The organism is Haloarcula rubripromontorii, from assembly GCF_001280425.1.
Taxonomy (GTDB): Archaea; Halobacteriota; Halobacteria; order Halobacteriales; family Haloarculaceae; genus Haloarcula; species Haloarcula rubripromontorii.
Window position 1 is genome coordinate 114539 of the sequence record NZ_LIUF01000003.1, and the last position, 55542, is coordinate 170080.

The following is a 55542-nucleotide window of genomic DNA, read 5'->3' on the forward strand; positions in this document are numbered from 1 at the left end:
CGAACAGCACGGGATGCTACGGTCGACGCTGCGGGACCCGCCCCGCGTCGAGTCGGAGGTGATGGCGTGGGCTGAGGATATCATCCACATGACCGAGGGGCACGTCCGCAGCGGGTTTATCGAGGACGTGCTGGACCGCCACGGCGACTGGTGGCACTCGCTGACTCGTGGGCCGTCAGTCCGGCTTGAGTGGCTGCTGGCCGGCGAGGTGTTCCCGGCGATGAACGCCACCCTCTCAGAGTTAGTCACGAACAGCAACGAACTCGCGGACGTTGCTGGCCGTCCCAAGGAGGTGCCGCCGGGATAATGGATATCGAGGAAATCCGGGCGGCCCGAGCCCGCGAACAGGATGCGGCGTCACTCGTGGCACTGGCCGAACCAACGATCTTCGAGCGCGCCCAAGATGCCGTCGACGCTGACGATATCGACACCGACGACGCGGTGGCATTGACGACAGAACTTGCTGACGAACGCACCGGAAAGCTCCTGAAACTGGCGTCGTTCCGGGCCGCCGGGATGGCGGTCAACTGGGACGGCGTCACCGAGCAAGAACGCGCGCTCGTCGAGGACCTCGTCGCCCGCATCGAGACGTGGCGCGAATCGGTGATACCGGGCACGGAGGACAGCAATGAGTGATGAGCTGTCCGACCGGGTTAGTCGATACCTCCGCTGGCAGGTGCCGGATAAGGTGGCACTGCTGGCTCAGCGCTATCCAGACGACGCGTCACTGACGCTGGACTGGACGGCTCTGGCTCGGTGGGACCCGACGCTGGCAGAGGATATCCTCGATGCGCCCGATTCGATGCTCGACTACGTCGAGGCGGGCATCGCCGATACGCCGCTGCCGGTCGACACGTCGCTGGGACAGGCCACGCCACGCTTCGAGAACCTGCCAGAGTCGCACACGACCGCCCCCGGGGAGTTCTCACCGAGCGAGCGGCGTGGGCAACTGCTGGCGCTCGAAGGGCAGGTCGCGAAACGAACACAGGTCCAGCCGCGACTTGTCGAGGCGGCCTTCGAGTGCCAGCGCTGCGGCACCCTCACCCGCATCCCGCTCGAAGCGGGCCAGTACATCGAACCGTTCGAATGCGTCGGTTGTGAGATGAAGGGTCCGTTCCGCATCAACTCCGACCAGTCCCGGTACGAGGACTACCAGAAACTCCTGTTGGAGAACCCCAGCAGTGCGGCGCTGGGCGGTGACACGTCGGATGTCATCGCGCACCTGCAGGGCGACCTCGCGGGACACGGGGCCATCGCGAACTGTCAGGACGTGGTCCTCGTTGGTGAGCTGCAGTTCCGCGGTGGCGGCCCGATCCCCGAGCCACAGGTCGTGGTGAACTCCGTGCAAGCAGCCGGCCAGACCTATCAGGACACGGAGTTCACAGCCGACCAGCGCGACCTCTTCGAGCGCTTGCGCGAGCGGCCGGCGTCCTTCGACGTTGGGATCGAGGACCCGTCGACGGCGGATGTGCTGATGGCCGCCGCAGCGCCGAAGTTCGTCGCGGGCTCGCATCCCCGGGACCGGCAGGTGGTTCGCGGGCTCGTGTTACAGCTGGTCAGCGCGTCGACGTTCGACGGCCCGGATGGCTCGCACTATCGGGGCGATATCCACGTCCTGTTACCCGGCGACCCGGGGACGGGCAAGTCCGTGCTGGCGAAGTGGGCCGCGGCGGTCGCGCCACGGTCGGCGTTCGCGAGCGGCGAGCGTGTGTCGGGTCCCGGTCTGACCGCGGCGGCAGTGAAGGACGACTTCTCGGACGGCGGATTCAGCATTGAGCCCGGCGTGCTGGTCCGAGCCCACGAGGGAATCGCGGTCGTCGACGAGCTGGACAAGGCCGGCGACGACGCCATCGAGAAGATGCACTCGGCGCTGGCCGACCAGATACTGCCGCTGTCGCTGGCCGGGCAGTCGATGACGCTGCCGGCGGAGTGTGGCCTGCTGGGCGTGTGCAACCCGCTCGGCGGTCACTTCGCTGGTGACGAGTCGCTGGTCGACGCGCTCGGGATTGACAGTCCGCTACTGTCCCGGTTTGACCTCATCATGCAGATGCGGTCGAAACAGGACCGTGACCACGTTCGGGAGCTGGCGGAGTCGATGATTCGAACGTGGTCAGCGTCGTTGAAGGACGCAACTGGGCAGGCGCTCGACGAGGATGACGCTGAGGCTATCGACCCGATCTTGTCGATGGACGAGTACCGCGCGGTCCTGCTGCGGGCTCGGCAGTTGCATCCGACACCTGCGAACGACGCGGTGATCGAGGCGCTGGCCGGGTGGTTCGAAGAGCAAAAGATGGCGCTGCCGGAGCGGTATCGCGATGCGCTCGCGAACGCGGACGGGCAGTACCACGGGCCGCCCGTGCCCGTGACTGCCCGCAAACTCGGGGCCGCTCGCCGGGTTGCACAGGCGAGCGCGCGGGCAAACCTTCGGACTGAGATAACGATGGCCGACGTTGAGGTGGCCAAAGAGATGGTCAGCCGGTCGCTGGCCGACTTAGATATCCCGATTGTCCACAACGCTGGCCTCGGCGGCGGCGACGTGCAACGGCGCGAGACGACTGATTTGACTGGAGTGAGCTAACGATGTCACAGAGAAAACCAAAATCCGAACAGGACGGTTTCACCAAACAGACGAAACAAGGCGCACAGATCGTTTACGATGCTGAACCGCACGGTAGCTGGGATGATGATGCGGAGATGATACGGACCCGGTTCGATATCCCAGCGTTCGACCCGGAGGCGTTCTACCCACGCGAGGGCGCGGCGCTGTCGGGCGTGTATCCGGACTTTCTCGTGCATATCGAGAGTGGATCGGACGGCCCGTCGACGGTGAACTCACCGGGGGCGTCACTGACGATGGTCGAAGCGCCGAAGGGCTCTGGCAAGTCGACGGCGGCCGACCAGTTTGCCACGTACCAGATGGAACACAACGATGAGCGCATCGTCAGGAACGGGCGGCAGAAAAGCTCGGACTGGCGGCGGATGCGTGACTGGACGACGCTGTGGCTGCCCAGTGGCGTTGACGTTGACGGGCGCTGGATGGAAGCTGTCGACCGCAGCGAGCCCGATCCCGAAGAACTGTGTCGGGATGTCCGGCACTATTCGGATGTCATCGAACTCGTTGAGCGGCTGCAGGACCACCCGAAAGGAACGTACAACGTGGTGTTCCCGGACCCGTACTTCCGGAAGTGCGAGGACGCGCTGTCGACGGCGGATGCAACGGTCGAGAAACCGACATTCGTGCCAAAGAACGAGCCGAACCCGACGCCGGCATCGCACTGGTGGTTCGGGTTCCTCGCGGCACGCACGTTCGACGGTCTCCGCGTCGACGGTGACGGCGAGCGCAACTGGATGACTGCCCATATCGATGAGTTCGGAATGCTCGCGCCAGAGTCAGCGCCGGGCGGCGAATCCGGCCACTGGACGTATGAGTGCATCCAGATTATGGCGGACATCGCGAAGGAAATGCGGTCGGCTGGGCTGTCGCTGGTCGGGTACGGCCATCACGAAGAGGACGTTCACAACCACTGGCTCAAAGAGTTCGATTTCTGGGTCGAACTCTCGAACCACGACCGCGGGAACCGCACCACCAAGACGGAGGCACCGAAGCCGTTCCGGGATCTCGAACAAGACCAGGACCTGCTGTCGAAGCGGCCGAAAGGGTTCGGGCTATGCTACACCGGCAGTCGGTTCTCTGAGTTCCAGTTCTCGGATCTCGGTTACCCACACGACACGCCAGAGTTCCAGCTGCGGCTCGGAATCCCGTCCTCGGTCGACGTGTCCACCAGCGACGACGGTGGCATGATCGTCGAGGACCTCCAGGTGGCGACCGACGACGAGAACCAGCCAACGCTGCTGGAGGAGTACCGCGCAGCCAACGGCGCTGTTCACGAGCTGCGTGTTCTCGCACCCGGCGAGGGTATCATCGATATCTCTGGTGACGCGCCGGAGGTAGTCGAAGCGCTGTCGAGCCCGTATACTGACGGCAAGTTCCCAGAGAAGCCGATCAAAACGATCCAGAACCACTATGATATCATATTCAACCCCGACAGTAGCACGGAGATTGTGGCGGCGCGCATCCCGAGACGCACTGGGCCCGGTGCGACAACGGAGGTCGTGGCTGATGACTGACCCAGCGAGCCCGCTGGTTGTGACCGATATCGACCGCCCTTTTAACTTCACGTCAGCCGGCTGCGGCGGCCGGGTCGGCGGCCGCGGCGGCACCGATCAGCGTGAGCGGAAGATAAGTTCCGCTCGTTACGCGCGCGTATCTGGAACAGGAACGGAAGGGGGGACCCCCCTGAGCGGTGTTGGAGGTGTGACTGATGGACAGTGACGACCTGCCACTCTCCCGCGAACAACTGTCGATTGTCGGGATGGCGCTGGCGGTCGTCATCGTCTCGGTGGCCGCGCCGATGCTGTTCGCGCCACAGTCGAACGCACCCGAGGATGCCAACAGTGGCGAGGTGTACTCGACGCCGACTGACAGCTCCGACAGCCAATCCGAGCCAGCATCGACGCCAGCCGAACCGACCAATCCTATTGACGACCTGAGTACCGCGCCACGCGCTCCCGACGAACCACTTGCGTCGGTTCCGGACACGCACGTCGAGAGTAACACGAGCAAGCCATCGCTGTCGGCCTCGACTGGGGCACAGACGCTGCGGGCTGCAACGACGACCGTCGAGGGCGAGCCGGCGCTGAACCTCACCGACGACCGCACGCACGACGGCCGCTGGGTCGGCGTCTCGACGGACTGGCTCAAACAGCAGCATGGCTCGGTGCCAGCTGTCGTCGGCGTGGTTCACGAGTCTGGCGCGGTGTATCAAGAAGAGGTCCACGTCCGGAACGGGCAAGCACAGTTCTGGGTCGACGGGTTCTCGACGAACACGATTACGTTTGGCGGCACGCTCCGGATCGAGGGCCAGCCAGCGACGACTGGCACGACGCATCTGTATGAAGTGCGCGACCTCGACAGTGCGACGGACCCGGAAATCACGCTCACTGGACAGGTCAACACCGAGCGCGATACGACACAGGTCGTCGGTGCGACCGACGGCCAGTCGATTCCGCTCTCAGTGGCTGGCGACAACCTCGAACCGCGCAATCCCGAGGTGACCTTTACTGGCGTCGAACAGACCACGACCGACGCGAGTCTGTTCTCGACAACGCTGTCCGACGGTGAGACTGTCGACTACAGTGTCGACGGGAACCAGCCAGCGACGAATGTTTCGACGACGTTCATAGGCAAATCGACATCGAACCGCCGGACGGTTTCAGCGTCGAACATCGCCAACGGCGATTCGTTCACTTATAACGTCGGCGGCAATACTCTGGCGAACGACGCGTCAGTGACTTTTATCGGAGAATCGTCGACAAAACCGGCTTCGGATGGGGGCACGCTATCGGCTGGCGGCTCGGACTCGCTTAATCTCAACGGCAACTTAGACCCGGGAAACGAGCAGCTTACTGTCTCTGGCGGATCCTCATACTCGCAGGGAGATTTTACGTATATAGCAGGTGGGAAGTGGTCCTCTGAGCTGAAACGCGTTCCCAATTCGGCAATGACTGAGATCACATTTCATTTGGAGGAACACTCAACTGGTGGCTCATATGAGATATATCTCACTCGTGAGGGAGTGGATGCAGACCACACCGAAGGGACGTTAGTGGCGTCTGGAGTGAGTTTCAACGAGCGACACAAAACTGTCAATATTTCGCCATGGGATCCAAAAGGTGCAGATAACGTCACCCTCTCTGTACATAAAACCAGCAATCCAGAGGGGGGTGTCAATTTCGAACGGAGCGGAGGCGGGGCACAGTCGTTTGTCTACAACGACGGATATTACTACGATTCGTACATTCATATTGATTACAAAACCGGGGCCGATGTGACAATCTCAACGGATAGCGGCACATCTGAGAGCTTTTTCGTAGAGGGTGGTGGATCGCAAACTAAGAGTTTCCCAGTCGATCTGGGGGATAGTATTTCCGCAAGCGGAGCTGGGAAAATTGACTACTCATTTGATTATTCAGCCCGTACGGGAACTGAAAACCCGGCCATCGACATTAATGGCGACGGATCTACCGATGCGAGCTACTCTGGAATCCTCCAACCGGGAGAGACAGCGACGGTCAGCGCATCGAACATCCCCAGCGGTTCACACACGGCAACCGCATCACTTGCCGGCGGCCAGACCGACGTTGACCTCTCGTTCACCGAGCGCACGGCCACAAAGAACCCGTCGATAGATATCAACGATGACGGAACGGCTGATGCGTCATACGACGGCGTTCTGATGGATGGCGAGACCGTCACGCGGTCGATGCCGGACATCCAGTCCGGGTCACAAACAGCACAGGTATCGACCAGCCACAAGGTCGGCGTCGATGCCGGGTCAACCGTGACCACGACGACACAGGACCCGACACTGGATATCGACGGCGACGGGATGGCCGAAGCCGAGTATCTCGGCAAGCTCACCGAGGGCGAATCGCAGACCGTCCAGATCGACCAGTTCGATGCGTCGGTCAGCAATGCAACCGTCGGCACGCAATCTGGCGCGGTCGACGTGGATATCGACTACACCGAGCGCACGCTCACTGAGGACGCTGGTGTCATCATCAACGGCCAGCCCGTGCGGATGTCGGGAACGCTCAGCCAAGACGAGACACAGACGCTCACCGGAAACAAGAGTTGGCTACAGTCTGGCCAGAACAACGTCACTGTCGTCGCTGGCGATGGCGACACTGGGACGGATGCACCAGCCCCGACCGTCAAGATCGACTACCAGCACGAGCTGACGACCAAGTGGGCAGTCACGTTCAGCGACGAGGCATTCAGTGAGCGCTACAACATCTCGCGAACGTACCTCTCCAGCCGCGAGGATGCCACGCTGACGATTCCACACGCACAGAACATCATCTCCCTGCGGACGCTGGAAGTGCGCCTCGACCAGTCTGGTGGCTGGACGGAGATCCCGGCGTCGGCCCGAACCATGCAGGGGACGGACCTGCAGATCGACATTGCGGCGCTGACCGGCGGGACCGTTCCCGAGGGGACGACTGTCGAGATCCGGTCGGTCGGGTCGAAGGTTGATGTCCACAACGGCGCGGTCACGGTCAAGCAGGCCACGTCTGTCGGGACCGATCTCGACTCTCGCGTGCGGCTGGATAGCTGGGCATCGGATTCCTACATCAGCGTCAGGAATACGTCACAGGCCCAGCAACTCCACTACGGCGTCAACGAGAGCTATTCGGCGGAAAGCGACTACGCGAAGCTCTCGGCAGACCACGCCCAGCAGGTGCATTTCCCGGAAGCCACTTCAGGTAGTGAGGTTGGTATCAAGACTGCGCCCGTTCAGCTCTCACCGACGAACGGAACCATTCGAGCGAGTGTGCCAGAACAGCAGACGAACGCGACCAGCCCGGCGTTCGTGGTCAACCCCGGCCAGCGCTCGGGTGAGTCGTTCACCGTCGAGTACATCGGCGCGACCGAGGGGACGTGGTACGGCGTCTATGAGGTCGACACGACAAAGCGATTCGACCGCGTCCAAGGCCGCGAACCGATGACGGTGCCGAAAGACGATATCGACTCGGTGATTCGGGTCAAGACAGCGCCCGCACCGACCGCGAACCCCGAGGGCGCGTCGACGATCTTCGGCGCGGCCGATCAAGGGAATCTCGTCGGTCTCATCGCCCTGTTCGGGTCGATTGCGATGCTGTTCGTGATCGGACGGCGACCCGACCAGTCCCGCGACGTGGTCGACTCGGTCGCGACCGGCGCTGGGGACGCGGCTGGACAGCTCCCGCAGGTCGGCGGCGTCGTTGGCACTGCCGTCGAAAGCGGCCTCGATGCGCTCGGCGATGCTATTGTGACGCTGGGTGAGAACACGCTGTTGACGAGCGCTGTAGGGGCGGCGACACTCGTGGCAGCCATCCAGTCGGGTTACATCGATATCGGGCCGGAACTGGGTGCGATGCTGACTGTCGCCGGAATCGCTATCGGGTCTCTGGTAGCCCTGCAGCGGCTCGATGCGTTCACGACCGCTCGATGGATTGCGATTGTCGGCATCACTGGCGTCGTGGCACTGCAGGCACTCGGTGAGGGCGACCTGCTGACGGCGCTGGTCAACTCGGATGCGTTCGTGATCGTGCTGGTTATCGCCGGCTACGCGGTCATCCAGCTGGTCCGCGAGTACCGAGCGAACAACTCGCCGGACGACGACCAGCCACAGGTGAACATCATCGCCAGCCGCGGCGGCGGGAGTGACGACTGATGTTCGAGTGGTTTAGCGTTCTGGTCGGCGAGTTCGGGAAAGAGGTCGCACTGGTCACAGCTGTCGTGTACGGGGGCTACAAGTTCCGGCGGATTCAGAGTATCCTCGGCGGCGTGGTCGGGGCGATCGGGACAGCCGCGACCTTCGGCGCGCTCACCGTCGGCGCACTCGTGCTGGGGATGGCGACGGGCTGGATTAGCGTCGACGCGGGGCAGATGCTGGGTGATATCGTCTCCGGGGCTGGCACTGCGTGGGATATCATCGGGCAAGATGCTGTCGAGTGGCTCACAACGGAGGTACTATGACGGACCTCGATGGCGTCGAGGACCCACCGGAGTGGGCAGCGTATCAGAACCTCTCGCCAGCGGCCCAGACGTGTCTGTTGCTGGTCGGCCAGCACGACGGCGACGGGTGGCGCGGGCTGATCGCACAGGCGGCCCAAGAAGGGAAGGATATGAGTGACCGCTGGGTGCGCGAACAGCTCTCAGAACTGGAAGAGAGCGGGTTTATCGAGTCTGAAGGACCGAACACGCGCCGGGAGACGTTTGCGGTCACTGACGAGGGCCGGGAGGTGCTGGCGGGGATGCGGAACAGTCTCGACCGGGCCTTGGGGGACGACTGAGGGATATGGGACACTGATGACCGTACAAGCAATCATTCAGAGAACAGGGGAATTGACAGACCTTGGGTCTGGGCTCGCAACTATCGCGGCGATCACAGCGGCCGGGTTAGTAGGCCTGCTGGTATTGTTGCAGTCCTACACCGAGCGAAACATCTGGAACTACCTCTCGCGCGTTGATGGAATCGGCATCGTCGCGATCGGCACATCGCTGTCGGTACTGTACGCGGTTGGAACTCAGAATTTCGAGTTGTTACGGGTATACGGGACGCCGATTGCCGGCGTGCTGATACTCGTAATTGGTATCAAGTCCGAGCGAGTGTCAGGGCCTGCAGGGCTGTTAGAATGGCTGACTCTGGATGACGCGCTACGGGCGATAATTGTTGCAGCCTCTCTCACAACGCTGGTCGGCGCATTCCGTTCTGGCCCACAGAACGTGGCAGTAGCTGAGTATTTGGCTGGGTTTCCACACTCAGGGCTGTTGATCCTTGGCGTGATCGTGGTGATTCCAGCGAAAAAACTGCAAGAACTGGGTGACAACTAACGTTCGATTAGTTCACCAGTCTTAATCAGTGCCAGTGGGGCGTATCCGTCCTGATAGACAGTGTAGAGATAGTACGCAAATGTGAGGAAGATTAGCACGGTCCCGACAACAATCCCCTCAATTGCTGCATCCATATTCACCGATACACGTACTGGAATAATAGGTGTTAGGGTGGGAAACGATAGTCGCAACGACCTGGAGAGGCACCCTCAAAACTCGTTTACACAGGATTAGCGTTCGATGAGTTCGCCTTTCTTGACCAGCTTCGGGATGCTGTATCCCTCCCGATGCCACTTGATTAGCATCACTGCATAAATGACGAATACTAAACAGATACCAATCATGGCCTCCAAGAGCTCAGTCGTCACCTCAAGGCCAAGGGCCATACTGAACAGTGGTGGCGGCCGAATCTTAGAACTTCGGGTGAGTGGTCGGTGACCGACGGTATCTGGCCCGTTGTGGCAGGGCTGTGGGTCACCGTGATACCCATCAATGCTATCAGTGGACTGTTCAGGGTAACCTTCTGACAACCCCTTCATTTCTCCTGGTTCATCTGGAGTCTGCGGTACGTAGCGGTGTGTATTTTTGCGCCCCGCATGGGGCGTGGCCTTAGCCACACCTCTGTTCGGTGTGGGACCGCTGGCTCCGCGACATTGAATATCTTGCAATTGGTTGGCTTGGATAGAATATGGTATCACCATCTTATTCGTGGGATGAGACGGACTACGGGTATGAACTGGACAACAAACGGATCTCCGTGGATGAGATGAAGATGGAAAGATGGGATACCGGAGAGAGGATCGAGACGACAGCGTTCAATGTGCAGGTACGGATCGGCACACCGGGGTACGCCAGTCCGAAGGATGTCTTGGCCTACGAGGACCCGAAGCCGGCATGGGAGGCAGCCAATATTCTAACACATTTCCTCGAAGAGTGGGGAAAAATGGGCCTGAGCGAACTTCAGAACACGCCGTCTGGGGACTCTCTCCCGACTGGACTGGCTGAAGACGACCCGATAGATCTGTTTGAGGCATCACTCGGGTACAATGACTTCAAACTCAAGCGTGCGCTACCGTAAGAGCCGATAGGGTATCTTTTCCTCGGTTGCTCATGGGCCACTATCCTGCCGTAGCGTTCGTCTATCCATCCAGCACGCTCTTTCAGCCGATGACACAAGTGCGGGAGCGCGGCGAGCGCTATGCGAGCCGCGCAATTGGATGGGAGCCGCTTACGGGCAACTACCGTAGGGACACATAGGGTGCGGGCGGCCCGACACCGAACCCCTACGCCGGCGTGAGACGGTGAGAGACGGGGTAGAAAGCCAGAGCTGGCCGATAGAAATGGCCGAACACTGGCTGAAAACTGGGCCAGTGAGACGCAATTACCCAGATGCGAGAGAAAATACCGCTACAGATAGCTGTGAAACATAGAACTATCAGCTACAGACTACGTTAGGCGGGTTGAACGAGTGGAAAAAACAATCGCTGACGAGTGCTACAGCTACAGAACCGGCGACCACGTCGCCCGAGTGAGGCTAACCGAAGAACTCGGGGTACGGGTCAGTGCGTATTTGGACGTGTTCGGGGTCGATGTACTGCTGGTCGAGCGCACGACCCAGCTGCGAACCGTCAAGCAGGACTTCGCGGAACAACCGCCAGCGCTCCTCGTCGCGATCGACATCCGTCGAGTCGTCGCCGTCGTGATCGTCGCCCCTGTCGTCGACGTCGTCAGCTGATTCGTTCTCCGCCGTATCGCGCTCCTGCCGGCGCTTACGGCGTTCCTTACCGACCTGACGGATATCGTCGAGGCCACGGTCAGGATGGACCTGCTGAAGCGCCTCGGTGGCGTTCAGTCGAAGTTCCTCGTTGTGGTAGACAACGATGCGCGGGTACGTCACTCGCAACAGGATATCCATCGACTCCAGTTCCTGGACGACCTCGCGGACATAGTCGTAACTGAAGCCAGTGATCTCCTCCAGCGTCTCGTAGCTACACCCCTCCGTGACGGCGACCGTCCAGAGAATATCCCACTTCGCCGCTGACAGACTCTCGTAGGTCGTTTTGAGGATCTTCCGTTCGCGCTCTTCGTTGGCCTCTTCCATCGCCTGCCGCCAGCCGGTCGGAACGATCACGTCGACCATCTCGCGGTCGTCAGGCTCGTAGTAGTCGTCCTCGCGGAGATCGGGTAGCCCGACGCCGGACCGAATAGCGAATGTCGACACCATCTGTCGAAGCGTCGCTCGGAGTACGGTCCACTCGTCGGCGTGGGGCAGCTTCGTGTCGTTGTCTGTTCCGGAAAAGAACGCTTCGAGCTTCGGGTTGCGAAGGCGCTTGTCGGCTGGATTCCCGCTGACACGATAGACTTTCAATCCGAGGTTGTAGCCTCCACGAGACGCGTGACCGGCGAATCCAATACGGTTCCACATATCCGATACGACGCGCTCTTCAACGTGTTTCCCGCCGCTGTACTTACCACCACCCGACGCGTCGCCGTCGCCACCGTGCTCGACGAGCGTCCGGGCGCTCCGGAGTTTGTTCGCGACGACGCTCATGAACTCCTCCGTGAAGCGATGATGAACCTCGCCCTTCCAGACACGCCAGGACTCGCGGTTGATGGTCGACCAGTCCGGGCGATCCTTTCCGAGCGCTTCAAGCGCGGCGTTGGTAACCGTAATCGTCCGCGTGAGCGTCTCCTGGGAGCCTGCATAGGTGGTCTGCGTCCGGAACTTGGTTCCCTCACCGTACTGACAGACGAGGTGGTCGCCGCTCTTGTAGACGAGATCCTCGTCCTGTGGCTGGACCCACGTCTGGAAACTGACGGGAGCTCGAAGGCTACTGTCGAGTTCGTCATCTTCAGAGTCGTAGCGCATCACTTGGATCGAGTACTCGTAGCGGACGCTTCCGGTAATTTCCCGGCCGTTGGCCTCCGTCCCCACTTTCCAGGGCTTCGACTTCACCACGAGATGGCACGGATAGTCGTCGTGCAACCAGTCCCAGCGCTGGTGCACGTCTTCGAGCAAGACGTATGGCTCGTTGTCCGGGTCTTCGACACGCTCGCGCCAGCCCTCCCAGAGACGCCGGTAGGCAGACCTGTCGTCAAGGTCGTTCAGGACGATCTCGGTTCCGTGGCCGTGGCTGATGGGGTCCGGATAGTCCAGCACATCGTATTCTCCGGAGCTGGTGATGTCGTCGTCACGTCCGTCGAACGATTCGATATCGGGGGATGGAGTCGTTGCGTGGGCAGAACTCATAGTTCAGAATCGAGCGCGGCCTCGTGGACCGGGTCGGGAACAGCAACTGCAATCACTTCGCCGTCGATCTCCGCGTCGACGGGCACGAACGACTCCGGAGCGAGTGCGACCGGTGCGGGGAGAACGAACTCGGCGGCCCGGTGTCGGTCACAGCGATACCCAAAGACAGGTATTTCGTCACCAACTGCGGCGAGTACATCGTGGTCGAGGAGGACGTCGGCAGGTATCTGCGGTGTCCCGACCGACTCCTTACACCCGCGGCCACACACGGGGCAGAATGCCTCGTCCTCGTGGTCCGGAACGTCAGGTGATCGGACACACACGCGGTGGCTTACAGCCGGCGTTCGGGCGGAGAGCGTCACTACTGTTCACCCCCGTCAGTCGCGAACGCACCGAGCGTCGAGGCCTCAGTCCGGGCACTCGTCTCGTCAGTATCGACGCCGCCGGCCTGATGGCTGTCGACGAGCCGCTGAGCCGCGGCCTGGTCGCGTTCCCGCAGGTCCTCGGGCGTGACCGCAGCCTCGTCGTCACAGCACTCACACGGCCGACGGGGGCCACAGGGGAGCCGGTCTGGTCGCTCGCCGTGGAGGTCAAGCCACTCCTCGCGCTGGTCGAGGCGCTGCATGACCTTCGCCCGTGGCTTCGAGAGCGGGTTGCGCGCTTGATCGGCAAAGCGGTCGTTTGCGAGTTTCTTCTCGACGCCTCGCCAGGCACGAATCCGCTCGATGCTGTCGATCCCGTCGATAAGCGAGAAGACCAGCTTGCGACGGGCCGAGTGCGACAGCAGGTCCTGGTCCAGCCACCGTGCGGGGTCCTCGCCGATATCGTCTGCAAGCCGGGGACAGCGCAGCCGCTCGCGACGGTCGCCCGCCTGGTTCTCTGACGGCATTACGCATCGTCACCCCCGAAGCCGATTCGCCAGAACTGCGAGAAGTGCTCGCGACGGGTCCAGGGCTTGACGCTCGCGCTGCCACCGCCGTAGGCCCAGACAGTCGCGCCCAGCAGGTGCTCGCGGGCGATACTACGCACCGGACTCACCTCCCGTCAGGTCCTCGTCGGCACGGAACAGTCGCGAGGAGTCCTTCCCCGTGGAGCAGCGCGGACAGAGTTCGTCGGTAGCGGGTTCCCCCTCTTCGTCGGGCTGGTTAGGGCGAAGGTATCGATAACGCTTCTCGGTCAGCGTCTCCTGGCCGCACCCGTCGCAGGTGAAAATGACGGGCCGTCCGCCGTCAGGCCGGGCACGGTTTTCACGGTTCGCTCGCGCCCGAACGCGGTTGGCCTGCCGGGGCTGGAACTCACAGAAGTGCCGCCAGATGAGTTGCCACTGCCGTTCGCAGGGGCCACACATCTCGCGGGTCTCGCCGTCGGGCCAGCGCATTCGGCAGGTCCGGTCAACAGCGCCACAGGACTCACACACGTCGTCGTGTGAGACCATCTACGCGTCACCTCCTTCCTGGTCCCACTCGAACTCGTGGTCGAGCGACGCGTCGGGCTGTGCGAGCTTGGCAGCGAGGTTCTCCTCAGGATAGTCGTGGTCGCCGAAGGCGGACGTGTCGGCGTCGTCGCCGGTGTCGATGCTTCGGTGTAGCTTCGTGCCGTTTTTTGTCGTGTAGAGGAACGTCTCGACGTCTTTCTCCTCAACAGTGTCCCAGTCGTCCGGGAAGCACTGTCCACAGAAGTCGAAGCCCTCGACGCGTGGGGAGTCGGCCGGGAGCGGCTGCCAGCGCCCATTGGCCGCGCATGGAACTTCTAGCGTGACCGTGGCCCCGCTCATGGCCGACACCTCCCGTTTTCGAGGGCGACGCAATCCTGCTCGTTTTCGATGAGAGGGAAGCCACAGAACTCGCAGATGAGCGGACTTTTTTCCGGGGTGGAAGCGTCCAAACTCATGCGGCCCACCCCACACTTAAACGAGGGTGTTCTATTCGCCTCGGTACGAATAGTAATTTGGTTAGCGTAGCGCTATACTGCTCGTAATCTTGATCCGGGTAGAATTGTAGTGGGACCGCCGAGATTCGAACTCAGGTCCGACGCACCCCATGCGCCGAGGATACCGCTACCCCACGGTCCCGCACTCTGGGAGAGGTGGGTGTTTTAATTAAGAGCTTCGCTTTGATGACGAGAGTGCCAGCCCGTGACGGGGAAGCGAAGTGGCGGAGCAGGCTGGTTACTCGGCGACTTCGGTACCGGGGCTTTCGATGGTGACATCGGTAAGTGACCAGCCTTCGGTCGCAGACCGGGCATCGACACCGATAGCATTCTTTGCCGCGGTCACGGAGATAGTCGACTCAGAGACAGTCCACGAGGCGTTCGTCTTGATGGCGTGGATTCCCTGCTGTCGGCTCTCGATAGTCGTATTTTGGATGGTCCACACACCGGTCGTACGAGCAGTGAAGACCCCAATATCTCGGGTTTCGAGCGTGGTATCTTCGAGTGTCCAAGCGCCAGTCGAAAAGGCGGTCACAAGGCCGGTGTCGCTCTGTGTGACCGTCAGGTCGGTGACCGTCCAGTTACCTTCGCTGTTAATAGCTTTGACGCCCGTATCGCTTCGGCGGACCTCCGTGTTCTGGACCGTCCAGTCGCCAGTCGTACTGGATGCGTCGACGCCGTCAGCACCGGATCGGTCGACGACCACCGCTTCGACCGTCCAGTCGCCCGTAGACCCACGGACATCAGCGCCGTCGCCACCGACATCGACGAAGCGGGTATCGCGAATCGTCCAGTCGCCGCTGGTGCCGCGGGCGAACACGCCGCTGTAGGTCGTGCTGGCGACGGCGGCGTCCTCGATAGTCCAGTCTCCAGTCGTGTTGGGCGCGTAGACGCCGACATCGGCGGCGATGACAGTCGTCTCAGTGACCGTCCAGTCGCCGCTGGTTCCGTTGGCCGCGAGACCGAAGCGGTAGTTCCGCACGGTGAATCCGGTGACGTTCGCTTCGGCTGTGCCGGCCAGCGTGACGCCGGTCCCGTTGACGAACCGCGACCCGTCCAGTATCGCCCGGTCAGGTGCGACGAGGGTAATACTCTCGTTGATCCGGATCTCCTCACGGTAGATGCCCGGCCTGACTTCGACGGTGTCACCGCTATCAGCGGCGTCCACGGCGGCCTGTATCGACCGGTAATCGGCACTCCCGGATTTGTCGACGGTCACTGTCTCCGCTGCTGTCTGGGTCCCAGCCACGCCGGCTGGCATGACAGCCAGTGTCAGCAGTATCGACAACAGGAGGGCAGTTAGCCTCGGACGCGTGTTTCTCATAGTTAGGGTGATAGGGGGCGAATAGATGTAAACCGTAGTGTTCGTTCACCCGTCGCCGGCAGTACGCTGCAGTACAGCTGGAAGTACCGGCGACGCACGCGGCGGCGCGGCCCGCGAAAGCGTTATCGGCCGGACCGGCGAACCCCGGAGTGTGCTGGAGCTGACGTACGAGTCTGGAACAATCCGCGTGTCGGGGGACCCGCCGTCGGACCTGCCCGGCGTCGAGTACGACCGGCGTTCACAGACAGGGCGAGCGCCGGCCTGCCGGTACGCCGAACTCGCGGCCGCACTCGATGAGCGTGGGCTGGCATACGAGGACTGCGTCTGCTCGCTCCCAACACTGTCGCTCTCGACGGCGTACGACCTCAGAGACTACCAGCAGGCGGCGCTTGACGCCTGGCGAGGGGCCGAAGACAGGGGCTGTCTCGAATTACCGACGGGGAGTGGCAAGACGGTTATCGGCATCGCGGCGATGGTCGCGCTGGGGACACCGACGCTGGTCGTCGTCCCGACTATCGACCTGCTGGAGCAGTGGCAGCGCGAGCTACAGCAGGAGTTTGACCAGCCGGTCGGCCGCATGGGCGGGGGCGAACAGCGCGTCGAGGACATCACGGTGTCGACGTATGATTCGGCGTACCTGCGGGCCGACGAACTCGGCGACCGGTTCGGGCTCGTGGTCTTCGACGAGGTCCACCACCTCGGCGGGGAGGGCTATCAGGATATCGCTCGTCTGCTCGCTGCCCCGGCTCGACTCGGGCTGACGGCGACGTTCGAGCGGCCGGACGGAGCTCACGAGACCATCGAAGACCTCGTCGGGCCGCTCGCCCGGCGGGTCAGCATCGACGACCTGGCGGGCGAGCACCTCGCGGACTACGATATCAAGCGCATCGAAGTTTCACTCACGCCGGACGAACGGGACCGCTACGAGGAACATCAGGGGACGTTCACCGACTATCTCAAGCGCTCCAACATCCAGCTCCGGTCCGGCAGCGACTATCAGGAACTCGTGAAGCGGTCCGGCAACGACCCGGCGGCCCGGGAGGCGCTGCTCGCGAAACAGCGCGCCCGCGAGGTGATGATGAATGCTCGGCGGAAGGTCGACCGGCTGGCGACGATTCTGGACCGCCACCGCGAGGACCGGATCATCGTTTTCACTGCCCACACCGACCTCGTGTACCGCCTCTCGGAGCGGTTTCTCATTCCCGCGATAACGCACGAGACTGACGCGAGCGAGCGTCGGGAGATCTTAGAGCGGTTCCGCGACGGGACGTACTCCCGGGTCGTGACGGCGAACGTCCTTGATGAGGGTGTTGACGTACCCGACGCGAACGTCGCCGTCGTCCTCTCAGGAAGCGGCTCTGAGCGGGAGTTTACACAGCGGCTTGGCCGGATTCTTCGGCCGAAGGCCGACAGCGGGCGGGCACTGCTGTACGAACTCGTGACAGAGGAGACCGCCGAGGAGCGAGTTGCCAGGCGACGGCGGTAGCGCGCCGTCGTTCCGCGCCGCAGAGGCTGTCGACAGCGTTTTTGTCGCTCCACAGCGGAGACACTCGTGTGCTGACGAAAGACCTCCTGCGCGTCTCGCGGGCCGGCGGCGGCTATCACCTGCAGTTCGCCGACGCCGACGCGGAGCGGCTGGCGGCCCGCGTGCTCGGTATCTACCAGGGCCACGTCGGCGAGTCCCGCGAGAGGCTGGAGACCGCACTCGCGGACATAGAGCGTGAAGCTGACGATTTCAAGCTGGTCCGCGGGCTGGCGAAGCTCGTCGAGCGGGAGGCCACGTTCGAGACGCGGGCCCCGGTCGACCCCGTTCGCGCCCGTCGTCGGGTGTTCGAGGCCGCTGCAGATGCCGGGGTTGTGAGCGAGGCCGAGCGAGAACAGGCACTCGCAGCGGCCGCCGACCACTTCGGCACGGACGCCGAGACGCTGGCCGACGCGCTGTACGCCGACCGGGACTCGCGACAGATCCTCACTGCGGTGGACTCTCGCTGGGGGCCGGACGCACTGCGGACCCAATACAACCTCTCGCTTGCGCAGACAGCACTGTTCGACGCGACCGAGGTCCGCGTCCGCTCCTCGGACCCGAAGGCGCTCGTCTCGGCGGTCAAACGCCTCCGACTCATGTACGAGATCCGCCGAGCGGAGGACGGTCGGGAGGTCGTCGTCACGGGCCCCGACGCGCTGTTCTCGAACACGCGACGGTACGGCACCCGCTTCGCTCGCCTCCTGCGAACGGTCGCGGCCGCGGGCGAATGGGACCTCACGGCGACCATCGACGACCGTGGCACCGAGCGAGAACTCACCCTCTCCGAGGCCGACGTGTCGATTCCCGGTGTCGAGCCCGTAACGGAGGTCAGCTACGACAGCGGGGTCGAAGCGGACTTCGCGGGCCGGTTCGCCGCGCTGGACCTTGACTGGGACCTGATACGCGAACCGGAGCCGCTGGCGGCGGGCGAACACGTCGTCATTCCGGACTTCGCCTTCGAGTGGCGACCCGGCGCGGACACCGGGGTACGGGATACGGGTGGAGAGGAGCCAGATGGGACCGACGGCGACGCGCCGTTCCGCGTCTTCTTCGAGATTATGGGCTTCTGGACGCCGGAGTACGTCGAGAAGAAACTTGCTCGCCTTGACGCACTGGAGGACGTGGAGATGCTGGTCGCCGTCGACGAGTCACTCGGCGTCGGAGAGGAAATCGAAGCGACGGATAACAGGGCGATTCCCTACACCGGGACGGTCAGCGTGAAAGACGTCCGGGACGCACTGCGGCCCTACGAGGAACGGCTGGTGCGGGAGAGTGCCGCAGAGATACCCGACGAACTCCGACCGGACGACGCTGTCATCTCGCTCGCCGACCTCGCTGTGGCGTACGGCGTCAGTGAAGTCGCGCTGGAAGACGTTTCCTTTCCTACCCACGAACTGGTCGGCCGCACACTCGTCGACCCTGCCGTGCTGGACGAGCTGGCCGAGCAGATCGAGCCCGGCATGGCCTACGAGACGGCGAGCGAGCGACTGGATGCCCACGGTATCGCGGACGACAGCGCCGCCCTCGCGCGACTCGGCTACCGGGTCGCCTGGGAGGGTCTGGGGAGCGGGACCATCGAACCGCGGGACCCAGAAGCGTAGCGATTCGCGCCCGCCAATCAGAGTTCCCGGCGGCGGCCCTTCGGCACCTGCGACCTGAGTTCGCCGTAGACGTACAGGCCGACACCGACCGGTTCGGCCTCACCGGCGAGGTCGTGAGTGACGACGAGATATCCCCAGTCGCCGTCCCAGTCGAGTTCCTGATCCTCGCCGGCCACGAACGCTTGGGCGGCGTCCTCATCGAGGTGGATGACGTTCCGGCTGGCGTGCTCGCCGAACCGCTGGACGGCCTCCAGCGTCGGTTTCCAGTGTTCCTGACGCGTCCGCAGGAACGTCATTCCCAGTCCTTCGATATCCACCGGTGACGGCGGGTGACCCCGGTACAGCCACAGTTTGCCAGCGCCGCGTTCCCAGAAGGTGTACCCCTCGAACGTCTCCGAAGGGACGCCGAACCGCTCGGCCCAGAAGTCCAGCACTTCCTCGCGGGTCGCTCGCTCGGGATCGTCTCGCTCGTCGTCTGTCTCCGGGAGCCGCGTGAACTCCGTGCTCTGGTCGCTCATTCCGCGGGCACCTCCAGTTTTGCACAGAAGAACCCGCCCGTGTCGTTGTGGTGGGGATAGATGCGCTTGGCATCGGCCACGCTCGGGTCGTAGGTCTCGTCCTGCCACTCGGTGATCCCCGGGGCGTGGTTGAGTGGGAGGTCGTAGTCCACGATTTCACAGGCCACCTCGTCGAGCACGTAGTCCAGCACGGCCTCGTTTTCCTCCGGTGCGAACGTACAGGTGGAGTAGACAACGGTTCCGCCTGGCTCGGTCACCTCGACGGCTCGCTTGAGGATGCCTTTCTGGACGCCGGAGATACCCTCGACGTGCGAGAGCGACCAGTCCTCCAGCGTATCGGGGTTCTTTCGGATGGTCCCTTCGCACGAGCAGGGGACATCGACGAGCGCGCGGTCGTACCCCTCGCCGCCGAAGGGCTTGAGCGAGTGGTTGCGGCCGTCCTCGTGAGTGACGGCCACAGTCGTCGCGCCCAGTCGCTCGGTGTTGGTCCGCAGCGCCGAAATCCGTCCGAGGTTGTTGTCGGTTGCGACGACTTCACCGGTGTCGTCCATCAGCGCGGCGAGCTGGGTCGTCTTGCTCCCCGGTGCCGCGCAGGCGTCCCAGACCCGGTCGCCGGGCTGCGGGTCCAGTACGGTTGCGGGAATCACTGACACTTCTTCCTGCCCGTGAATCCAGCCGTGGAAGTACGGCCAGTTCGCGCCGGGAGAGTCCTTGGGCAGGACGAACAGGCCGTCGTGCCAGTCGACGGGCTCGACGGCGATATCCGCGTCCGCGAGCGCCGTCTGAACCCGCTCGACGGTAGTTTTGATCGTGTTGACCCTGACGGCCGACGGCAGCGGGCGTTCACACGCATCGATGAACGCCTCGAAGTCGTCGACGATGGGTCGGTAGCGGTCGAGAGGTTCCATTGTCCGGCGTTCGCTGGCGGTCGGTTTGTGGGTTTCGAACGGCAGTGGCCCATGGCTTTCAAGCCGCCGGCGACCGACATTCGAGATATGGCACATATACAGGTCCACCGCGACGATATCGCCCTTGACTCCCCGACACTGGTCGAGGGGCTCCCGGGTGTTGGACTCGTCGGTAAGATAGCCGCTGACCACCTCGTCGATCTCTACGACATGGAGTACTACGCGTCGGCTCACTGCGAAGGGCTGCCAGAAATCGCCGTGTACGGAACTGACGACCCGGACGTTCGCCCGCCGGTCCGACTGTACGCGGACGAGGATCGTGACCTGCTCGTCCTTCAGAGCGACGCCCCGATCTCCCCTTCCGGCGCGAAAGAGTTCGCTAGCTGTATGGTCGGCTGGTTCGAGGCTAGCGATGCGACGCCGATCTACCTCAGCGGCCGTCCTGCCGAGAAAGATGGGGTTCCGGGCGTGTACGGCATCTCGACGGGCGACGGGGCGAGAATGCTTGAGGAGGCGGACGTCAATCCGCCCTCTGAGAACGGCGCGATTACCGGGCCAACCGGCGCGCTGGTCCACGAGTCACAGCGAATCGGGCTGACGAGTGTCGGACTCATCGTCGAAGCCGACCAGCAGTTCCCCGACCCGGAGGCGGCGCGGGCACTGCTCCAGACGGGCATCAGTCCGCTCACTGACTTCGAGATCGACACTGAGGCGCTGGTTGAGCAGGCCGAAGAAATCGGGCGCGCCAAGGCACAGCTTGCACAGCAACTACAGGAGAATCAAGAGGAGAGCACGAGCGCACGGCCGCTCGGGATGTATCAGTAATGGCGGGCGCAGATGACATCGTTCGTGGGCTACTGGTCGTAATCGTCGTCGCTATCGGCACGGTTCTGGGGTGGGTGCTGTTTGTCAGAACACCTGACAGCCTCGCCCAGTTGCTCGGCGTCCTGCTGGTCGTCGCTGTCGCCGTCGCCACAGCCCGTCTCGGCAGCAACATCGCCGGCTCCCTCCTCCCAGCACACAACGTCGCGGAGGTCGCTGTTGAAGGGCCAATCAGCCGTGACGGCGGTGGCGGCATCACCAGTCCGCCGGTCGGGGCGTCGGCCGACGACATCGTCGAACAGATCGAACGGGCCGACGAGGACCGCGGCTCCGAGGCGCTACTCTTGAAGCTGAACACGCCGGGCGGCGAAATCGTCCCAAGCGAGGACATCCGCATCGCCGCCGAGCAGTTCGACGGTCCGACCATCGCTTACGCGACGGATGTCTGTGCCAGCGGCGGCTACGACATCGCCGCCGGCTGTGACGAGCTGTGGGCGCGCGAGGGCTCTATCGTCGGCTCCATCGGCGTCGTCGGCTCGCGGGTCAACGCCAAGGACCTGGCCGACCGCCTGGGCCTCTCTTACGAGCAGTTCACCGCCGGTGAGTACAAGGACGCCGGCGTCCCGCTGAAAGAAATGACCGAGGACGAGCGCGAGTACCTGCAGGGCATCGTCGACGACTACTACGACCAGTTCATCGACACCGTGGCCGAGGGCCGCGAGATGGACGCCGAGACGCTCAGAGACACCGAGGCGCGCATCTTCCTCGGCGAGGAGGCGGACGAGCGTGGGCTCGTCGACCGGCTCGGCACGCGAGACGATGTCGAGGCGAGTCTGGAACAACGGCTGGGTGAGGCTGTGACGATCAAGGAGTACGAACCTGAACGCGGGCTGGCAGGGAAACTCCGCGGGGGGGCACAGCAGGTCGCCTTCGCCCTCGGTGCGGGTATCGCCAGCGTCGCCGACGGCGATATCGAGGGCCTCTCCTTCCGGCGATAGCTCGGGAGGTTTTTTATTCGGGGACCGCCTTCGCCGTAGTGTGACTACGCTGGTGGTGTGTATCGACAGAGACAGTCCGGCCGCAGCGGCGTGTCCCGTCGTCGGCCGCGACGCCGTCGAGTCACTCATCACCCAGACAGGCGTCGTTGACCCGGAAGACAGCCGGGTCAACTGCCTCCTCGAAGGGCTCGCAGTCACGGATGAACTCGAAGCCGAGGGGTCCTCGCCGGTCCTCGCCGTCGTCGGCGGCGGGAGCGACAGCGTCGGCTCGGACCGCGAAATCGCCGGCCAGATAGACGACCTGGTCGCCGAACACGACCCGGATTCTGCGGTCGTCGTCGTCGACAGCGCCGACGACGAGCGGCTGGTTCCCATCATCGAGAGCCGCGTTCAGGTCGACGCCGTCGACCGCGTCGTCGTCCGCCAGGCCCGCGACATCGAGTCGACGTACTACCTGCTCAAGCAGTTCCTGGCCGACGAGGAACTTCGCAAGACGGTGCTGGTCCCCGTGGGAATCATCATGCTCGCGTTCCCGCTGTTGCTCGTCGTCACCAGCCCGACCATCGCCGTCGGCGCTATCGCGGCCGCCGTCGGCGTGTTCCTCATCTACAAGGGACTGGGTATCGACGCGTACCTGTCGCGGCTTCCCGGCCAGACCCGGGAAGCGCTGTACTCGGGACAGGTGTCGCTCGTGACCTACGTCGTCGCCGCCGGCCTCTCGCTCGTCGGCATCTTCGCCGGGGTGCTGGGCGTCTCTGCGGTCGGCGATATCAGCCCCTTCCTGCTTGCGAACCGCTTCGCCTTCGCGTCCGTCCCGTGGCTGACCGGCGCGGCGCTGGCCGCCTCGCTCGGTCGCCTGCTGGACGAACTCATCCAGCAAGAGGGGGTCCGGAGCGCGTACGTGAATCTCCCGTTCGGTGCGGTCGCGGTCGGCCTCGTCGTTCGTGGCTTTTCTGCATACTTTCTCGAACGCGGTGGCGTGTTCGAGCCGTTTCAGGTGCCGGAGACGAACCTCGGCATCGTACAGATTCAGGGGTTCTTGCTGGAGGCTGGCACCCGTCTCGCGCTATTCATCCTCGCGGGTATCCTCATCAGCCTCGTTGGTGTCCGAGTGGCGACATACGTCAGCCACACCGATATCGAAGATGAACTGGTGGAATAGACAGCGATTTACGCCGCCGACGGCTACCGGCGGCCATGACAGACGGCGCGTGGGTTTCGCTGTTCTCCGGCGGCAAAGACTCCTCGTGGGCGCTGTACCGGGCACTGGAACGGGGCCATCCCGTCGAACGCCTGGTGACGGTCCACCCGGACGGCGATTCCTACATGTACCACGTCCCGGCGACCCGGTTAGCCCGCCTGGCTGCCGAGAGTATCGGCATCCCACTGGTCGAGGTCGAGCCTGATGATTTCGAGGCCGAGAACGTGTCCGACTCGGGCGAGCAGGGCGACGCCGAACTCGAACCGCTGGAAGCTGCGCTGCGCGAACTCGACGCTGAACTGGACGGCGGCATCACCGGTGTCACCGCCGGGGCTGTCGAGAGCGAGTACCAGACGACCCGCATCGAATCGATGGCCGACCGCCTCGAAGCCAACGTCTTCGCGCCGCTGTGGCAGGAAAACCCCCGGGACCTCGCTGACGCGATGCTGGACGCCGGCTTCGAGATACAGATTATTCGCGTGGCCGCCTACGGCCTCGACGAGTCCTGGCTGGGTCGCACGCTCGACGCAGACGCGCTCGACGAACTGGAAGCACTCAACGACGAGTACGGCGTCCACATCCTCGGTGAGGGCGGCGAGTTCGAGACGCTCGTGACCGACGGCCCGCACATGGACCGCCGCATCGAACTGGCCTACGAGACGGAGTGGGACGGCAGTCGGGGGACGCTCACAATCGACGACGCGTGGCTGGCGTAACTCGCGGAGCGTGCAAAATCGGTGGCTGTTAGCTCCCGTCCGTCAACTGCGTGTGTGCGCCGATGAGTGCACCGGCGAGGTCTAAACTCTCGACCTGGGTGTCGCGGTCGATAATCGACTGGCGGATATCCGAATCGAGGATCATCGTGTCCGGGAACACGATGGTGTTGTCGAGGCTTGAGTTGACGACCTCGGCTCCCGAGAGGACGTGGACGTTCTCTCCGAGAGTGGTGTTCTCGATGGTAGCGTCCTCCGCGACAACGGTGTCCCCGTCGAGTTCCCATGCGACGGCCTCCAGATAGCTTTCGGGCGTCCCGATGTCGTACCAGGCGTCGTCGAAGGTGAACGCACGGACTGGCCCGTCCTCGACGAGCCACTGGATGAACCAGCCGGGTTCGTCAGGGTTGTTCCCGTCTTCGAGGTACTCGTCGAAGCGAATCGCATCAGGCGGAAAGGCGTAGCAGGCAATCGAGACGAGGGTGCTGTTGGGCTCATCGGGCTTCTCCTGGAACTCCGTGACTTCCTCGCCGTCGAGTTCGATGAGACCGTAAGAGCTGGCCTTTTCTAGGGACCCGACATCATAGGCTGCGAGCGTGGGGTCGTCGTACTGCTCGAAGTAATCGACGAACTCCGCGATGTCGAAGCTGATGAGATTGTCGCCGGCAATGACCAGCAGGGCTTCGTCGCCGAGTCCTTCCCGGGCAACCAGTTGGGCGAGCGCGCCGACGACGCCGAACTTCTCGTCCTCTTCGGCGGTTTCCTCGACGGTCAGGGACGGCTTCTCGAAACTGCTCGCGGCGATGTGGTCCCGGAAGTCGTCGGCAAACCGCTGGTTCGTGCTGACAAACACGTCGGTAATGCGATCGTCCGCTTCTAACTCGCCGAGAATCCGGTCGATGACAGTCGTCTCACCGACAGGAAGCAACATCTTGGGCCGGTGCTTGGTGACTGGCCAGAGCCGGGTGGCGTACCCGCCTGCAAGGACAATCGCTTTCATGTCCAAAAAGAGACAAGCAGAATACAAGTTCTTTTTCATCGGTTGGACCGCGGCACTTATCGGTGGCCCGGAGTACAACCCCGTATGACTGACGACGCCGACGGTCCTGAAACTGAGACAGGAGATGTGAACCTCACGGAGAAGATCAACCAGACGAACGTCGACGAGCGTATTTCGAGTCTGGAGGCGGCCTACGACGAGGTCCCGGTCACCGAGGAGACCTTTGAGCTAGCACCTGACGACTACGCCGACGTGTTCGCTGCGACACGTGGGACTGGGTACTCCGGGAACAGCGTCGTGTTCGTCACCCGGGACGGCTCTAATTTTCCGGAGTTAAGCGAGCAGATACCCGAGCAGGCGGCTGGCGACACCCGCGACCGAGTGCTGCTGGTGCTGGGACGCGGCGCTGACATGTGGGCACTTCCGGGCGGCGGCAAGGGAGACGAGTACGAATCAGTGCAAGGGACTGCCATGCGGCGCGTCAACGAACAGACAGGAATCCGCTGTACGGTCACTGGGGTTGCGGAGGTCGTTCACTCCAAGTACTATCCGAACACCGATGCACAGGGGTCGGTACATACGCTAGACATCTACCTCGAAGCGGAGTACAAGAAGGGGAGCCTCGACGTGGACGAGTCGGAACTCGTCGGCGCGGCGTGGTTCGCGGAGCCACCGGAGCGCCTGACTCCGGGAGCCGAGGAACGGTTTGCGGCCTTCCTCGGCGACGAGTGAAGCTGTGACCGGAACAGGCTCTCTCAGTGTTCGACTAGTTCCACGAGCACGCCGCCGGTCGTCTTCGGATGGAGGAACGCCACGTCGTGTCCCCACGCGCCCGGCCGCGGTTCCTCGTCTATGAGGTCGATCCCACAGTCACTGACCGTCGCAAGCGCGGCAGCGATGTCGTCGGTTTCCAGCGCCACGTGATGGATGCCGGGGCCGTTGCTGTCGAGGTATCTGGGAATCGCGCCGTCGGCGTCCGGCAGCGGTTCTAGCAGTTCGAAGTAGCCGTTGCCCATCTCCAGAAACGTCACCTGCAGGCCGTCGAACGTCTCCTCGTGGACGACCGATGTCCCGAAGGCCTCGGCGAACAGTTCTGCGAGCGGGTCGGCGTCGTCTGTCGCGATGCCGGCGTGGTCGAAGCGCATGTCCAGGGGCTTTGACGGCGTCCGATAAATAGATCTATGACAGCGTACCCGTACCACCGCTACTCCCGTTTCAGTCGCTCGCGTCGCCGCTCGAACTCCTCGTCGTCCAGTTCGCCACTCGCGTAGGCCCGGCGCAATTCCGCGATGGCCTCGTCACGGCCGCCGCTCGCGGCTCCGGTCACGGCTCGGAAGAGGAGGTATCCCACGCCGACGAGGACGGCCAGGAACAGTACTTGCATCACCACGCCGACCAGGAACATCCAGCCCGGGGCGGTCCCGCCACCGCCCCACATGTGGCCGCCGCCCCACATCCCGCCGCCGTACATCCCACCGCCAATCATGCCGACCCCCATCGTGAGAAGCGGCACCACGACGAGGACGCCGAGGAGTGCGAGCAGAACCACGACGAGTCGACGGTCGGACGACTGTGCGCTCACGACGACCTCCCCCGGTCGCGGTAGTGTACCATACTCAGAACTATTCGCTCATCGTTCATGTCAATTCCCCATGTGAAACGAAGGCGAGAACGGCGCTTCACTTCGGATTCGAAACCGCGCCTACATCGACGAACCGGGCTGGTATTCGCCGAACACGTCGCGGAACACGTCACACACCTCGCCGGTCGTGGCGTAGGCCTTCACCGCGTCGATGATGTAGGGCATGACGTTCTCGTCGCCCTCGGCGGCCCCCCGGAGCGCGTTGAGTTTGGCCTCGACGGCCTCCTCGTCACGCTCCTCGCGGACGGTGGCGACGTTGTCCTGCTGGGCCTGCTCGACGGCCTCGTCGACTTCTTCGATGTCTTGCTCGCCCTCTTCCTCGACCTGATACTCGTTGACGCCGACGATGATTCGCTCGCCTTCCTCCTGTTCGCGCTGACGTTCGAAGGCCACGTCCTGAATCTGGCGCTGTACCCACTGCTCCTCGATGGCGCGGCGCATCCCGCCGCGTTCGTCGACCTCCTCGATGAGGGCGCGGGCCTCGGCTTCGAGTTCGTCGGTCAGCGACTCGACGTAGTAGCTGCCGGCGAGCGGGTCGATGGTGTCCGCCGCGCCGGATTCATGGGCGAGAATCTGCTGGGTCCGCAACGCTGTTCGGACGGACTCCTCGGTCGGCAGGCCGATGGCCTCGTCCTTGCCGTTGGTGTGGAGGCTCTGGGTCCCACCGAGGACCGCCGCGAGCGCCTGGTAGGAGACGCGGACGACGTTGTTCTCGATCTGCTGGGCGGTCAGCGTCGAGCCGGCGGTCTGGGTGTGGAACTTCAGTTGCTTCGATTTGGGGTTCTGGGCGTCGAAGCGCTCGTCCATGATTTTCGCCCAGAGGCGACGCGCCGCCCGGAACTTCGCCACTTCCTCGAAGATGTTGTTGTAGGAGGCGAAGAAAAACGAGAGTTGCGGGGCGAACTCGTCCACATCGAGGCCGGCTTCGATGGCGGCCTCGACGTACTCGATGCCGTCACCGAGGGTGAACGCGATCTCCTGTGCGGCCGTGGAGCCGGCCTCGCGGATGTGATACCCCGAGATGGAGATGGTGTTGAACTTCGGTGTCTCGGCGGCGCAGAACTCGAAGATATCGGTGATGAGCCGCATCGACGGCTCCGGCGGGTAAATGAACGTGTTTCGGGCGATGTACTCCTTGAGTACGTCGTTCTGGATGGTTCCGCGGAGCTCCTCGCGGTCGACGCCCTGCTTGTCGCCGACGGCGATGTACATCGCCAGCAGCACCGACGCGGGGGCGTTGATGGTCATGCTGGTCGACACCTCGTCTAACGGGATGCCGTCGAACACGGTCTCCATGTCGTCCAGCGAGTCGATGGCGACGCCCGTCTTGCCGACCTCGCCGGCGGCCATCGCGTGGTCGGAGTCGTAGCCCATCTGCGTCGGCAGGTCGAAGGCCATCGAGAGGCCGGTCTGGCCCTGGTCGAGCAGGTAGTTGAACCGCTCGTTGGTCTCCGCTGCGGTCCCCATCCCGGCGTACTGTCGCATCGTCCAGAGTCGGCCCCGATAGCCGGTTGGATAGACGCCGCGAGTGTACGGCTCCTGGCCAGGGAAGCCGATGTCCTCCTCGTAGTCGACATCGGAGATGTCTTCGGGAGTGTATAGACGGTCTACCTCGTGTCCCTCGGTGTCCGTCGTGAACGTCTCCTTGCGCTCGCCAAAGCGGTCGACGGTGGGCTGGACGTCGTCTTCTTCCCACTGAGCCTTCGACTCCCGTATCTCCGCCAGCTCGTCGGGGTCAAACATGGGCGGACTGTCGGACGGCGGAGGCTTAAGGGTTCTTAAATCCTTCACGGTTTGTAATATCTCTTCCGCGGCGATCCGCGGCGCGCCGTTCCGAGGTGGGTTTATATCGTCGTCATCTACCGAGGACGTATGCCAATCGAACCGGGTGACGGCGTCACCATCGAATACGTCGGCCGCTTCGAGGACGGGGCCGTCTTCGATACGTCACGTCCCGAAGTCGCCAGAGAGCACGGACTCATCGAGGCACAGGGCGTCGACGCGAGCGAGTACGGACCGCTTTCCTTCACTGTCGGTGCAGGAGAGATCATAGAGGGAATCGACGAGGCGCTCGCCGGCATGGCTGCGGGCGAGGAAGCAACTGTCACAGTGCCCCCGGAGAAGGCCTACGGTGAGTTTCAACCCGACCGCGTCCGCGAGTATGACCCCGACACGTTCGAGGGCATGGTGGGAAAAGAGCCGGATGTCGGAATCCATGTCGAGGCCGAAAACGGGCTTCACGGAGACGTGACTGCTGTCCGAGACGACGCCGTCGAGGTGGATTTTAACCACGAGCTGGCCGGCAAGACGCTCGTGTTCGACATCGAAGTCGTCGACGTCAGATAATCAGTTCGTCGTCGGTAGCCGATCAATCGCCCGTGTCGTACTTATAGGTCGCTTCGTCGGGATCGATGCCGAAGTCCTCGGGACCCTCCTCCAGTTCTGCCTCCTCGGGTTCCCCGGCACTGGCCTTTTTGAACCGCGTGCGGAGGCGGCCGGGCACCTCGAATCGGTCGACGGCAACCCGGAGCGGCACCGCGTCCGGCTGGATGTTCTCCTGTTTGGTCGCGAGTCGGTCCCGAAGCGAGTCGGGGAGTTGGGCCGGTTCGAGGCGCTCGAAACCGAACTGTGCGAGGAACTCCGAGGCGTTTGTCAGCGAGTAGACGGTGTCGAACCCTTCGTCGCTCGCGTACTCGACCAGCCGCTCGATGACGTGGGCACCGACGCCCTGATTGCGCCATTCGGGCAGGACACCGATGCTGGTCAGTTCACAAACTGGTTCGTCGCCGCCCTTGTGGATGCGGATACGACCAAACCCCGCCTTCTCGTGGCTCTCCTCGTCGATAGCGACGACGTAGTCCCGGGATCTGAAAGCCGTCTCGTCCAGCCCCATCTCCTCGATACGGTCGAGCAACCAGACTTCCTCTCGGTTTTTCGCATCCCGGACGTACATACCTGAAAGTTAACTGCCGCAGTCAAAAGGGTTTGCGGCGTGACCGACACGGGGTGGCGGAGAGGCAATCACTAAGGCAGTTCAACATGATTGATTGCCCATGATATCGCTCGAGATGGACATGGTCCAGTACGACTGTCCGTACATCGACACGACACGGGACTACGAGGTGTCGTTTCTGGCCAAACAGTGGGATTTCCACCCTGTCGAGCGAGAGCTTGAGACCCGGATCATGGTCAACGGAGCGGACCGAGAAGAGCTGGACCGCGGGCTGAACGCGCTCGAAGCACACGACAACATGGAGTCCTACCAGCTGCTCCGCCGGAAGGGCGATCTGGCGCTCATCCGCTCGCGCATCGACGAGACGAACGCGATGAGCGTCATCCGCGACCACAGCGGCTACATCACCGGGCCGTTCCGGATCCGGGATGGGTCGGAGATCTGGCACGTCGGCTTCGACACCGAGCGCGTCGCTGAGGGGACCCTGTCGGAACTGGACCGGGACAACGATTACACGATCCGGTCCCGCGAGTCCGTCGACCTTGAAGATTACTACGACCTGCTACAGAATATTGATTCAGCGAAGCGGCTTGTCGATGGCTGTCGGGAGCTCTCGGAGGTAGAGCGAGACACGCTCGAAAAAGCCGTCGAAGGCGGCTACTTCGACACGCCCCGAGACGCCACCCTGTCGTCGCTTGCCGAAGAGTTCGATGTGTCCAAGATGGCCATCTCGAAGAACCTCCGGCGGAGTCAGCGGAAGATACTCGACCGCGTCACGACGGCGATGAACGACGTGACGGAGTGACCGTACTGGAGATCTATCGCTACTCCGCCCCGCTCCCCTGCATCAGCTTCTGGATATCTTCGTCGGCCGCTAGCTCTTCGGGGTCGCCGCTGGCGATGATATCACCGCGCTCGATGACGTACAGTCGGTCCACGACTTCTGGGACGTGCGTGACGTTGGACTCCGCGATGAGCACCGCGATGTCTCGGTCGTTGATGGCTCGGATGTAGCGCTTGAGGTTCTCGACGACGACCGGAGCTAATCCCTCCAGCGGTTCGTCAAGGATGAGCAAATCGGGCTGGAGCGCCAGCGCACGGCCGATAGCGACCATCTTCGCCTGGCCGCCGCTGAGGTTCTGCACCTTCGCGTTCCGACGGTCATCGAGTTCGGTGAGCACGTCGTAGACGCTCTCGATGACCGCGTCCTCGTCGTCGATACCGCGGGCTTTCCCGCTGGTCCAGATCGGGAGCCGGAAGTTCTCGTCGACGGTCATCCCGGTGAACAGCTTCCGGTCTTCGGGCTGATAGCCGATACCTCGCTTTGGAATCAACTCCGACCGGATGCTGGTCAGCTCCTCGCCGCGGAACGTGACTGAGCCGCTCCAGACCGGCGTCAGACCCATGATACCGCGGAAGGTACTCGTCTTGCCGGCTCCGTTGCGGCCGACCAGCCCGACCGCCTCGCCCGCATTCACGTCGAGATCGATGTCCTCGGTCACCTGGAACCCCTCGACGGCGGCGTTGAGGCCGCGAACGGACAGCAGCGGCTCGCTACTCATCGTCGCCCACCCCCAGGAGAAGCCGTCGGAGTTCGTCGTCGGTTTCGAGCATCGTCGGCGGGCCGACCCCGTGGACTGCGCCCTGATGGAGCGCGACGACGCGGTCGGCGTACTCCGTGACGATATCCATGTCGTGTTCGATGGTGACTGTCGTGACGCCCTCGGCCCGGCCGACCTCGACAATCGTCTCGATGACGTACTCCTTCTCGCGGGTCGACACTCCGGAGGTCGGCTCGTCGAGCAGGAGATAATCCGGGTCGAGGCCGAACGACATCGCCACGTCGAGCAGTTTTCGGTCGCCGTGGGGGAGCTCTTCGGCGACGGTGTTGGCCGCGTCTCCGAGTCGGAACTTCTCGAGCAGTTCCTCGACCTGTTCCTCGACCGCCGCGTGGCCGTCGGCCATCGAGAACAGGCTCCAGGTCTTGCCCTGCTCGGTCAACACGACCGTTCGGAGGTTCTCCCGGACCGTCATCTCCTCGAACACCTTGACGACCTGAAAGCTCCGGGCGATGCCGGCGTCGACGCGCCCGTTTGCTGACATTCCGGTGATGTCGTCACCGTCGAGGACGATAGACCCCTCGTCCGGTGAGAGGAAGCCGGTGAGGAGGTTGATGAACGTCGTCTTCCCGGCCCCGTTCGGGCCGACGATGAAGACGAGTTCGCCCTCCTCTTTCCCGAATTCGAGCGTGATGTCGTCAGTTGCGACCAGTTCACCGAAGGACTTCCGCAGATTGCGTGCTTCGAGCATCTCAATCGACTCCAAAGAGGATAATCCGCAGGCTGGTCAGTGACTCAGCTACCTTCCGTTCGACGGACTGGACCGCACTCCGTCCCCACGTCGACAGGACGGACGGTTCCCGGCGCAGTTCACTGAGCCGCGCGTTGACGATTCCGCCGGACCGGAGCGAGCCAACGATGCCCCGCGGGAACCCATACACCAGTATCAGCAGCACAACGCCGGTCAGGAACTCGTAGTACTGGGTGACGTCCTGCCCCACGTCCTGCAGGAATATGAGGACGACACCGCCGATGAGCGGGCCGACCAGCGTCCGGAACCCGCCCAGAATCGCCATGAACAGGATGTCGCCCGACCGGAGGAAAAACAGCGTCCCCTCCGGACGGACGTACTGGCGGACGACGGCGTACAGCCCGCCTGCGACGCCGCCGTAGAGGCCCGAGATGACGAACGCGGCCCAGACGTACCGCCTGACCGGCAGGCCGATGAACCGCGCCCTGGTCCGCTCCTGCCCGATGGCGTCTAAGGCGTTGCGGAACGGCGACTGCGTGATGCGGTACATCACGAACAGGCCGATGAGGATGACGACCACTGTCAGGTAGTACGTCAGGATCTGGTACACATCGGGGCTGAACGCAGTCCCGAACAGAAGCGGCTGGTTCGCCGGCCCCGGCCGAATTGGAAGCCCGTCGCTCCCGCCGAGGGCACTCTGTCCGAGCGCGATGGCGTACAGGAGCTGTCCGAAGGCCAGCGTCAGGAGCGCGAAGTACAGCCCCGTGTGTCGCAGCGACAGGACTCCGATGATGGCCGCCATCACCGTCGCGGCTGCGATGGCCCCGAGCAACAGCAGGCCGACGCTCTGGACGCCGGCATACCGCGCCAGCACTGCGGTCGCGTACGCGCCAGTGCCGAAAAAGGCCGCGTGGCCAAAGGACGTGAGCTTCGTGTGCCGAAGCAGGAGGTTCAGTCCGACTGCCGCGAATCCGAACAACAGGCCCTGATGGATGACGCTGAGCTGGAGGCTATCTGAGAGGCTGGCGATGTCGGGGATGAGGAACAGGAACACGACCCCAAGGGCGAGGAAGGCCGCCTCCCGACGGGTCAGCTCAACCCCGAGGAAGCGGTAGGCCGGCGTTCCGTCGCGGTCGACGCGCTCGGGCATCACGCTGTCTCACCCCACGTTCCGAACAGGCCCTCTGGCTTGACCAGCAAGATGAGCGCCATGATGGCGAACGGGGCCGCGATCTCGCCGGGCGGGTACAGCGTAATCATCCAGCTCCGGATGACACCGACGAGGAGTGCGCCGACGAACGCACCGCGGAGGCTTCCGAGGCCGCCGATGACGATGACGACGAAAGAAAGCACGAGCGGATTGGTCCCCATCTCAAGCGTCGCCGCCGTCGGCGGGACGGCCATCGCGCCAGCGAAGCCCGCGAGAAAGGCTCCGAGTGCGAACACGAGCGTGAACACCCGGTCGGTACTGACGCCGATGGCAGTCGCCATCTCGCGGTCGATGGCCGTTGCTCTGATGATGCGCCCGGTCTTCGTGCGCTCGAAGAACCAGAACAGTCCCGCAACGACGGCCGTGCCGACGAAGATGACGAACACGTTGTAGGTCGGGTAGTTCAGCCCGACGAGTTCGCTCGTCGGGATTGCGTTGATAGCACTGTAGACGGCGTCGGTCCGTATCGAACTGTCCCCCCAGATGAACTTCTTCACGTCGAGGAGGATGAGCAAGAGAGCGAAGGTCAGGACTAGCTGGTACACTTGGTCGCGGTCGTAGATCTGACGCAGGAACACCGCTTCAAAGAGGGTCCCAACGGGGAGGAGGATGGCCGCCGTCACCAGCACGGCGGCGAGGACCGCGAGTATGAACACAGCGGTGCCGACGACGCCGCCGCCCGGCGGGCCGACGATACCGATAATAAACCCGAACACGCCGATGGCGGTGTACGCGCCCAGCGAGAACAGTTCCCCGTGGGCGAGGTTCAGGACATCCAGAATCCCCAGGATGACGGTCAGTCCCGAGGCGATCATGAACAGGATGAACCCGAACTGGATGCCGTTGAGCGTCTGGACGAGCGCGGCTGTGGGTGTTACGGCCATGGCTCGGTATCAGGCGCTCCAGCTGTCCAGCCAGTCGCTGCCGGTGACGCCCGGCGGCGGCGCGGTCTCGGTCGCGGCGTAGGTGTTCACGTCGTCGAGCCTGGCCGCGCCGAGGTCGTCGTCATACACCATCTGCCCGGCGAAGGAGTTCGACGCGCCCTGGTGGTCCTCAGCCATGTTGTGGTAGCCAGCAGGCGTGAAGAAGCCGTGGCCCTCCAGAACCTGTGCGATTTGCTCCTGGCTCGGGTAGGTCCCCAGCAATTCGATGGCCTTCTCGACGGCCGTCGCCCACGCGGTGACTGCGCCGTACCCGCTCATGTAGTGTGCAGTCGGGACCGTCACGCCATCTTGCTGCGTCGCGGCGTCGAACAGCTCGCGGCCGGGCTGCCAGTTACCGAGCGCCGGCTTCCCCCAGTAGTAGTTCCGTGACCCTGAGTAGATGTCCGTCCCGGCCAGTGCATCGCCCGGTACGTCGCCGGCCGCGCTGTACAGCGTCGTGCCGAACACCGTCGTGTTCTCGAACATGTCGTTGGCGTTGGCCTGCCGGACGAACGTCGTCACGTCGCCGCCCCAGAGGCTAGAGAAGGTCACGTCCGGCTCCTCGTTGTTGATCGAGGTGATGTGATTCGACATGTCACTGGCCCCGAGTTCCGGGAACCCCTCGTAGACGATTTCGGCGTCGGTAAGTTTCTGAATGGCCTGTGTGAACACCCGCATCTCGTCCTCGCCGAAGGAGTAGCCGGGGTTGACACCGGCGACGGTCGAGATGTTGTCAGCACCGATCCGCTCGACGGCCTCCCGGGCCATCGTCACGACCTCCATGATGTCGTAGTTCTGGAACCGGAAGGAGTAGGTCGGGTCGGTGACTGTCTCCTCGTAGAGTGTCGTCACTGTCCCGTCGGTCCCGACGTTAATGACTTCGTTTTTCTCCACCTCGGGGGCAATCTGGCTGTGCGTGCCACTGGAGATGGGACCGAAGGTGACCTCTTTCCCTTCCTCGATGAACTGGTTGTAGCTGTCCAGCGGGTTCGACCCCTCGTTGACCACGTCCAGTTCGATTTCGCGTTGCCCACCGATACCACCCGCCTCGTTGATGCGCTGGACTGCGAGTTCGGCCCCGCGCTGGGCCTGAATCCCGAGGACGCCCGGTGCGCCGCGGGTGAACGTCAGCAGGCCTGCCTGTATCGGTTCGTCTGAAATTCCGCCGCCGGACTGCCCGCCCTGGTCTGCCGTCTCGCCGTCGCTTAGCAGTGTCGAGCAGCCGGCGAGCGCTGCGGCGACGGCCGAGCCGCCAATCGCGGAGAGCAGTTGTCGCCTGCCGATACCTTCGCTGTCATGGTCCGTTGTCGTTCGTTTCATAGGTGTGTCCCAATACGCCCCGGACTCGTCCGGGGAGGCTAGTCACGTAGTGTGTGCCACGCTCACAGGGGTAGCTGATGCTTCCGACGTAACCCCCGAATAACGGGAGGTTTACACGTAAACCACGGTAGCCGGCGAGGCGGCGGAACGGCGTTCTCGCGCCGGAGTGGGGTCCGCCACAGCAGCCAGTCGGGTATACATGTCAACCCGCCCCTATTCGGACGTGTCTGGAGAACGTGTGACCGAATGGCATCCAGCACCTCTCACGAGCGGCTCGAAGTCGAGCCGATCGACGAGTCCTCGATCCTGTTCGTCGACGATGACCACTACACGGGCGACACCGTCTGTCTGGTGACCGGCGGCGGGTCGGGCATCGGCCGGGCGACGGCGCTGGCGATGGCCGCCAACGGGGTGACCGCCGTCGCGACGGACATCGACGCGGACGGCCTCGCCGAAGTCGCGGACACGGCGGCGGACCTCGACCTCGACGGGACCGTCGAGACAGTGACCGGCGACCTCGCGAATGACGCGGACATCGAGACCATCGTCGAGACCGCGGCTTCTCACGGCACGGTTCGCTACCTCGCCAACATCGCCGGCCTCCAGCACATCGACGCCATCGAGGATTTTCCGATGGAGAAGTACGACCAGATGCACGACGTAATGCTTCGCGCCCCGCTTGCCCTCTCGAAGCGCGTCATCCCACACATCCGCGGGACCGACGACGGCGTCGGTGCCATCGGGAACATGGCGTCGGTTCACGGACACTACGTGACCTCAGATAAGGTCGCGTACAACGTCTCGAAGTTCGGCTTACGGGGCCTGACACAGTCAATCGCCGCCGAGGGCGGTGACGGCCTCCGCGGGTTCTCTATCAGCACCGGCTACGTCAAGACGCCGCTGGTCGTCGACCAGATCCCCGACACTGCCGAGCAACGAGGAATCAGCGTCGACGAGGTCATCGACGACGTGATGCTGGGACAGGCCCGGGTCAAGGAGATGATGGACCCCATCGACGTGGCGAACCTCTTCGTGTTCGGCTTCTCGACCCACGCCGACCACCTCAACGGCGGGGACCTGCTGTTCGACGGCGGCATGACAAAGACGTACGAGTGAGACAGTGCCATGAGTAGATGACCGGCCCTGTGCCACACAGGCGGTGCGGAACCGGACTCCCCGACCGGCCCAGTAACGCGTGCCGGGCGGCGGTACCAGTTTATACCAGACGGCCAAACACTACGGAATACTGACGCAATGAGCGAACAAAACCACGTAGACTCCATCGTCCACGAACCGAGCCACGCGTTCGTCGAATCGACGAACGTCTGGAAGTTCATGCAGGCGTACGACATCGACAACTACGACGAACTCATCGAGCGAACGACCACAGACCTGCCCGAGGAACCCGACTCGGGCGTCGAGTGGTTCTGGGACCTGCTCCCGGAGTACCTCGACATCGAATTCTTCGAAGACTACGATCAGGTCCGAGACACTAGTGAGGGGCCACAGTTCACCGACTGGTACACCGGCGGGACAATCAACGCCGCTCACAACGTCTTGGACCGCCACGCAGCGCGGGATAGCCCGACCCGAAACACAGTCGCGCTCATCTGGGAGGGCGAACCCGGCGACGTGCGGGAAATCACGTACCACGAACTGAATCGGCAGGCCAGTAAGGTAGCGAACTATCTGGAGTCCGTCGGCGTCGGCACCGGCGACACCGTCGGCCTGTATATGCCGATGGTTCCCGAAGTCGCGTCGATACTGTACGGCTGTCTCAAGGTCGGCGCAATCGCCGTGCCGATCTTCTCCGGGTTCGGCGTCGACGCGACGGCGACACGCATCGCCGACGCCGAGTGTTCCGTCCTGTTCACCGGCGACGGCTTCTACCGCCGAGGTTCCAGTGTCCATCTCAAGGGCAGCGCTGACGAGGCCATCAAGCAGGCCGGCGAAGAACTGAGGACAACGCCGGTCGAACACACCGTCGTCTACGACCGCCTCGGCGTCGCGGACGACCCCGACGAGACGATCCGCTGGACCCGGCGCGACGAGTGGTGGGACGAGGCTATCGAGACCGCTGACGACGAGTACGAGGCGAAAGAACTCCCGAGCAATCAGGAGTCAATGCTGCTGTACTCCTCTGGAACGACCGGCAAGCCGAAGGGCATCGTCCACACGCACGCCGGCGCGCTCATGCAGGCAGCCAAGGAGATATACTTCGGCTTCGACCACAAGCCCAGCGACCGCTTCTTCTGGGTGAGCGACATCGGCTGGATGATGGGGCCGTGGACGCTGCTCGGAAACCACGCCTTCGGCGGGACTGTCTTCATGTACGAGGGCGCGCCGGACCACCCGCAGCCGGACCGCTTCTGGGAGATGATCGACCGCCACGACATCACCACCTTCGGCGTCTCGCCGACCGCGATTCGGGCGCTCCGAAAGAAGGGCGACGAGTGGCTGGACGGGCACGACCTCTCCAGCCTGCGGCTGCTGGGGTCGACCGGCGAACCCTGGGACCCCGAGAGCTGGCAGTGGTTCTACGAGAACGTGGGCAACGAGGACTGTCCAATCATCAACATCTCCGGCGGGACCGAGATCATGGGGTGTTTCCTGATGCCGATGCCGATTCAGTCGCTCAAGCCTTGCACGCTGGGCGGTCCGGGGCTGGGGATGGACATCGACATCGTCGGTCCGGATGGTGAATCAATCGTTGACACCCACGAGCGCGGCTATCTGGTCGCTCGGGACTCCTGTCCGTCGATGACACGGTCGCTGTGGAGCGGCGACGAACGCTACCTGAACGAGTACTGGTCGACGTGGGATGACGTCTGGGACCACGGCGACTGGGCGCAGAAGGACGAGGACGGCCTCTGGTTCCTCCACGGCCGGGCCGACGACGTACTCAACGTCGCCGGGCGGAAGGTCGGACCGGCGGAAGTCGAGGGCGCGGCGATGGAACACGACGCCGTCAATCAGGCTGCTGCCGTCGGTGCGCCGGACGACACCACCGGCACTGCCGTCGTTCTCTACACCGTGCTCGAACCCGGCTACGAACCCTCGGCCGACCTCCGCGACGATATCCGCGCCGCCGTCGGCGAGGAACTCGGCAAGCCGTTCCGACCCCGTGAGGTCCTGTTTGTCGACGAGTTCCCCAAGACGCAGAGCGGGAAGATAATCCGTCGAGCAATTGCTGGCGTCTACCGCGGCGAGGACCTGGGAGACATGTCCAGCATCGAGAACCCGGAGGCGCTCGACGAGGTCCGCGAGGCGTCGTAATCAGCCCCTGACGGCATCCTCGGTCGGCTTCTCAAGCCGTAGCAGCCCGGGCAGCGCGAGCACTGCGAGGACGACTTCCGTCCCGCCGGCGACGAGGAACGCGGCGGGATAGCCGAAGGCGCCCGCGACAGTGCCACCGACGAGGATACCAGCGAGGAAGCCGACGCTGCCGAAGATGTTGAACCCGGCCATAGCGGTGCCGCGCTCCGTCTCGCCGGCGAGGTCCGACACGAGCGCCATCGTCGCCGGGGCCATCAGCGCGCCAATAACGCCGGTCAGTACCATTCCTGCACCGGCAATGGTGACCGTCGGCGCTTGCCCGACGCCGACAACAATGAGTCCGTACAGCACCGACCCGACGACAATCGGACCGGTTCGGCCGATGCGGTCAGAAAGGATGCCGAAGGGATACTGCAGGAGGGCAAACGGGGCGAAAAACAGCGCCAGCATGACGCCGGTTTCGCCAGGCCCCAGTTCGAACGTCTCTCTGAAATACAGGGTCCCGACGAGTGCGAAAAAACCCGCTGTGAGGCGGTCGATGAACCCGAAGGCGTACGGAACGCTGAGTGACGGACGGCGTCTGAGGCCGGACACGGTCGCAGTCAGACCCGACCGCCCGTCCGACGGTGCGCGGTCGGTCACAAGCAGGGCAGCCACTGCGACGACGAGTGACAGCGTGCTCGCCACATACAGCGGAAGTGTCGTCTGAATCTCGTACAGTTGGCCGCCAAGTGGCGCGCCAAGCGCCGTGCCACTGCCGATCGCAATGCCTGCCGCACCCATATTCTTGCCGTGGCCGCCGCCGAGGTCCATCAGCATCGTCATCGCCAGGGAGAACGCGGCGATCGTCGCTCCACCCTGCAACACTCGCAAGACCAACACGCCGACAAATGGAAGCGAGGCTGCCCCGGGGAGCCACGCGATGAGGGCGTACAGCACTGCGCCTGCGCCCGCCCCGCCGGCGATGTATGGCGTTCGACGTCCGGTGGCGTCGCTGAGTACGCCCCACACGCCGGCAAAAACGACGAACGCCCCGAATTCAGCGGCCAGAAACCACATACTCGCGTTCAGGTCCGTCGTCGCACCCAGCGACTGGACGAGTCTGTCGACGCCCGGATACAGCAGGACCTGCGCTAGTAACACGGCAAAGATAACGCCCGCGAGAACGCCCCGGTCTGTGCGGTCGGTCACTGACAACGGATACAGCGAGCCGAGAAAAATAGATGTCGGACCCGAGTACGGGACTCTCCTCGCAGAACTTGACAATACCGACCACAGAACAGCGCGTCCGCTTACTCGTCCCAGTCCGCGTTACTCGGCACTGTGGGGCGGAACGAAACCGCAGTTCGAACAGCCGTTGTGCTTCGTCGTCTGGTAGCTCAATTCCGCCCCGCAGTTCGGACAGTTGTACTGGTCTGAACTCATTCACTTACTGATAGTGTTCGACAGTACCTAAACCTTTTCTCGACAATCGTCTATACTATCTTCCCGGCCGAATCATACGCTGTAGCGAGCTTATACTCTCCGCTACTAGTCCGTGGGACGAGTGATTATATCAGTCAGCAAAAGTGAACGGGAGTCTATAACGAGTGCCGGTCGAGGCCTGTTGCCGTCGTCGCGTCCGTGCGACAGCCGGGTCCGGTCTGTGTTTTCGACTGTACGGTGCCTGTGATTGCTGGCGGCACAGTCTCCATCGACTCCTGTCGAAGTGAGAGAGGGATACTACTCAGCGCGGAACGCAGGTCCTGAGTGCCGGGGCCGCTACTGGCGACCGCTCGTCTCGGTCGACAGGCGGGTTCGGCCGCGGTGTTTGCTGTCTGTTGTGCTGAACGGCGCTACTGGGTCATCAAAAAACAACGAGACGGAACCGAGGTCGTTCCGTGTCCGTTTACATGTAGCCGAGGTCGCGCAGGCGCTCCATCAGGTCTTCCTTGTCCTGGGCGCGGCCGGCGCGCTCGGTCGTGTTCGCCATGTCCTGCAGCCAAGCAGGCTCTTCGGCGGACTTGTCGGTGCTGACCTCGCTCCCGAGCGAACGGAATCCAGCGAAGTACTTCGGCGAGACCGGGACGTCTTCCTTCTCGATGCCCTCGGGCAGGTCGTCCTGGCCCTGCGGGACGTAGCCGTCGTCCGGGTAGCCCTCGACTGTATCCGGGACAACAAAGTTCCAGAAGGCTTCCCACACGTCAGCCTCGGCGAACTGGAGAATCGACTGGATGCGGTCGTGGGGCGGGTAGATGTCCGGGTCGTGACGCGGCGAGAAGAACGTCTCGTCGGCCCGGGACTCCTGCTCGTCCCAGCGGATGCCCGACAGGATACCGTCGACGTCGTGCTCCTCGATAGTGTCGTTGAGCGCCACCGTCTTCAGGAGGTGGTTGCCGACGTAGGTGTCGAGCAGGAACGGGAACGTGTCTTCTTCGTATTCGAGGATGTTCCGGATGTGGTGCTGGTTGTGTTCGGAGAGTTCGTCGACAGGGATGTCGTCACCCGGTTCGAGACCGTTTTCGTCGACGTAGTTGCCCACGTCTTCGTTCCGAGCCCAGATGACGTCGAGGTCCCACTCGTCGGCCCAGTGCTCGACGAAGTCGATAAGCTCGTCGAAGTGCTGGTAGTGGTCGATGAAGACGACCGGTGGGACTTCGAGGTCGAATCGCTCGGCGACTTCCTTGACGAAGTACAGCGTCAGCGTCGAGTCCTTGCCGCCGGTCCACATCACGACAGGGTTCTCGTACTGTTCGAGGCCGGTCTTCGTAACCTCGATAGCCTTCTCGATCTTGTGGTTGACAGTCGGGTACTCTTCGGGGTCTTCGCCTTCCCCGTCAGTGTAATCAACGTCCAGATAGTCCGGGAACTCTGCTGATTCGGACATAGTGTAATGAGATATAATTACGAATGCCAAGTACTTTTTGGATGACCGACAGGTATGTGAGACAGTGGCAAATTGCTGACGGCCTCGTGTACACGGTTACTCAGGTTTTTTGTGGCCGACGCGAAAGACGTGATATGGACGACCGCCCAAGCCTCCCGACCCGTCTCTTCCATCGCTGGCTGTTACGCTACGTCCCCGTAGCCGCGCTGATATTGTTTGCCAGCGCGCTGGTCGGGTACGGACTCGGCAGCCAGGTCCCCACCGAATGGCTTCAGACTCCCGGAACAGCCGGCGAAAACCCCTTTATGCCAGCTGAACTGACGACCCTCTCGCTGACGGTCAACAATCTCGGTGCGTTGCTCGTGATGTTGCTCGGCGCGATTTCGCTCGGTTCGATGACGGTTCTCTCACTCGTCTTGAACGGATTGCTCATCGGGGTCGTCGTCGGTATCGCACTCAAGCAGGTTTCGCCTGTCGTCGTCGCCGCGCTCATCGTCCCACACGGCCTTATCGAGATTCCTGCACTGCTTATCGTCGCCGCCGTCGGACTCCGGTTCGGCTGGCGCACGATTCAGTACATTCGCGGCCGTACGAACGAACTGGCCACTGGACAGGATATCCGGGAAGCCGGTTGGCTGCTTGCGACGGCCGCCGTGTTCATCGTGATTGCGGCATACATCGAAGCGAATCTCACTATCGAAATCGCGTCACGATTTACCGAGGCTGATCTCTCAGGCATTACGCCTGCATAGCGGCACAGCCCATCCGCTAACGATGGTGAGCGGTAGCTCGGCAAAACCGAATCCGTGCCCGGACGGGGCCGCGTTACGAGATGAACTCGTTGTCGCGCCAGTTGACGCCCTCTTCTTCCTCGCCGTCGCGGGGTTCCTCTGCTACGTTGATCGCAGCGGGCCGCTCTTCCCCATCGACGATGCGGACAGCTTCGAGTTCCTCGTCGACCGCCGCAATTGCCGTCAGCGTCCCCTTCTCTGCGACTTTCGCGACGTCACACAGCACTTCGAACATCGCGTACTGGAGTGCAGTGTTCTGGAGCACGGTCTCGCGGTCGCCCTTGAAACAGGCGTACTCGACGAGTTCAGACTCGATCTCTTCCTCTTCCTCTTCGAGTGCGCCCCACTGGGGGCCACCCCCGGAGCTTCCAGTACTCGCGGCTCCGGGCGGCCCCATCTCGTCGGGGTCCTCCTCGTACACCCGGTTCTCCGTGACGCTCGCCTTGAGTTGGGCCGTCGGAGTGTACTTGCTCATAGAGTCGTCTTTGGCGACGGCGCTGACGATGAGCGTATTGTTTCGACGGGTGATGTCGATGTCAGCGATTTCAGGTGGAAGATCCGGATCCTCGAAGAAATCGTATGCGTCTTCCAGTGGCAGTTCAAGTGTCGAGTGAAGTCTGTATACGCGGCTGGTCATGGTTGGGGAAGCGTGTATCAGTCGTCGAAGGCCGTCCGCTGACGCTGTAGTCACTACTCCATAGGGGCCACTTGCTTATATGACCTGTCCTTCATTCGCGGTTGCACCGCTCTATATCAGGGACTCGCTCAGGCGTATGTTAAAGGTATTTACAGACCTTCTAGTAGGCCATATGCTAGTGGTATCCAGTGCCTACTAGTCGTCCGCAGGTGTGGGGTCGCCGTCCTCTGGGGCCACATCTGCTTCAATACTGGGTGGGTACTTCCCGCGGTCCAGTTTCAGGTCCGATTGCGGTCGCGCCATGCAGGTCAGTGCGTAGTTCTCCCGTTCCCGGTCGGTCAGCCCACGAGCGGCAGGCTGGGTAACCGACCCTTCGACGATTTCCGCCGAACAAGCCAGGCACATCCCGACGCGGCAGGAGTACTCCTGTGCGATACCCTCCTCGATACACCGCGAGAGAATCGTCTCCTTCTCGGAGACAGTAATCTCCTCGCCCGTCCCCACGAATGTCACCGTATGCTCGGTCATGCTCGGCCATTTGATACCCCCCAGCAAAACTCTTTATCACCGCTGTCCCGGAGTGAAACGGACTGCTACCCGTCGACGCCACACCAGACACCCGCAACGGACCGCTCATCGCGAGGCGTTGTTCCAGTCGTCCGTTGAAACCCGTAGCGGAATAATTTTCTCTCTCCGGGCAGGACGAGAGTGCATGACCACACACCAGGACGGCAACGCCGACGGAACGTCGGCGACGGCACGGACCGTTTCCGTGGACGTTGTCGTTGTCGGGGCCGGGACATCCGGTTGTTACGCCGCCGCGACGGTCGCGGACGCGGGCTACGATGTCGTCGTCGTAGAGCGCAAAGACAAGACCGAAGCCGGCCACATCGCCTGCGGAGACGCACTGAAGGGTGCCAGCGACTTCCCCGATGCGATTCCGAAGTCCCAGCTCGAATCGGCGTTTACCAACACGGATGTCGACCACGGCCGCTTCGAGATCCCGCAGGAAGACACCGTCCTCGAGATCCCCGTCCCGGGCGAACTCGCCGTCATCGACCGCTGGGAGTACGGTCGCTGTCTCATCGAGGGGGCAAACGACAGTGGCGTGGAGTTCCACTACGACACGGTCGTTCAGGACGTGCTGCAAGACGATAGCGGCCGTGTGACCGGCGTCAAAGCCATGCGGAAAGGCGATCCCGTCACATACGAGGGTGACATGGTCATCGACGGGGCCGGCGCACTGTCGATTCTGCAGGACAAGACTGACCTCGAGGACGCGACCTTCGATACGAACGTCCAGTACTCGCAGTTCTGTTCGGCGTACCGTGAGATAATCGAAGTCGACGAGCCAGTCGAGTGGGACGACGCGCTCGTGTTCAAGCCGACCGAGCGCTCCGCCGGCTATCTCTGGTACTTCCCGCGCACGGACACGGAGATCAACGCCGGCCTTGGCTTCCAGATGAACGAAGAACCGATGGAACTGGTCGACGACCTCAAACGCGATCTTCAGGGCCGAAGCGAGTTTGAGGGCGCAAAGGTACAGGATAAACTCGGCGCTGCGCTGCCGACACGCCGGCCGTACGATTCCGCCGTCGCACCCGGATTCATGGCCGTCGGCGACGCCGCTGGACACGTCAATCCGACGACCGGCGGCGGTATCGCCGGTGCAGCTTACGCCGGGACCTACGCCGCTGAACAGGCTATCGAGGCTATCGAATCCGGCCGGACGGACGACGAAGCCGCGCTCTGGGAGTACAACGAGCGCGTGATGGACCACTTCGGCGCACGGTATGCGGCGCTTGACGTGTACAACATCTTCACCACCGCCTACGACGTCGACGACCTGATGGCCCTGCTGGCCGCGTTGCCCGGCGAAAAGCTCGCAGAGGCACTGTACGGCGGATCGACCAGCATCGGACTTGGACTCAAACTCAAGATGGCCGTCAAGAGCATCGGCCACCTCGGGACGATCCGGGACCTCTACCAGACAAAGAAGGCCGCCGACCGGCTGCTTGACCATTACGAATCCTACCCGAGCGACCGGAGCGGCTTCGAGGCCTGGCAACGCGAGCGTGATTCGATTATGAACGATATCTACGACGTCACCGGCGCAGACCCCAAGTACTGATTCAGCGGTTCGTTTGGGCTTTCGGCCGTGTCTAACTCTCTGGTGTGAATTTGTCAGCGTCAGGTGTCTGATTTTGAGTGTTATCTGGGTAGTAATTAATTAACATATGAACTGCAATTCTGAACGACAAGTTTTATTATTCGACAACATGATATCAAAATGAAGTCGCACTGGGGTCGGTCGACCGGGGGGTCACCGAGATGGAGACAGCGTGTCGGCCGTCACCGAGTGGGGGTCAATCATGCTAGCACGCAGATTCAAATCCGACGACAGTGCAGTCTCGCCAGTTGTGGGTGTCATTCTAATGGTTGCAATAACAGTGCTGTTAGCGGCGACAGCAGCGACGTTCTTCCTCGACTTCGGCTCAGGGAATATCGGCCAGAGCGCGCCACAGGCGGCGTTTACGTTCGACTACGACTCTGAAGGGTCCGACAGCTTAGCAATCGAACACCGGAGCGGCGACTCTATTCAGGCCGGGAATCTGTATATCACCGTTAGCGGGGCTAGCGGTGCTTCAGGTGCCAACGGACAACACGATTTCACGAGTATCGGTGCACCGGCGGCCGGTTCGGATATCACAGCCGGGTCACGGGTGACGTTTTCGGAGCCTTCACTCGACCTCTCGGAGGCGACGGTCACGCTGAACTGGAAATCGCCGAACAGTGGCAAGTCTATTCAGCTTGCCAGCTGGGAAGCGCCGTAGCGCGCTCACTCGCTCAGTTGGCTGATCGCTTCGCTGACGACATCGACGCCGATGGCCAGCGAGTCTTCGTCGACATCGAACAGGGGCGTGTGGTGACCGCCGGGGTGGTCGGTCCCGATACCGACGAACGTCGCCGTTCCGCCGTGGCCCTGCACGCGGTCCATCAGGTAGGTGGCGTCCTCGCTGCCGCCGAGGTCGTCGGTCCGCAGGCGGCTGGTGACGCCGGAAACGGATTCTGCCGCGTCGTACACCACGTCCGCGAGCGCGTCGTCGCTCACCGCACTCGGCGCTTCTGCGGTCGTCTCGATGTCGACTTCGCAGTCGTGCATCTCGGCGGCGGACGACATGACGGTGTCCGCCCGCTCACTCATGTACTCTTTGAGTGGGGTCGTCTCGCCGCGGACCTCGCCTTCTAGTGTCGCCTCCTCGGGGACAATGTTCGTCGCCGTGCCACCCTCGACGACGCCGGCGTTGACCCGTGTCGCGCCGTCACCGTGTCGACGAATCGCATGGAGGTTCTGTACGGCGGTCGCCAGGGCCTGTACAGCGTCTCGTCCCTGTGCGGGATGCCCGCCAGCGTGGGCTGTCTCACCGGTGAAGGTCGCTCTGAACTGCCGGACGGCGAGGAAGCCGCCGACACCAGCGACGATTTCACCGGTCGGGTGGTCGAGGCCGATGTGTATCGCCAGCAGGTGGTCCACATCATCCAGATGACCGCTCTCAGCGACGGCCTTTCCGCCGCCGATGACCTCTTCGGCCGGCTGGAAGACGACTTTGAACGTTCCGCGGAAATCACGCTCTTTCACCGCCTCCAGCACGCCAAGGCCAATCGTCGCGTGGGCGTCGTGTCCACAGGCGTGCATATACCCCTCGTTCGTCGAACGGAACTCCTCTGCCGCCGGGGCGTGTGCCACGCTGTCTGCCTCCGTTATCGGCAGCGCGTCGATATCAACTCTGAGCGCAACGGTCGGTCCCTCGCCCTGTTTGAGTACAGCGAGGGCCCCAGTAAATCCCCCATCGGCGGCCTCCAGCACGTCCTCCCGGGTTCCGGTGTCGCGGGCCTTCGCTTGCCACGCTTCGAGTTCGTTGTCGTCGGGGACTGCCATCCGCGCGTCGCCGTTCACGACATCCCGGCCGGTGTACAACTGGTCGACGCCGATTCGCTCTATTTCGTCGACGATGCGACTGGTAGTGTAGAACTCCCGCCACGCGGGTTCGGGATGACTGTGCAGGTCGCGTCGGACGGACCTGAGACGCTCCTGCTGGGCTTCGTTCATGCCGGCAAAACGAGTCACAGTTACTTATAAGAACCCACAGGAGCGAACGACAGCCCTACGATCCGCTGCCGACCTGTGTCCGCTGTTCGACGCCAGCCTCGACGTGGATGGCGTCCGGAAACGTCCGCTGGGTGACCGTCCGAGCGAACTCCTCGTATCCGACGATTTCTATCGTTCGGGTGTAGACGGTGTGGGTCCAGGACTCGAACCGGCCACCGCCTGGTCCCAGTGACTTCGACTGTGGAATCCGCAACTCCTGTGGTTGCTTCGGGTGCGGGCCTTTCAACTCGACCCCTTTCTGCTCGGCGTTCTCTTTGATTTCTGTGACAATGTCTTCGAGGCGATGTCGGTCCCCACTTGTGAAGGTAAGTGTCGTGACGAAGGGCATCTGTGGACGAACACTCAGCCGCGAGTGACAAAAGGCCATCTGTTTCCGTTGTGTCTCCGATATTCTCTTAAGTAGCGGTGTCATAAAATCCGATAATGATAGAGGCCACGAGCGCGGGAGCCATCCTCTTTCGCGATACGCGTGGCCGGCGGGAGTACCTCCTGCTCAAGAGCCGACCCGGCGATTGGGAGTTCCCCAAGGGCGGCGTCGAGGGCGAGGAAGAACTCCAGCAGACCGCCATACGCGAAGTGAAAGAGGAGGCCGGAATCGGTGATTTCCGGCTCTTAGACGGGTTCCGCGAAGACTACGACTACGTGTTCGAGGCGAACGGCAACACCATCCACAAGACGGTCCACCTGTTCGTCGCGAAATCGTTTGAAGCGTCAGCCGAACTGTCCACAGAACACCGCGACCTGCAGTGGCGCGACTACGAACAGGCGATCAACACGGTCACGCAGGACGGCCCGCGCGAGATCCTCGAAGAGGCACACGAGTTCCTCGACGAGCGCGACGAAGACGAGGAGTAGCGGGCCACACAGCGGTATTCGATTCGCCGCCTGCGGTAGCGGTAGCTCTCGCGACTGTCGTTAGAAAGCACGTCGCCGCCGTCAGACCTGTTCGACCACGACGGTGCTTCCGGCCATGTCGCCGAGACGCTGTTCGTCGTCGTTCATCGCGATGAGAACCACGGCCAGCAGTGCCGAGAACGGTGAGAAAAAGAAACCGACGAGTCGAAACACGTTCCGGACGATGGAGTCGACCCACGTGATGTCGCCGCCGCTCTCGTCGGTGATGACGAGGCCGAGGGCGTGTTTCCCGAGTGTGTACCCGTACATCGCTTCCATGATCGTGTGATAGAGGAAGTAAATGAACGGGAAGCCGATGAGCATGAAGACGTAGGCTCCGGCTAACCCTGTTACGACGGCGTTGTTCTCGCCGGAGGCGGCACCGCCGACGCCGCCGATGAGGAAGAAGATCACTCCGAAGACGACGCCGACGAGGAGTCCGTCGAGGAACCGCGCCGTGAAACGTTTGCCGAGTCCGGCCTTCTTTTCGAGGTTTGCTCGTGGATGTTTATCCATACACTACTGTGCATCCCGTCTGAAAGAATAAATCTTTCGTAGCCAAATATAAATAAAATAACATCATTATATGGTAGTGCCATATCTGTAGGATACTGGAAGAATACCGACGACGCCGACCACACGATAAAACGTTTTGCTATCGACGGACGAACCAACAGCCGTGTCGGTCACCTCCGAGTTCGCGTTCGAGTTGCGCGTCTGCCAGTGGGCGGAGCGAGCTTGGGAACCGACCGACGAGTCGACGGTGCTGGTCGCCCGACAGCTCGGGACGAAATACCGCCGCTGGGACACCGTCATCATCGAGTGCGACCCGGACGGGCTCCGCGAGCGAGCGGAATTCGGCGCAGAAGCGTTCGATTCGGATCTGTTGCACGTCCTGCAGCACGCGCCATCCGACTGGACGTACTACCGCGATGCGTTGCCCGACCCCGGCTATCCGTGGCGGTACGTCCGCGAGTCGATCCACGAGGCCGCCGACCGCGACGCACTGGACACGCGCAAGCGCAGCAATCGCATCGAAATCCGTCGGAAGCGCCCGTATCCGGACTGGCTTCGACGGATCGTCGCCATTGAGAACAAGCCGGACCTGACGGCAAGCGCGGCCCGTGACCTCGCCCCGCAACTGGAGCGCGACGTCGCGCTGTCGCTGGCCGACGAGGTGTGGGTCGCGACAGCGGCGACCGATGAGCGCGTGGAGCCGATTCTGCTGGCGGACCTGCCCGCGGCCGCCGGCGTGCTGACCGTCGACCCCGAGTCCGGCACGGCCGAGGCCCTCTGGCAGCCGCGGTCCCTGTCGGTTGACGACCCCGGAACGCGAATCCTCGACCGCCCCGACGACGACCACAGCGCGGCCCGCTTCGAGTACGTCGAGCAAGACTGGAAGCGCGAGCGCCGCCTCGCCCTCGCCGAGCGGGCCTACGAGCGCGGCTGGCGCGCCTACGCCGACACGATGCGGCCCGACTGCCGGCACTTCCAGCTCCGCGCGGACGAGACGGGGGCCTATCCATATTGCGCGGCGAAAGAGTGCGTTCCGACGGCCGCGGAGTGTCGCGGTGCGTGCCCGTCGTACGAACCCGAGCCGCCGGTCTGGCGGTCGATGGGCTGGCCGCTCGACGGCGGGCCAGGCAAGGAAATAAAGCGGCTGTTAGCGCGGCGGCGACGCCGCCAGCGGCCGGGACTGTCAGAATAGCCGACCGACACCGCGGTCAGACCTCACTCCTCGGACAGCTCGATGTCCAGTTCGTCGCGCGGAACAGCCAGTCTGAACGTCGGTACGGTCTTCTCGACTGTCTCCACGATACCCTTGTCTGCGAGGCTCCGGAGCGCGGAGCGAACGTCGTCGGTGTCACGGTCTTCACCGGCGTCGCGCAAGGCGTGCAGCACCGACACGACGCTCTGGCTCTCCTCGTCCGGACCGGCGATCACATCCACGATAGCCTGCTGGAGCGGGGTGACCGTCACCGTCTGAATCCGTTCGGAGTCTTCCCCGTCGATAAGCGTCGTCGCCTCCGGCGTCGCACAGATGAGGCTGTTGTCGTTGCGGTAGTAGTACTCCTTGAGTTCGGATTCGAGGTACTGGTGGACCTCGCTCCCGCTGTCCATCCCCCAGCGCTCCTGTAACTCGCCGTTTTTCGTCGGCTGGAGTTCGACGATGTCGGCGAGTCGCTCGCGGGCCTCCTCCGAGAGGGTCATGGCCCGTCGGTACGACGACCACGTATTTCGGTGTTCTGAATCCGGCTAGGGCTCACTCGTGCCTGAGCGCGTCGATGGGGTCGACCCGCGCCGCCCGCCACGCCGGGTAGAGGCCGGCGACGACGCCGACTAGGACGCCGACACCGACCGCAAGCGCCATCCACAGCGGCGCGAGCGAAAACGTGACCTCGGCGTACCGGGTCGCGCCGTAGCCGACGATCAGCCCCAGCGGGACGCCAAGCAGCGACCCGACCGCCCCGAGCAGGGCGGCCTCGACGAGGAACACCTGCATCACGTCCCCGTTGCGCGCCCCGACAGCTTTCATGATGCCGATTTCGCGGGTCCGCTCGGTGACGCTGACGAGCATCACGTTGGCGATACCGATAGCGCCGACGACGAGCGCGATGACGGCGATGCCGGTGACGAAGCGCGTGATGCGCTCGATAACGTCGCTGATCTCCTCGACGAAGTCGTTCCCGGAGCGGGCGACCAGTTCCGTGTCGGCGGCCGACAGCGACCGCGCGTCGGAGTCACCGGAGAGATACGTCTGAATCGCCGACTGCGTCTCCGGAATCGCCCGCGGGTCGACGACCAGCGTCACCTGCGGGTACGCGCGCTGTCGCACGCCCGCCGACGGGCTCTCGACGACCGAGTCGTAGAACGGGTCGATTGGGACGTACACCCGCGGCTGGCGGGCGAAGTCGCTGACCGGGACCTCGCCGCGGGTCCCGTTGACGACGCCGACCACGGTGACGTTCCGTTCGCCGCCGTCCGGCATCGTCATCGTGAGCCGCTCGCCGGCGGTGAGGTTCTCCGAGAACGACCCGGCCATGCGCTCGTTGACGACGACGGCCGTCTCGTCGGCCTCGAAGGACCGGCCCTCGACGAGGACGCCGTCGTCGATGCTGGCCGGCTGCACCGCCGTGACCTGCTGTCTGGCCAGCGTCCGGTTCCCGTGTCGTATCGACTGCGTCTGGACGATTCCCCGCGGGAGCACCGCCTGCACGCCCGGAATGCTCTCCAGTTGCTGTAGGTCGTACTCGGTAAACACCGGCTGGAGCGTCCGGTCGAAGTCATCGTCGCCCGACGGCGTCCCGAACACGTAGATGTTGCCCGCGTTCGAGGTCTCGATGTCGCCGACGATCTCGGCCTCGACGCTGGCCCCGAACGTGGCGAAGGTGATGACCGACGCGATGCCGATGACGACGCCGACGACCGTCAGCGCCGACCGGAGCTTGTGGGCCCTGATGGACCGGAGCGTGATGCGAACGCTCTCGCCGGCGTCCATCAGCGTTCGCCTCCGGAAACGTCCTCGACGGACTGGATGTGGCCGTCCTCGACGTGGACGATGCGCTCCGCCCGCTCGGCGACGTGTCGCTCGTGGGTCACGAGCAGGAACGTGTTGCCGGCCCCGTGGAAGTCGTCGAACAGGTCCAAGATTCGCGCGCCGGTGTCGGTGTCGACGTTGCCGGTGGGCTCGTCGGCGAGAATCAGCGCCGGGTCGGTCGACAGCGCGCGGGCGATGGCGACCCGCTGGCGCTGGCCGCCGCTGAGTTCTGCGGGAACGTGGTCGGTGCGGTCGGCGAGGCCCACCTCCGAGAGCAGCGACGTCGCCCGCTTGCGGCGGCGTGCCCGGTCCCAGCCGTCGAAGACGAGCGGCAGGGCGACGTTTTCGACCGCGGACAGTCGCGGCATGAGGTTGAACGTCTGGAAGACAAAGCCCACCTCAGTCCCGCGGATGTCGGCCCGCTCGCCCTCGCTGGCCGCCGAGACGTCCTGTCCGTTGACCACGACCCGCCCCGACGACGGCGTGTCGAGGCCGCCGATGAGGTTCAGCAGGGTACTCTTTCCAGAGCCGCTTGGTCCCATCACCGCCGTGTACGACCCGGCCGACAGGGTCAGGTCCACGTCGTCCAGCGCCGTCACCGTCCCGCCGAGGTCGTACTGCTTGCTGACGCTCTCGACGCGGACAGTCGTGTTCGCTGACTCGCTCACGGCCCTGCGTACGGACTGGACAGCAATGAGGGGTTCGCCCGCAGCAGGTCGGCGAGAGCGGTCCGCGCGCTGACAGGAGCAACCCACTTACTACTCCAGTCCTAAGGCAGACCAATGACAGCCGATACCGGACGGAGACTGGCTATCGTCGCTGTGTTTGTCACTATCGGACTGCTGGCCGCTGGGGCGGTCGCCGGCGTGTCCGGCCTCAGCGAAATGGGGCAACCGTCCGGCGACGAGGTGCTGGACCAGACCGAGCAGCGCTACGACGCAGCCGAGACAATCACTGGAACCGCGACTGTGACCGTCACAAACGACTCTGCGTCGAAGACTGCAACGGTCGAATATGCCGCCGCCGAGCCGAACAAAAAGTGGGCCGCCGTCACGAGCGAGAACCGGTCGTACGAGATGGGGACGAACGGGACCGTCGTCTGGGCGGTCGGCGAGAACGAGTCCTACGGCCGTGAACTACCCGACGCGGCGGCGATGAACGACTCCACTGACCCGGTTCCCGAGGAGAACGTCACAGCGACGCTCCGCGGGACTGCGGAGGTCAACGGCGAATCGACGTACGTCCTCGACCTCGAACCGACCAACGAGAGCCTCGACGCGCCGAACACGACGCTGTGGGTCGATACCGACGACTACCGTGTCCACAAGATGACCACTGACGATGGAACGAACCGGACGGAACTCACCGTCGAGGAGACGAATTTCAACGTCAGCATCGACGACAGCCAGTTCGCCCCGCCGGCTGACCGAGTCGCCGTCACGAGCGTCGAAACGTACGACACCTACGACGCGGCTCAGTCCGCGACAGATATGGACCTGCCGGAGTACGAGAACGGGACCTTCGAGGAAGCCCGGTATATCAGCCGGCCCGAGAGTACAGCCGTGGCCCAGCAGTACGACGCTGACGGGGAGAACGTGACGATTCTGACCGCGACCGGCGCGTCAAGCTATCTGGACGATGCGGAAAACGGGACGGCAGTACAGGTGAACGGCCAGAACGCGACCGCAATCGAGCGCGATGACAGGGCTGTCGTCTACTGGACTGAAAGCGAGGTCACGACCGGCGTGGTCGTCGAGGGGACGACTGACGAGGCCGTCGCCGTCGCTGAAGCACTGTAGCGACGCCCGCTGTCTGTATTCTATAGGTCTTCCAGCGTCGCCTTGACTGCTGCCCAGTGGCTCCCTTTCCAGAAATGTTGCCCGCAGTCCGTACAGCGCCAGACCTGCTCGTCGTCCGCAGTCGGTGCGTACTCCGGCGTCGGTTCCACCGGGTCGACCTGCTCGACCGGCCCGTTACAGACGCCACAGTGGGCCGGCTCCGGAGCGAGCGAGAGGCGGAAGCCGGCGTCGGCGAGCTCCCGCAACTGCTCATCAATCTCTCGCTCGGTGAGGAGCACGCTCTCGGATGCGCGGGCGGCGAGGTCGCTATCCCGAGTTACTACTCGGCGGTCCTCACGTGCCGCTATAGCGAGGAGGTCGTCGTCGGCCTCGGCGTCCCGGTCCAGCGCGTACGCCGTGTCGTAGCCACACATCCGCAGGTAGGTGGCGAGCTTGCCGAGCATCGCATCAAGCACGAGTCGGTCGCTTGCGGTGTTCTCAGGCATCGAGGAACTCACGGATTCCGTCGGCGTCACGGGTGTTCAGCACGTCCGCTGTCTCGGCCCACCCCCGCCGCGCCGTGTGCACACCGTAGCGCAGGAGGTCAAAATCACCCGGGCTGTGTGCGTCCGTGTTGATGACAATCGTCGCGCCGGCCTCGATGGCCTGCTTGACCGCACCGCCACCGAGGTCCAGTCGGGCCGGGTTGGCGTTTATTTCGAGCGCCGTGTCGTTGTCGGCGGCGACCGTCGCGAGCCGCTCGACGTCGACGTCCAGGCCCTCCCGGCGGTTGAGATAGCGGCCCGTCGGATGGCCGATGACGTTCACCTCGGGGTGCCGTGCGGCCGCGACGAGGCGGTCCGTGCCGTCCCCGTCGAGCGCGGCGTGTGGCGAGGCGACGACCACGTCCAGTTCGGCGAGGAGGTCGTCGGCGACCGAGACGCTGCCGTCCGCGCCGATGTTGGCCTCGACGCCGGTGAACACGTCGATATCGGCGTCGGCCGCGACGGATTCGACCTCGGCTATCTGCTCACGGAGCCTCTCGTCGGAGACGCCGACGCCGCCGACCATCCCCGGCCCGGTCGCGTGGTCCGTGACGGCGAGGTAGTCGTGGCCGAACTCGGCCGCGCCAGCGGCCATCTCCGCGATGGTGTTGCCGCCGTCTGACCAGTTCGTGTGGGTGTGGACGTCGCCGCGGACCTCGCCCTCGGCCAGCAGGTCCGGGAGCGACCCGTCGGCGGCGGCCTCGACCTCGCCGCGGTTCTCGCGGAGTTCCGGCGGGACCCAGTCCATCCCCAGCGCGTCGTACACCGCGTCCTCGCTCTCGCTGGCGACCAGTTCGCCGGCCCGCTGGTCGTCGTCTTCGACGCCTTCGACATCAAAAACCCCGTACTCGTTGACCTTCAGGTCCCGCTCGATAGCGCGGTTTCGGACCGCAACATTGTGGTCTTTGCTGCCGGTGAAGTACTGCAGCGCCGCGCCGAACTCCGCGGGGTCGACGACTCGCAGGTCGACCCGTACGTCGTCCGCGTAGGCGCTGGCCTTCGTCTCGCCGGCTTCGATGACGCGGTCGAGCCCGTCCCAGTCGGCGAACCGCTCGACGACGGCGTCGGGGTCGGCGCTCCCGGCGAGTACGTCCACGTCGCCGATGGTCGGTCGCCAGCGCCGAATCGAGCCGCCGAGCGCGCACTCGGCCACGGCGTCGCCGGCGGCCATGTACTCTCGAATCCGGTCGCCGTGGGGTCGGGCCTCGCCCAGCAGCGACCGCTCGTGGGCTTCGCGGGCGAAGTCGATGTTGTCGAGGATGTTCTGCTCCGTCTTCGCGCCAAAGCCCGACACCTCCTGTATCTCGCCGGCCTCGGCCGCCGCCTCCAGTTCGTCGAGGGTGGTGATGCCCAGCGCCTCGTACAGCGAGCCGACGGATTTCGGTCCCACGCCCTCGACCGCCGTGAGAGCGTCCATCTCGACGGGCAGTTCCTCGCGGAGTTCGGTCAGCTCCTCGATG

59 protein-coding genes and 1 tRNA gene (2 of these 60 only partly in view) are annotated in these 55542 nt (G+C 63.4%); 26 read left to right on the forward strand and 34 right to left on the reverse strand.

Annotated features, from left to right (window positions below; all coding sequences use genetic code 11):
- The 8 genes from AMS69_RS10170 to AMS69_RS10205 form a co-directional block, all read left to right on the forward strand.
- Positions 1-307, forward strand: partial view of a hypothetical protein gene (locus AMS69_RS10170; protein WP_053967975.1) — the final stretch only. Its footprint begins 494 nt before the window's first position; 307 of the gene's 801 nt are visible here — the last part of the coding sequence; its start codon lies off the left edge, out of view; the stop codon is at positions 305-307.
- Complete coding sequence (locus AMS69_RS10175) at positions 307-636, forward strand: hypothetical protein (RefSeq protein ID WP_053967976.1); 330 nt, start codon at positions 307-309, stop codon at positions 634-636. Before AMS69_RS10170 ends, AMS69_RS10175 begins: the two co-directional genes overlap by 1 nt.
- Complete coding sequence (locus AMS69_RS10180; RefSeq protein ID WP_053967977.1) at positions 629-2578, forward strand: AAA family ATPase; 1950 nt, start codon at positions 629-631, stop codon at positions 2576-2578. The genes AMS69_RS10175 and AMS69_RS10180 overlap by 8 nt, the downstream gene beginning before the upstream one ends.
- Before the next feature lie 2 nt (positions 2579-2580).
- Entirely contained in the window at positions 2581-4128 is a 1548-nt protein-coding gene (locus AMS69_RS10185) for a hypothetical protein (RefSeq protein ID WP_053967978.1), read from the forward strand.
- Between the two features lie 194 nt (positions 4129-4322).
- Positions 4323-8276: a hypothetical protein gene (locus tag AMS69_RS19705; protein WP_077067784.1), complete on the forward strand. Its 3954-nt coding sequence runs from the start codon at positions 4323-4325 to the stop codon at positions 8274-8276.
- On the forward strand, positions 8276-8581 hold the full coding sequence (locus tag AMS69_RS10195; RefSeq protein ID WP_053967979.1) for a hypothetical protein: 306 nt from the start codon (positions 8276-8278) through the stop codon (positions 8579-8581). Before AMS69_RS19705 ends, AMS69_RS10195 begins: the two co-directional genes overlap by 1 nt.
- On the forward strand, positions 8578-8898 hold the full coding sequence (locus tag AMS69_RS10200) for a transcriptional regulator (protein WP_053967980.1): 321 nt from the start codon (positions 8578-8580) through the stop codon (positions 8896-8898). The genes AMS69_RS10195 and AMS69_RS10200 overlap by 4 nt, the downstream gene beginning before the upstream one ends.
- Before the next feature lie 16 nt (positions 8899-8914).
- On the forward strand, positions 8915-9439 hold the full coding sequence (locus tag AMS69_RS10205) for a hypothetical protein (protein ID WP_053967981.1): 525 nt from the start codon (positions 8915-8917) through the stop codon (positions 9437-9439).
- On the opposite strand, the gene AMS69_RS20615 is transcribed toward AMS69_RS10205, so the two are convergent.
- Positions 9436-9573, reverse strand: coding sequence for a hypothetical protein (locus AMS69_RS20615; protein WP_202904540.1), 138 nt, complete (start codon positions 9571-9573; stop codon positions 9436-9438). The two genes, AMS69_RS10205 and AMS69_RS20615, sit on opposite strands and share 4 nt — an antisense overlap.
- A gap of 96 nt (positions 9574-9669) precedes the next feature.
- Positions 9670-9825 carry a hypothetical protein gene (locus AMS69_RS20170; RefSeq protein ID WP_155119953.1) on the reverse strand — a complete coding sequence of 52 codons (156 nt, stop codon included), beginning with the start codon at positions 9823-9825 and terminating at the stop codon, positions 9670-9672.
- Between the two features lie 302 nt (positions 9826-10127).
- On the opposite strand from AMS69_RS20170, the gene AMS69_RS10210 reads away from it, so the two are divergent.
- On the forward strand, positions 10128-10517 hold the full coding sequence (locus AMS69_RS10210; protein WP_053967982.1) for a hypothetical protein: 390 nt from the start codon (positions 10128-10130) through the stop codon (positions 10515-10517).
- 456 nt (positions 10518-10973) lie between these two features.
- Here the strand turns inward: AMS69_RS10210 and AMS69_RS10215 are convergent, their stop codons facing one another.
- The 8 genes from AMS69_RS10215 to AMS69_RS10245 form a co-directional block, all read right to left on the reverse strand.
- Positions 10974-12689: a hypothetical protein gene (locus AMS69_RS10215; protein WP_053967983.1), complete on the reverse strand. Its 1716-nt coding sequence runs from the start codon at positions 12687-12689 to the stop codon at positions 10974-10976.
- Entirely contained in the window at positions 12686-13051 is a 366-nt protein-coding gene (locus AMS69_RS10220) for a hypothetical protein (protein WP_053967984.1), read from the reverse strand. The genes AMS69_RS10215 and AMS69_RS10220 overlap by 4 nt, the downstream gene beginning before the upstream one ends.
- Positions 13051-13578, reverse strand: coding sequence for a hypothetical protein (locus AMS69_RS10225; protein ID WP_053967985.1), 528 nt, complete (start codon positions 13576-13578; stop codon positions 13051-13053). Before AMS69_RS10225 ends, AMS69_RS10220 begins: the two co-directional genes overlap by 1 nt.
- Positions 13578-13718: a hypothetical protein gene (locus AMS69_RS20175; protein ID WP_155119954.1), complete on the reverse strand. Its 141-nt coding sequence runs from the start codon at positions 13716-13718 to the stop codon at positions 13578-13580. The genes AMS69_RS10225 and AMS69_RS20175 overlap by 1 nt, the downstream gene beginning before the upstream one ends.
- Complete coding sequence (locus AMS69_RS10230; protein WP_053967986.1) at positions 13711-14124, reverse strand: hypothetical protein; 414 nt, start codon at positions 14122-14124, stop codon at positions 13711-13713. Before AMS69_RS10230 ends, AMS69_RS20175 begins: the two co-directional genes overlap by 8 nt.
- Positions 14125-14463 (reverse strand): hypothetical protein, encoded by a 339-nt coding sequence (locus AMS69_RS10235; protein ID WP_053967987.1) that lies wholly within the window; start codon positions 14461-14463, stop codon positions 14125-14127.
- Positions 14464-14689: 226 nt separating this feature from the next.
- Positions 14690-14760: transfer RNA gene (locus AMS69_RS10240), tRNA-Pro, on the reverse strand.
- A 96-nt stretch (positions 14761-14856) separates the two neighbouring features.
- Positions 14857-15942: a right-handed parallel beta-helix repeat-containing protein gene (locus AMS69_RS10245; RefSeq protein WP_053967988.1), complete on the reverse strand. Its 1086-nt coding sequence runs from the start codon at positions 15940-15942 to the stop codon at positions 14857-14859.
- Positions 15943-16093: 151 nt separating this feature from the next.
- On the opposite strand from AMS69_RS10245, the gene AMS69_RS10250 reads away from it, so the two are divergent.
- Both AMS69_RS10250 and AMS69_RS10255 read left to right on the forward strand, forming a co-directional pair.
- On the forward strand, positions 16094-17428 hold the full coding sequence (locus tag AMS69_RS10250) for a DEAD/DEAH box helicase family protein (RefSeq protein WP_053968352.1): 1335 nt from the start codon (positions 16094-16096) through the stop codon (positions 17426-17428).
- A gap of 68 nt (positions 17429-17496) precedes the next feature.
- Positions 17497-19068, forward strand: a complete 1572-nt coding sequence (locus tag AMS69_RS10255) for a DUF790 family protein (protein WP_053967989.1) — start codon at positions 17497-17499, stop codon at positions 19066-19068.
- Positions 19069-19085: 17 nt separating this feature from the next.
- Here the strand turns inward: AMS69_RS10255 and AMS69_RS10260 are convergent, their stop codons facing one another.
- Complete coding sequence (locus tag AMS69_RS10260) at positions 19086-19586, reverse strand: DUF7122 family protein (RefSeq protein WP_053967990.1); 501 nt, start codon at positions 19584-19586, stop codon at positions 19086-19088.
- On the reverse strand, positions 19583-20494 hold the full coding sequence (locus tag AMS69_RS10265) for an RsmB/NOP family class I SAM-dependent RNA methyltransferase (protein WP_053967991.1): 912 nt from the start codon (positions 20492-20494) through the stop codon (positions 19583-19585). Before AMS69_RS10265 ends, AMS69_RS10260 begins: the two co-directional genes overlap by 4 nt.
- A gap of 51 nt (positions 20495-20545) precedes the next feature.
- Here AMS69_RS10265 and AMS69_RS10270 point away from each other — a divergent pair, with 51 nt between their 5' ends.
- The 4 genes from AMS69_RS10270 to AMS69_RS10285 are packed head-to-tail and all read left to right on the forward strand — an operon-like array spanning position 20546 to position 24231.
- A complete protein-coding gene (locus tag AMS69_RS10270) occupies positions 20546-21319 on the forward strand; it encodes a proteasome assembly chaperone family protein (RefSeq protein ID WP_080508824.1) in 774 nt (257 codons plus the stop codon).
- On the forward strand, positions 21319-22314 hold the full coding sequence (gene sppA / locus AMS69_RS10275; RefSeq protein ID WP_053967992.1) for a signal peptide peptidase SppA: 996 nt from the start codon (positions 21319-21321) through the stop codon (positions 22312-22314). Before AMS69_RS10270 ends, sppA begins: the two co-directional genes overlap by 1 nt.
- Positions 22315-22354: 40 nt before the next feature.
- On the forward strand, positions 22355-23476 hold the full coding sequence (locus AMS69_RS10280; RefSeq protein WP_053967993.1) for a DUF373 family protein: 1122 nt from the start codon (positions 22355-22357) through the stop codon (positions 23474-23476).
- Positions 23477-23511: 35 nt separating this feature from the next.
- Positions 23512-24231, forward strand: a complete 720-nt coding sequence (locus AMS69_RS10285) for a diphthine--ammonia ligase (protein ID WP_053967994.1) — start codon at positions 23512-23514, stop codon at positions 24229-24231.
- Positions 24232-24259: 28 nt separating this feature from the next.
- On the opposite strand, the gene AMS69_RS10290 is transcribed toward AMS69_RS10285, so the two are convergent.
- Complete coding sequence (locus AMS69_RS10290) at positions 24260-25228, reverse strand: sugar phosphate nucleotidyltransferase (RefSeq protein WP_053967995.1); 969 nt, start codon at positions 25226-25228, stop codon at positions 24260-24262.
- 84 nt (positions 25229-25312) lie between these two features.
- On the opposite strand from AMS69_RS10290, the gene AMS69_RS10295 reads away from it, so the two are divergent.
- A complete protein-coding gene (locus AMS69_RS10295) occupies positions 25313-25960 on the forward strand; it encodes an NUDIX hydrolase (protein ID WP_053967996.1) in 648 nt (215 codons plus the stop codon).
- Between the two features lie 23 nt (positions 25961-25983).
- Here AMS69_RS10295 and mce read toward each other — a convergent pair whose 3' ends face one another.
- From mce to AMS69_RS10310, 3 genes are all read right to left on the reverse strand, one after another.
- Positions 25984-26373 carry a methylmalonyl-CoA epimerase gene (gene mce / locus AMS69_RS10300; RefSeq protein WP_053967997.1) on the reverse strand — a complete coding sequence of 130 codons (390 nt, stop codon included), beginning with the start codon at positions 26371-26373 and terminating at the stop codon, positions 25984-25986.
- A gap of 59 nt (positions 26374-26432) precedes the next feature.
- Entirely contained in the window at positions 26433-26810 is a 378-nt protein-coding gene (locus tag AMS69_RS10305) for an SHOCT domain-containing protein (RefSeq protein ID WP_053967998.1), read from the reverse strand.
- A 120-nt stretch (positions 26811-26930) separates the two neighbouring features.
- Positions 26931-28613, reverse strand: a complete 1683-nt coding sequence (locus AMS69_RS10310) for an acyl-CoA mutase large subunit family protein (protein ID WP_053967999.1) — start codon at positions 28611-28613, stop codon at positions 26931-26933.
- A gap of 129 nt (positions 28614-28742) precedes the next feature.
- On the opposite strand from AMS69_RS10310, the gene AMS69_RS10315 reads away from it, so the two are divergent.
- On the forward strand, positions 28743-29216 hold the full coding sequence (locus tag AMS69_RS10315) for an FKBP-type peptidyl-prolyl cis-trans isomerase (protein ID WP_053968000.1): 474 nt from the start codon (positions 28743-28745) through the stop codon (positions 29214-29216).
- A 22-nt stretch (positions 29217-29238) separates the two neighbouring features.
- Here the strand turns inward: AMS69_RS10315 and AMS69_RS10320 are convergent, their stop codons facing one another.
- Entirely contained in the window at positions 29239-29823 is a 585-nt protein-coding gene (locus tag AMS69_RS10320) for a GNAT family N-acetyltransferase (protein WP_053968001.1), read from the reverse strand.
- A 100-nt stretch (positions 29824-29923) separates the two neighbouring features.
- Between AMS69_RS10320 and AMS69_RS10325 the strand changes: the two genes are divergently transcribed.
- A complete protein-coding gene (locus tag AMS69_RS10325; RefSeq protein ID WP_053968002.1) occupies positions 29924-30628 on the forward strand; it encodes a helix-turn-helix domain-containing protein in 705 nt (234 codons plus the stop codon).
- Between the two features lie 19 nt (positions 30629-30647).
- Here AMS69_RS10325 and AMS69_RS10330 read toward each other — a convergent pair whose 3' ends face one another.
- Genes AMS69_RS10330 through AMS69_RS10350 form a run of 5 tightly spaced genes read right to left on the reverse strand, consistent with a single transcriptional unit; the run spans position 30648 to position 35586 of the window.
- Complete coding sequence (locus AMS69_RS10330) at positions 30648-31385, reverse strand: branched-chain amino acid ABC transporter ATP-binding protein (RefSeq protein WP_053968003.1); 738 nt, start codon at positions 31383-31385, stop codon at positions 30648-30650.
- Entirely contained in the window at positions 31378-32133 is a 756-nt protein-coding gene (locus tag AMS69_RS10335; protein ID WP_053968004.1) for an ABC transporter ATP-binding protein, read from the reverse strand. Before AMS69_RS10335 ends, AMS69_RS10330 begins: the two co-directional genes overlap by 8 nt.
- Before the next feature lies 1 nt (position 32134).
- Positions 32135-33283 carry a branched-chain amino acid ABC transporter permease gene (locus AMS69_RS10340; protein WP_053968005.1) on the reverse strand — a complete coding sequence of 383 codons (1149 nt, stop codon included), beginning with the start codon at positions 33281-33283 and terminating at the stop codon, positions 32135-32137.
- The gene (locus AMS69_RS10345; RefSeq protein ID WP_053968006.1) at positions 33283-34227 is read right to left on the reverse strand and encodes a branched-chain amino acid ABC transporter permease; all 945 of its coding nucleotides are present in this window, start codon (positions 34225-34227) and stop codon (positions 33283-33285) included. The genes AMS69_RS10340 and AMS69_RS10345 overlap by 1 nt, the downstream gene beginning before the upstream one ends.
- A gap of 9 nt (positions 34228-34236) precedes the next feature.
- The gene (locus AMS69_RS10350; RefSeq protein WP_053968007.1) at positions 34237-35586 is read right to left on the reverse strand and encodes an ABC transporter substrate-binding protein; all 1350 of its coding nucleotides are present in this window, start codon (positions 35584-35586) and stop codon (positions 34237-34239) included.
- Between the two features lie 246 nt (positions 35587-35832).
- Here AMS69_RS10350 and AMS69_RS10355 point away from each other — a divergent pair, with 246 nt between their 5' ends.
- Complete coding sequence (locus tag AMS69_RS10355; protein WP_053968008.1) at positions 35833-36702, forward strand: SDR family oxidoreductase; 870 nt, start codon at positions 35833-35835, stop codon at positions 36700-36702.
- A 138-nt stretch (positions 36703-36840) separates the two neighbouring features.
- Positions 36841-38862, forward strand: a complete 2022-nt coding sequence (locus AMS69_RS10360) for an AMP-binding protein (protein WP_053968009.1) — start codon at positions 36841-36843, stop codon at positions 38860-38862.
- Here the strand turns inward: AMS69_RS10360 and AMS69_RS10365 are convergent, their stop codons facing one another.
- On the reverse strand, positions 38863-40053 hold the full coding sequence (locus tag AMS69_RS10365; protein ID WP_053968010.1) for an MFS transporter: 1191 nt from the start codon (positions 40051-40053) through the stop codon (positions 38863-38865). It abuts the gene before it with no gap.
- A 697-nt stretch (positions 40054-40750) separates the two neighbouring features.
- Positions 40751-41728, reverse strand: coding sequence for a phosphoadenosine phosphosulfate reductase family protein (locus AMS69_RS10370; RefSeq protein ID WP_053968011.1), 978 nt, complete (start codon positions 41726-41728; stop codon positions 40751-40753).
- A 134-nt stretch (positions 41729-41862) separates the two neighbouring features.
- On the opposite strand from AMS69_RS10370, the gene AMS69_RS10375 reads away from it, so the two are divergent.
- Positions 41863-42480 carry a stage II sporulation protein M gene (locus AMS69_RS10375; RefSeq protein ID WP_053968012.1) on the forward strand — a complete coding sequence of 206 codons (618 nt, stop codon included), beginning with the start codon at positions 41863-41865 and terminating at the stop codon, positions 42478-42480.
- 73 nt (positions 42481-42553) lie between these two features.
- Here AMS69_RS10375 and AMS69_RS10380 read toward each other — a convergent pair whose 3' ends face one another.
- Together AMS69_RS10380 and AMS69_RS10385 are read right to left on the reverse strand one after the other, a co-directional pair.
- Positions 42554-43156 (reverse strand): DUF7110 family protein, encoded by a 603-nt coding sequence (locus AMS69_RS10380; RefSeq protein ID WP_053968013.1) that lies wholly within the window; start codon positions 43154-43156, stop codon positions 42554-42556.
- Between the two features lie 195 nt (positions 43157-43351).
- Positions 43352-43684, reverse strand: a complete 333-nt coding sequence (locus AMS69_RS10385; protein WP_053968014.1) for a 2Fe-2S iron-sulfur cluster-binding protein — start codon at positions 43682-43684, stop codon at positions 43352-43354.
- Between the two features lie 184 nt (positions 43685-43868).
- Here AMS69_RS10385 and AMS69_RS10390 point away from each other — a divergent pair, with 184 nt between their 5' ends.
- Together AMS69_RS10390 and AMS69_RS10395 are read left to right on the forward strand one after the other, a co-directional pair.
- Entirely contained in the window at positions 43869-45287 is a 1419-nt protein-coding gene (locus tag AMS69_RS10390) for a geranylgeranyl reductase family protein (protein ID WP_053968015.1), read from the forward strand.
- A 241-nt stretch (positions 45288-45528) separates the two neighbouring features.
- Positions 45529-45990, forward strand: a complete 462-nt coding sequence (locus tag AMS69_RS10395; RefSeq protein ID WP_077067785.1) for a type IV pilin — start codon at positions 45529-45531, stop codon at positions 45988-45990.
- Between the two features lie 5 nt (positions 45991-45995).
- Here the strand turns inward: AMS69_RS10395 and AMS69_RS10400 are convergent, their stop codons facing one another.
- Together AMS69_RS10400 and AMS69_RS10405 are read right to left on the reverse strand one after the other, a co-directional pair.
- A complete protein-coding gene (locus tag AMS69_RS10400; protein WP_053968017.1) occupies positions 45996-47267 on the reverse strand; it encodes an amidohydrolase in 1272 nt (423 codons plus the stop codon).
- 55 nt (positions 47268-47322) lie between these two features.
- Positions 47323-47655, reverse strand: coding sequence for an uS10/mL48 family ribosomal protein (locus AMS69_RS10405; protein WP_053968018.1), 333 nt, complete (start codon positions 47653-47655; stop codon positions 47323-47325).
- A gap of 95 nt (positions 47656-47750) precedes the next feature.
- Here AMS69_RS10405 and AMS69_RS10410 point away from each other — a divergent pair, with 95 nt between their 5' ends.
- Positions 47751-48182, forward strand: coding sequence for a bis(5'-nucleosyl)-tetraphosphatase (locus AMS69_RS10410; RefSeq protein WP_174242916.1), 432 nt, complete (start codon positions 47751-47753; stop codon positions 48180-48182).
- Positions 48183-48263: 81 nt separating this feature from the next.
- On the opposite strand, the gene AMS69_RS10415 is transcribed toward AMS69_RS10410, so the two are convergent.
- A complete protein-coding gene (locus tag AMS69_RS10415; RefSeq protein ID WP_053968020.1) occupies positions 48264-48737 on the reverse strand; it encodes an RDD family protein in 474 nt (157 codons plus the stop codon).
- Positions 48738-48873: 136 nt separating this feature from the next.
- Between AMS69_RS10415 and AMS69_RS10420 the strand changes: the two genes are divergently transcribed.
- Positions 48874-49929: a DUF5787 family protein gene (locus AMS69_RS10420; RefSeq protein WP_080508825.1), complete on the forward strand. Its 1056-nt coding sequence runs from the start codon at positions 48874-48876 to the stop codon at positions 49927-49929.
- A gap of 23 nt (positions 49930-49952) precedes the next feature.
- Here AMS69_RS10420 and AMS69_RS10425 read toward each other — a convergent pair whose 3' ends face one another.
- Genes AMS69_RS10425 through AMS69_RS10435 form a run of 3 tightly spaced genes read right to left on the reverse strand, consistent with a single transcriptional unit; the run spans position 49953 to position 52427 of the window.
- Positions 49953-50432, reverse strand: coding sequence for a DUF5797 family protein (locus AMS69_RS10425; protein WP_053968022.1), 480 nt, complete (start codon positions 50430-50432; stop codon positions 49953-49955).
- Positions 50433-50484: 52 nt separating this feature from the next.
- Positions 50485-51720, reverse strand: a complete 1236-nt coding sequence (locus AMS69_RS10430; protein ID WP_053968023.1) for an ABC transporter permease — start codon at positions 51718-51720, stop codon at positions 50485-50487.
- The gene (locus AMS69_RS10435; RefSeq protein ID WP_053968024.1) at positions 51720-52427 is read right to left on the reverse strand and encodes an ABC transporter ATP-binding protein; all 708 of its coding nucleotides are present in this window, start codon (positions 52425-52427) and stop codon (positions 51720-51722) included. Before AMS69_RS10435 ends, AMS69_RS10430 begins: the two co-directional genes overlap by 1 nt.
- A gap of 114 nt (positions 52428-52541) precedes the next feature.
- Between AMS69_RS10435 and AMS69_RS10440 the strand changes: the two genes are divergently transcribed.
- Positions 52542-53558, forward strand: a complete 1017-nt coding sequence (locus tag AMS69_RS10440; protein WP_053968025.1) for a LolA family protein — start codon at positions 52542-52544, stop codon at positions 53556-53558.
- A 20-nt stretch (positions 53559-53578) separates the two neighbouring features.
- Here AMS69_RS10440 and AMS69_RS10445 read toward each other — a convergent pair whose 3' ends face one another.
- Positions 53579-54043: a Mut7-C RNAse domain-containing protein gene (locus tag AMS69_RS10445; protein WP_053968026.1), complete on the reverse strand. Its 465-nt coding sequence runs from the start codon at positions 54041-54043 to the stop codon at positions 53579-53581.
- On the reverse strand, positions 54036-55542 hold the 3' portion of the coding sequence (gene polX, locus AMS69_RS10450) for a DNA polymerase/3'-5' exonuclease PolX (RefSeq protein ID WP_053968027.1). The gene runs 230 nt beyond the window's last position; the window shows 1507 of its 1737 coding nt (coding positions 231-1737); its start codon lies off the right edge, out of view — the gene reads right to left on this strand; the stop codon is at positions 54036-54038. Before polX ends, AMS69_RS10445 begins: the two co-directional genes overlap by 8 nt.

Coding starts and splice junctions, on each gene's coding strand:
- AMS69_RS10410 (WP_174242916.1), top strand. CDS start 47,751: ATGATAGAGGCCACGAGCGCGGGAGCCATCCTCTTTCGCGATACGCGT.
- AMS69_RS10390 (WP_053968015.1), top strand. CDS start 43,869: ATGACCACACACCAGGACGGCAACGCCGACGGAACGTCGGCGACGGCA.
- AMS69_RS20170 (WP_155119953.1), bottom strand. CDS start 9,825: ATGGCCCTTGGCCTTGAGGTGACGACTGAGCTCTTGGAGGCCATGATT.
- AMS69_RS10215 (WP_053967983.1), bottom strand. CDS start 12,689: ATGAGTTCTGCCCACGCAACGACTCCATCCCCCGATATCGAATCGTTC.
- AMS69_RS10380 (WP_053968013.1), bottom strand. CDS start 43,156: ATGACCAGCCGCGTATACAGACTTCACTCGACACTTGAACTGCCACTG.
- AMS69_RS10335 (WP_053968004.1), bottom strand. CDS start 32,133: ATGCTCGAAGCACGCAATCTGCGGAAGTCCTTCGGTGAACTGGTCGCA.
- AMS69_RS10245 (WP_053967988.1), bottom strand. CDS start 15,942: ATGAGAAACACGCGTCCGAGGCTAACTGCCCTCCTGTTGTCGATACTG.
- AMS69_RS19705 (WP_077067784.1), top strand. CDS start 4,323: ATGGACAGTGACGACCTGCCACTCTCCCGCGAACAACTGTCGATTGTC.
- AMS69_RS10405 (WP_053968018.1), bottom strand. CDS start 47,655: ATGCCCTTCGTCACGACACTTACCTTCACAAGTGGGGACCGACATCGC.
- AMS69_RS10330 (WP_053968003.1), bottom strand. CDS start 31,385: ATGAGTAGCGAGCCGCTGCTGTCCGTTCGCGGCCTCAACGCCGCCGTC.
- AMS69_RS10425 (WP_053968022.1), bottom strand. CDS start 50,432: ATGACCCTCTCGGAGGAGGCCCGCGAGCGACTCGCCGACATCGTCGAA.
- AMS69_RS10310 (WP_053967999.1), bottom strand. CDS start 28,613: ATGTTTGACCCCGACGAGCTGGCGGAGATACGGGAGTCGAAGGCTCAG.
- mce (WP_053967997.1), bottom strand. CDS start 26,373: ATGCGCTTCGACCACGCCGGCATCGCGACAGACGACGCCGACCCGCTC.
- AMS69_RS10295 (WP_053967996.1), top strand. CDS start 25,313: ATGACTGACGACGCCGACGGTCCTGAAACTGAGACAGGAGATGTGAAC.
- AMS69_RS10185 (WP_053967978.1), top strand. CDS start 2,581: ATGTCACAGAGAAAACCAAAATCCGAACAGGACGGTTTCACCAAACAG.
- AMS69_RS10225 (WP_053967985.1), bottom strand. CDS start 13,578: ATGCCGTCAGAGAACCAGGCGGGCGACCGTCGCGAGCGGCTGCGCTGT.
- AMS69_RS10290 (WP_053967995.1), bottom strand. CDS start 25,228: ATGAAAGCGATTGTCCTTGCAGGCGGGTACGCCACCCGGCTCTGGCCA.
- AMS69_RS10320 (WP_053968001.1), bottom strand. CDS start 29,823: ATGTACGTCCGGGATGCGAAAAACCGAGAGGAAGTCTGGTTGCTCGAC.
- AMS69_RS10375 (WP_053968012.1), top strand. CDS start 41,863: ATGGACGACCGCCCAAGCCTCCCGACCCGTCTCTTCCATCGCTGGCTG.
- AMS69_RS10440 (WP_053968025.1), top strand. CDS start 52,542: ATGACAGCCGATACCGGACGGAGACTGGCTATCGTCGCTGTGTTTGTC.
- AMS69_RS10430 (WP_053968023.1), bottom strand. CDS start 51,720: ATGGACGCCGGCGAGAGCGTTCGCATCACGCTCCGGTCCATCAGGGCC.
- AMS69_RS10315 (WP_053968000.1), top strand. CDS start 28,743: ATGCCAATCGAACCGGGTGACGGCGTCACCATCGAATACGTCGGCCGC.
- AMS69_RS10175 (WP_053967976.1), top strand. CDS start 307: ATGGATATCGAGGAAATCCGGGCGGCCCGAGCCCGCGAACAGGATGCG.
- AMS69_RS10235 (WP_053967987.1), bottom strand. CDS start 14,463: ATGAGCGGGGCCACGGTCACGCTAGAAGTTCCATGCGCGGCCAATGGG.
- AMS69_RS20615 (WP_202904540.1), bottom strand. CDS start 9,573: ATGGATGCAGCAATTGAGGGGATTGTTGTCGGGACCGTGCTAATCTTC.
- AMS69_RS10285 (WP_053967994.1), top strand. CDS start 23,512: ATGACAGACGGCGCGTGGGTTTCGCTGTTCTCCGGCGGCAAAGACTCC.
- AMS69_RS10205 (WP_053967981.1), top strand. CDS start 8,915: ATGACCGTACAAGCAATCATTCAGAGAACAGGGGAATTGACAGACCTT.
- AMS69_RS10270 (WP_080508824.1), top strand. CDS start 20,546: ATGGCTTTCAAGCCGCCGGCGACCGACATTCGAGATATGGCACATATA.
- AMS69_RS10340 (WP_053968005.1), bottom strand. CDS start 33,283: ATGCCCGAGCGCGTCGACCGCGACGGAACGCCGGCCTACCGCTTCCTC.
- AMS69_RS10260 (WP_053967990.1), bottom strand. CDS start 19,586: ATGAGCGACCAGAGCACGGAGTTCACGCGGCTCCCGGAGACAGACGAC.
- AMS69_RS10370 (WP_053968011.1), bottom strand. CDS start 41,728: ATGTCCGAATCAGCAGAGTTCCCGGACTATCTGGACGTTGATTACACT.
- AMS69_RS10325 (WP_053968002.1), top strand. CDS start 29,924: ATGATATCGCTCGAGATGGACATGGTCCAGTACGACTGTCCGTACATC.
- AMS69_RS10230 (WP_053967986.1), bottom strand. CDS start 14,124: ATGGTCTCACACGACGACGTGTGTGAGTCCTGTGGCGCTGTTGACCGG.
- AMS69_RS10355 (WP_053968008.1), top strand. CDS start 35,833: ATGGCATCCAGCACCTCTCACGAGCGGCTCGAAGTCGAGCCGATCGAC.
- AMS69_RS10345 (WP_053968006.1), bottom strand. CDS start 34,227: ATGGCCGTAACACCCACAGCCGCGCTCGTCCAGACGCTCAACGGCATC.
- AMS69_RS10385 (WP_053968014.1), bottom strand. CDS start 43,684: ATGACCGAGCATACGGTGACATTCGTGGGGACGGGCGAGGAGATTACT.
- AMS69_RS10445 (WP_053968026.1), bottom strand. CDS start 54,043: ATGCCTGAGAACACCGCAAGCGACCGACTCGTGCTTGATGCGATGCTC.
- AMS69_RS10360 (WP_053968009.1), top strand. CDS start 36,841: ATGAGCGAACAAAACCACGTAGACTCCATCGTCCACGAACCGAGCCAC.
- sppA (WP_053967992.1), top strand. CDS start 21,319: ATGGCGGGCGCAGATGACATCGTTCGTGGGCTACTGGTCGTAATCGTC.
- AMS69_RS10180 (WP_053967977.1), top strand. CDS start 629: ATGAGTGATGAGCTGTCCGACCGGGTTAGTCGATACCTCCGCTGGCAG.
- AMS69_RS10395 (WP_077067785.1), top strand. CDS start 45,529: ATGCTAGCACGCAGATTCAAATCCGACGACAGTGCAGTCTCGCCAGTT.
- AMS69_RS10265 (WP_053967991.1), bottom strand. CDS start 20,494: ATGGAACCTCTCGACCGCTACCGACCCATCGTCGACGACTTCGAGGCG.
- AMS69_RS10195 (WP_053967979.1), top strand. CDS start 8,276: ATGTTCGAGTGGTTTAGCGTTCTGGTCGGCGAGTTCGGGAAAGAGGTC.
- AMS69_RS10350 (WP_053968007.1), bottom strand. CDS start 35,586: ATGAAACGAACGACAACGGACCATGACAGCGAAGGTATCGGCAGGCGA.
- AMS69_RS10200 (WP_053967980.1), top strand. CDS start 8,578: ATGACGGACCTCGATGGCGTCGAGGACCCACCGGAGTGGGCAGCGTAT.
- AMS69_RS10400 (WP_053968017.1), bottom strand. CDS start 47,267: ATGAACGAAGCCCAGCAGGAGCGTCTCAGGTCCGTCCGACGCGACCTG.
- AMS69_RS10210 (WP_053967982.1), top strand. CDS start 10,128: ATGGTATCACCATCTTATTCGTGGGATGAGACGGACTACGGGTATGAA.
- AMS69_RS10415 (WP_053968020.1), bottom strand. CDS start 48,737: ATGGATAAACATCCACGAGCAAACCTCGAAAAGAAGGCCGGACTCGGC.